The organism is Streptomyces sp. WAC05374 (assembly GCF_004353505.1).
In the GTDB taxonomy this organism is placed as follows: Bacteria; Actinomycetota; Actinomycetes; order Streptomycetales; family Streptomycetaceae; genus Streptomyces.
The window spans coordinates 1-57259 of sequence record NZ_SMNQ01000023.1 but is presented as its reverse complement, the minus strand read 5'-3'; the positions used below and the strand labels follow the sequence as shown (position 1 = coordinate 57259).

The following is a 57259-nucleotide window of genomic DNA, read 5'->3' as shown; positions in this document are numbered from 1 at the left end:
TCCGCCCTCACCACGGCCAGCCTGTTGTGTACCTGCTCGCTCATGTATAAGAAGTACTACATTCATGAGTACTTTCGCAATGATCCGAATGGATGACCGGTGCGGGCGTCGCTCCCCGGCGGGGTGCCCGGGCGGACCTAGGGTGCGTCCATGCGCAGCAGCGACGACCGCGTCTACCTGGCCTCCGTGGACCACCTGCGGGCCGTCGCCGCCGTGCTCGTCGTGCTCTACCACGGGTGCCAGTTGCTGAGCGCGCGCATCGAGGGCCGCCGCTTCGTCCCCGCGACGGACTGGCTCTACTCGGCCAACCCGGCCGCCACGCTCGTCTTCGAGGGCCACACGGGCGTGGCCCTGTTCATGGTCCTGTCCGGCTTCATCTTCACCGTCGGCGCGTACGGCAGACCGATCCGGTACAGGCGCTTCCTCACCAACCGGCTGCTGCGGATCTACCCGCTCTACCTGGCCGTCGCCGTCCTCGGCCTGGCCACCCAGGTCTCCATGCCCACGTTCCAGGACCTCGTGCGCATCCTGACGTTCGCGACGCCGACGCAGCCGTACGGGGGCGTCTTCTGGACGCTGTGCGTGGAGATGCAGTTCTACCTGGTCTTCCCGCTGCTGGTCCGGCTGCTCGCCGAGCGCGGGCCCGGCGCCCTGCTGCGGCTGCTGGCGGCGGTGTCACTGCTGCGGGCGCTGGTGTGGCTCAGCAGCCCGGCGCCCGAACCGCACACGGCGTCGCTGTACCTGGGCCTGGCCGGGCGGATCGACCAGTTCCTGCTCGGGATGCTGGCCGCCTGGGTGTACGTCCACCACGGCGACCGGCTGCGGGCCCGGTGGCTGCCCCCGCTCGCCGCCGCCGTGGCGCTGGGCCTGCTCTGGTCGTTCAACCAGGTCCACGGGTTCGTCTCCGACAGCCCGCTGAAGCTCGCCTGGAGCGCGGCGGAGGGCACGGTGTGGGCGCTGGTGGTGGCGGTGTACGTCGCCGGGGCGGGCACCGCGGGCGGGGGCGGGGCCGCACGCGGGGCCGGCGGGGGAACCGGCGGGTGGCTGTCGCGGGCGGTGGCGCGGCTCGGGGAGGTGAGCTTCTCGGTCTACCTCACGCACTTCATGGTGCTCACGGTGATCGGCGAGTACGGCTCCGACCACCTCCCCGGCGGGCTGCCGCCGGTGTGGTCGGCGTTCCTGGTCACGCTGCTGGTGGCGCTGCCGCTGACGGTCGCGGTGTCGTTCGTGACGTACCACGCCATCGAACTGCCCTTCCTGCGGCTTCGCCGCCCGTACCTGGGCACCGGCGCGGCCGCGGAGACACCGCGCCCCCGGCAGCGGGAGAGCTACCGGGGGCGGTGAGGTTTCGTCGCGTCAGATCAGGCCCAGGCCGCGGACCGCGTCGCGCTCGTCGGCGAGCTCCTGCACCGAGGCGTCGATGCGCTCGCGGGAGAACTCGTTGATGTCCAGGCCCTGGACGATCTCGTACGTGCCGTTCTTGCAGGTGACGGGGAAGGAGGAGATCAGGCCCTCCGGGACGCCGTAGGAGCCGTCCGACGGGATGCCCATGGAGGTCCAGTCGCCCTCGGCGGTGCCGTTGACCCAGGTGTGGACGTGGTCGATCGCGGCGTTCGCGGCGGAGGCGGCCGACGAGGCGCCACGGGCCTCGATGATGGCGGCGCCGCGCTTGGCGACGGTCGGGATGAAGGTGTCGGCCAGCCACTGCTGGTCGCCCACGACCTCGGCGGCGTTCTTGCCGGCGATCTCCGCGTGGAAGATGTCCGGGTACTGCGTGGCGGAGTGGTTGCCCCAGATCGTCAGGCGCTTGATGTCCGAGACGGCGGCACCGGTCTTCGCCGCGAGCTGCGAGATCGCGCGGTTGTGGTCCAGACGGGTCATCGCGGTGAAGCGCTCGGCCGGTACGTCCGGGGCGGCGGCCTGCGCGATGAGCGCGTTGGTGTTGGCCGGGTTGCCGACGACGAGCACCTTGATGTCGTCCGCGGCGTTGTCGTTGATGGCCTTGCCCTGCGGCTTGAAGATACCGCCGTTGGCCTCCAGCAGGTCACCGCGCTCCATGCCCTTGGTGCGCGGGCGGGCGCCCACGAGCAGGGCGACGTTCGCGCCGTCGAAGGCCACGTTCGGGTCATCGGTGATCTCGATGCCGCGCAGCAGCGGGAAGGCGCAGTCGTCGAGCTCCATGGCGGTGCCCTCGGCGGCCTTGAGGCCCTGCGGGATCTCCAGGAGGCGCAGCTTGACCGGCACGTCCGCGCCGAGCAGGTGGCCGGAGGCGATGCGGAAGAGCAGCGCGTAACCGATCTGGCCGGCCGCGCCGGTCACGGTGACATTCACGGGAGTGCGGGTCATGGCGATCTCCGTAAGACGACTGGCGGTGGGGGTCCCTGCCCCTGGTGCTGGACATCCTTCCTGATCGATCGGTGTCTCGACGTGAAGAGATATCCAGCGGTCAGGCTATCCGACCCGGACCCCCCTCAACCGCCGCCCCCTTGTGTCCCGGCTCACTGCTCGTCCGTGCAGCCCTTCACCCCGGTCGCCAGCGTGGCGCAGGCCTTCGGCTCGGTACCGTCGGCCGCCGCGACCATCGGCGTGTACGCGTCCTTGTCGATCTTCACCGCGCCGTTCTCCGTGGCGCCGCCCGCACTGATCGAGACCGTGTCACCGGCCACCGCCTCGGTGATACGGGCCCAGGCCGCCCCGCACGTCTTGCTGTAGCGGACCTCGACCTTGCTCGTGCCGACCGTCGCGGAGGCCGTCGTCGTGGCGTACTCGCCGCCGCAGCCCATGGCCTCCGGGTCCTGGCCGGTGCAGTCGTCGCCGCTGCACTTCACCCCGGCGGGCAGCGTCTTCGAGCCGCCGGTGCTGGGCGTGGCCGAGGGCGACTGGGCGACGTTCTTCGCCGGCGCGGGGTCGTCGGAACCGCCCAGGTCGGTCAGCAGGACCGCCGCGGCTATCACCAGCAGGGCGCCGACGACGCCCACCAGGAACAGGGTCGCCTTGCGCTTGCCGCCGCCCTGGGCGCCGCCCGGCGCGCCGCTGCGGCCGCCGCGCGCGGGGGCGGAGGCGGAGGCGGGCGGGGGCGTGGGTGCCGCCGCCGGGCCCCGGCGGGCCGGCCCGTTGGGGCCACCGTCGGGCGGTATGACGGACGGCCGTGCGGCGGCCGGGCCGCCCGTGCCCCGGTCGGGACCCGGCGCGGCCTTGACCCGCGACGAGCCGTCCGCGCCGGGGCCGGCGGTGCCGCCGAACTCGCCGAGCGCGGCGCGCGCCTGCGAGATCCGTATGGCCTCCATCGTCATGTCGTGGCGCATCTCGGCACGGCTCCAGGCGCGCTCCGCGAGCTCCCACATGGTGGTGAGGTGCACCGGGTTCGTCCCGGTGACCTCGGCCAGCGCCACGATCGCCCCCTTGGGCGCGAGGAGCCGCCCGTTCAGATAGCGCTCCCACGACGTCTTGCTGTAGCCGGTGCGGTCGGCGACCGCGGCGATGCTGAGGCCGCTGCGATCCACCAGCCGGCGGAGCTGACTCGCGAACTCCTTGACCTGAGGGTCGAGCTCCTCCGGTAGCGCCTTCCAACGAGGCATAGCCTCCCCCTTGTCCCCCCGTGTATGTGCATGACGTGCTCCCCGCGCTGCGAGCCCCCCGGCGCCTCCCGGCTCCACCGAAGGTGTCCACCGGGAGGGATGCGCGGAGCCAGGATGACAGTTCCTGAGACGGGGGCGCACGGGCGCATCCGGAACACGGGCGTGCCCCCTTACGCGCCCCTGTCCTGAGTGCCGCCCCAGTTTCGCATCCGTTGCGGGTCGATCACACCATGCCGGAATGGTCACCTCCGTGCCACAGGCCCCGGACAGACCTTGATCCCGGTTGGCGCGTGCATGACGCTCTTATGGCAGGTCACGGCGCCCGTCCTGCTCGGGGGAGAGGATGGGCGCCGGGACCCGCATGACGCGGCTCACATCGCGCGTCACATCGCGAGCATCCGTTTCTGCAGTCCGGTGTCGAGGACGTCCAGGAACTGCTCCGTGGTCAGCCACGGGTGCTCGGGGGAGATCAGCCGGGCCAGGTCCTCGGTCATCTGACCGCCCTCGACCGTCTCCACGCAGACCTCCTCCAGCGCCCGCGCGAACCCGGCCACCTCCGGCGTCCCGTCCAGCTCACCCCGGTGCGCCAGGCCCCGGGTCCAGGCGAACACGGAGGCGATCGGGTTCGTGGAGGTCGACCGGCCCTGCTGGTGACGGCGGTAGTGGCGGGTGACCGTGCCGTGCGCGGCCTCCGCCAGGACGGTCCGGCCGTCGGGGGACATCAGCACCGACGTCATCAGGCCGGGCGAGCCGAACCCGCGCGCCACGGCGTCGGCCTGCACGTCGCCGTCGTAGTTCTTGCACGCCCAGACGTAGCCGCCCTCCCACTTCAGGGCCGAGGCGACCATGTCGTCGATGAGCCGGTGCTCGTAGGTCAGGCCCGCCGCGTCGAACCGGGGCTTGAACTCGGTGTCGAAGACCTCCTGGAAGAGGTCCTTGAAGCGCCCGTCGTACTTCTTCAGGACGGTGTTCTTGGTGGACAGGTAGACCGGGTAGCCCCGGGTCAGGCCGTACCGGAAGGACGCGCGGGCGAAGTCGCGGATCGACTCGTCGAGGTTGTACATCGCCAGCGCGACACCCGCGCCGGGGAAGTCGTACACCTCCAGCTCGACCGGGTCGGAGCCGTCCCTCGGCGTGTACGTCAGGGTGAGCGTGCCGGGGCCGGGGACCTTGAGGTCGGTGGCCCGGTACTGGTCGCCGAAGGCGTGGCGGCCGACGACGATGGGCCGCGTCCAGTTGGGGACGGACCGCGGCACGTTCTCCATGATGACCGGCTCGCGGAAGATCACGCCGCCGAGCGCGGTGCGGAGGGTGGCGTTCGGCGAGCGGTACATCGCCTTGAGGTTGAACTCCTCCACGCGCGCCTCGTCCGGCGTGATCGTGGCGCACTTGACTCCGACGCCGTACTCCCTGACGGCGTCGGCGGCCTCGACGGTCACCCGGTCGCGCGTGGCGTCGCGGTTCTGGATGCCCAGGTCGAAGTACTTCAGGTCGGCATCGAGGTACGGCAGGATCAGCCGGTCCTTGATGAACTGCCAGATGATGCGGGTCATCTCGTCGCCGTCGAGCTCGACGACGGGGTTGGCTACCTTGATCTTGGACATGAGGCGGTACGTCCCTCTCGCGCGACGACGACATGTCTCGTCGTCAAGGTAGATCGCGCGAACGCACCCGGCCGCCCGACGCGCGGTGCGGCCGGGCCGCCTAGCGCACCGCGAACCGGACGGCGTCCTCCAGGAACGGGATCTCCAGCCAGGGGTCGGGCTGGGTCATCAGCGCCAGCAGCACGATGCTGGCGCCGAGCACGCCGTACGCGGCCATGTCGGTGAACCGCGACCGGACGGCGAGCATCCCCACGGACGGCAGGGCACGCCGCATCGCGGCCCCGGTGAGCAGGGCGGCGCCGATGAGCATGGCCCCGATCCGGGGCGCCTGCGGGAACGGGTCGAACCCGACGACCAGCAGCCCGAGCGCGGTCAGCCCGAGCACGGTGAGCAACGGCCACTGGCGCGCGGGCGCCGGCGCGTCCCCCGGGGCGGCCCGCCCGCCGCCCTCGGGCCGCGCGGTGTCCCGCGTCACGGTCGGCGGCCGCCGCGACGCCCGCACGGGGCGCGGCGCCTCGTCGGGGGCGGGAGCGGGGGCGGCGTCGGTGGTCACGTCCCCGGGGGTGCCGTCGGCGTCGGTGGCGGGTGCCGCGGGGCGGGCGCCGGGGGCGGTGCGCCCGGCGCCCGGGGCGGAGCCGGGCGTGGGCGCGCCGGACGGGCGCCCGGCCGTCTCGCCGGCCGTCTCGCCGGCCGGCGGAACGCCCGTCGGGGACCCGGCCGCGGCGGGCCCGGCCGGGGTGGCGGAGTCGTCGTTCGCCCGTACGCCCATGGGTCGTCCCTTCCCGGTCCGGCTCAGCTCGCGGCGGCGGCGGCGCGCTCGGCCGCCTCGACGACGTTGACCAGGAGCTGCGCCCGCGTCATCGGGCCGACGCCACCGGGGTTCGGGGCGCGCCATCCGGCGACCTCGTTGACGCCCGGGTGCACATCGCCCATGATCTTGCCGCTCTCGTCGCGGCTGACGCCCACGTCCAGGACGGCCGCGCCGGGCTTGACGTGGTCGGGCTTGATCAGGTGCGGCACGCCCGCCGCGGCCACGATGATGTCCGCGCGCCGCAGGTGGGCGGCGAGGTCCCGCGTACCGGTGTGGCACTGCGTGACCGTCGCGTTCTCGGACTTGCGGGTCAGCAGCAGCGGCATCGGGCGCCCGATGGTGGTGCCGCGGCCGACGACCACGACCTCCGCGCCGCTGATCTCGACGCCGTGGGCGCGCAGCAGCGTGATGATGCCGTTCGGGGTGCAGGGCAGCGGGGCGGGCTCGTTGAGGACGAGGCGCCCGAGGTTCATCGGGTGCAGCCCGTCGGCGTCCTTGGCCGGGTCCATCAGCTCGAGGATGCGGTTCTCGTCGATGCCCTTGGGCAGCGGGAGCTGCACGATGTAGCCGGTGCAGGCCGGGTCCTCGTTCAGCTCGCGGACGACCGCCTCGATCTCGTCCTGGGTGGCGGTGGCGGGCAGTTCGCGCTGGATGGAGGCGATGCCGACCTGTGCGCAGTCGCGGTGCTTGCCCGCGACGTACTTCTGGCTGCCCGGGTCGTCGCCGACCAGGATGGTGCCGAGGCCGGGCACGATGCCCTGGGCCTTGAGGTCCGCCACGCGGGCGGTCAGGTCGGACTTGATCGCGGCGGCGGTGGCCTTGCCATCGAGAATCTGGGCGGTCATGGGCCCATCCTCGCGGATGACCCCGTCCCGGTTCCAATTCGTGGCCGCCGGAGGTTGCACTTGCACAACACCCCGGTTATCCGACTGGACAAAAAGTCGACGGTACGACGACGATGATCCGCGCAGTGCCGCGGGCAGTGCCGGGGGGCAAACCGCTCAAAAGTACGTGAAGTTCCTCCGCGCGGGCCGCGCCGTCCCCGCACGACAACGGAGGAAACCCGCCATGAGCTTCGGCGACCCGAACAATCCTTACGGCCAGCCCCAGGGCCAGCCCCAGCAGCCCGGCTACGGCTACCCCCAGCAGGGCCAGCCCCAGCAGCCGGGTTACGGCTACCCGGCCGCCCCGCCGCCCCCGCCGGCGTACGGCGGTGGCTACCCGGGCGGCGCGCCGATGACGATGCCGGGCCTGATGCAGACGGCGCGCGTGCTGCTCTTCATCGTCGCCGGCCTCCAGATCATCGGCGGCATCATCGCCGCCATCGCGATCGCGGCCGCGCAGGACGTCGCCAACTCGGCCGGCGTCGGCGAGGAGGCCAGCGTCTTCGCCGGTCTGGGCTTCGTCATCGTCCTGATCCTGCTCGCCTTCGCCGTGTGGGCGATCATCCTGGGCGCCAAGTTCTCCAAGGGCGGCAGCGGTGTCCGGGTGGCCACCATCGTCTACTCCGCGCTGTTCATCCTGCTGAGCCTGGGCAACTTCGCCAACGGCACGGCCAGCGCGGCGGTCGGCGGCATCATCGGTCTGGCCATCGGCGGCATCATCCTGGCCTCCATGGTCAACAGCAGCGCCACCGCCTGGTTCAACCGCCCGCGATACTGATACGCGCGCGTCACGCACGAAGGCCGTAACCCCCGCCTCGCGGCGGGGGTTACGGCCTTCGGCTGTCGTACGGGTCTGCCGTACGGGTCAGTGGAAGAAGTGGCGCGTGCCCGTGAAGTACATCGTCACGCCCGCCTTCTTCGCCGCCTCGACGACCTGCTCGTCACGGACCGAACCGCCCGGCTGCACCACGGCCTTGACGCCCGCCGCGGTGAGGATCTCCAGCCCGTCGGGGAACGGGAAGAACGCGTCGGACGCGGCGTACGCGCCACGGGCGCGCTCCTCGCCCGCGCGCTCCACGGCGAGCTTGGCGGAGTCGACGCGGTTGACCTGGCCCATGCCGACGCCGACGCTCGCACCGTCCTTGGCGAGCAGGATGGCGTTGGACTTGACGGCCCGGCAGGCCTTCCAGGCGAAGGCCAGCTCGGCCAGCTCGGCCGGGGAGAGCGCCTCACCGGTGGCGAGGGTCCAGTTGGCCGGGTCGTCGCCACCGGCCTGGAGGCGGTCGGTGACCTGGAGCAGCGCGCCGCCGTCGATCGGCTTGACCTCGACGGGGTTCGCGGGCGCGCCCTCGGCGCGCAGCACACGGATGTTCTTCTTCCGGGCCAGGACCTCGACCGCGCCGTCCTCGTACCCGGGGGCGACGATGACCTCGGTGAAGATCTCGGCGACCTGCTCGGCCATCGCGACGGAGACCGGGCGGTTGACCGCGATCACGCCGCCGAAGGCGGACAGCGGGTCGCAGGCGTGGGCCTTGCGGTGCGCCTCGGCGACATCGGCGCCGACCGCGATGCCGCACGGGTTGGCGTGCTTGATGATCGCGACGCACGGCTCGTCGTGGTCGTACGCGGCCCGGCGCGCGGCGTCGGTGTCCGTGTAGTTGTTGTACGACATCTCCTTGCCGTGGAGCTGTTCCGCCTGCGCCAGGCCGCCCGTGCCGTCCACGTACAGCGCGGCGCCCTGGTGCGGGTTCTCGCCGTAGCGCAGCACGTTCTGCCGCTCGTAGGTGTGGCCCAGGAAGTCGGGGAAGCCGCTGTCGTCGGCGGCGGCGTAGTCGTCGGCGAACCAGGAGGCGACCGCGACGTCGTACGCGGCGGTGTGCTGGAACGCCTCGGCGGCCAGCCGCTTGCGGGCGGTCAGGTCGAAGCCGCCCGCCTTGACGGCGTCGAGGACGTCGGCGTACCGGGCCGGGGAGGTGACGACCGCGACGGAGGGGTGGTTCTTGGCGGCGGCGCGGACCATGGAGGGGCCGCCGATGTCGATCTGCTCGACGCACTCGTCGGCGGTGGCGCCGGAGGCGACCGTCTCGCGGAACGGGTACAGGTTCACGACGACCAGCTCGAACGGCTCCACGCCCAGTTCCGCGAGCTGCTCGCGGTGCGCGTCCAGGCGCAGGTCGGCGAGGATTCCGGCGTGCACGCGCGGGTGCAGCGTCTTGACGCGGCCGTCCAGGCACTCGGGGAAGCCGGTCAGCTCCTCGACCTTGGTGACCGGGACGCCGGCCGCGGCGATCCTCGCGGCGGTGGAACCGGTGGAGACCAGCTCGACGCCGTTCTCGTGCAGCCCTCGGGCGAGCTCTTCCAGCCCCGTCTTGTCGTAGACACTGATCAACGCGCGACGGATGGGCTTATTCACCGACATGAACCTTTCGTCCCTCAATGCGGTAGCCGTGCCGGGCCAGGCGCCCCACGACCTCGACGAGCAGCGAGCGCTCGACTTCCTTGATGCGCTCATGGAGAGCGGCTTCGTCGTCCTCGTCCCGGACCTCGACCACGCCCTGGGCGATGATCGGGCCGGTGTCGACGCCGTCGTCGACGAAGTGGACGGTGCATCCGGTGACCTTCACGCCGTGCGCGAGCGCGTCCCGCACTCCGTGGGCACCGGGAAAACTGGGCAGCAGGGCCGGGTGCGTATTGACGATCCGGCCGCCGAAGCGGGACAGGAATTCCTTCCCGAGGATCTTCATGAACCCGGCCGAGACGACGAGATCCGGCGCGTACGCGGCGGTCGCCTCGGTGAGCGCGTGGTCCCACTCGTCCCGCGTGGCATGGTCCTTGACCCGGCACACGAAGGTGGGCAGCCCGGCGCGGCCGGCCCGCTCCAGACCGGCGATGCCGTCGCGGTCGGCGCCCACGGCGACGATTTCGGCCCCGAAGCCCTGGGGATCATCACCGATGGCGTCGAGCAGAGCTTGGAGGTTCGTGCCCGATCCGGAGACCAGGACGACGAGGCGGGCGGCAGCCACGGGGAAACCCTTTTCGCGTTGCTTGGTGCGGTGCTTTGTGTGGTCGTACGAATGAATCGGGCCCCTCGATACGGGGAACTCTACGAAGGAGCCGACCGTCAGCAACGATACCGGCACACCGAGCCGCCCCCACGGGACGGGGGCGGGGCCGGGGGGTAGCGTCTGACGCAGGGCCGTCCCCGAACGGACGGACACGACGACAGGAGACCCCCGCCCGCGCTGTCGCGCCGGTCCCGGGGTCTGAGGGGAAGACGTTCACCACATGCCGGACCGACGCCGCCGCACGGCCATCCACCTCCTGCCGCGGGAACGCCAGTCCACGGAGCCCAGGGACGAGAACAACCCGTTCGCGCCGCCGCCGGAGGGCAGGCCGGACCAGCCCTGGCAGCCGCGCCGACCCGATCACGGTGACGGTGACGGCGGCGAGGGTTCCGACGGCTCCCGGGGTTCCGGCGGACCGGCGGACGGTTCCCCCGACCGGGAGCGCCCGGCCTGGGGCAGCCAGTGGAGCCCGCGGCAGCCGGGGCGCTCCTCCGGCGGCTTCGGCAACCGCCCGGTCGACACCCGGCAGGGCGGCGGCCAGGGCCAGGGCGGCCCCGAGGCGCCGAACCTTCGCTGGGACCCGACCGACCCGGCGCAGCGCCGGGCGCGGTACGCGCTGCTGTCGGGCATGTGGGCGTTCTTCTTCGCGATCTTCGACTTCCCGGAGATCGGCCTGCTGCTGGGCGCCCTGGCGCTGTACTGGGGCATCAGCTCACTCCGCGGCAAGCCCCGCTCCGCCGCCGCCCAGCCGGTCACGGCGGGCGCGCCGTCCGGTGCCGCGCCCGGCGGCACCGCGGGCGGCCCGGCGGGCCCGCGGCCCGGTTCCGGCCGCCCGCAGATCACCGCCGCGGTGAGCGGCCTGGTCACGGCGGCGCTGGCCCTGATGATCGTGGCGGCGACCTTCACCATCCAGGTCGTCTACCGCGACTACTACGCGTGCGTGGACGACGCGCTGACCAAGACGGGCCAGATCTCCTGCAACGAGATGCTCCCCGAGCCCCTGCGCGACGTCTTCGGCGTCAAGGAGTAGGCGGCCTCAGGTCACGGGCCGGCCGGGGTCGGGAGCGGGCGGGCCGGCGCCGGGAGCGGGCGGGCCGGCACTACCGGGGTCCGCGCGGTCCTCGGCGGCCTTGTCGGTCCCCTCGGTCCCCTCGGTTCCCTCGGTCGCCTCGGTCCCGTCGGCCGGCTCCGGCTCCGGCTCCGCAGGAGCGGGGGCCGGGGCGGCGGGCGGGAAGGCCGCCATGAGGCCGCCCGAGGCTTCCTTGAGCGCCGTCCAGCGGGCCTCGCGGGCCGAGGGGTCCTCCCAGGCGGCCGGGAGGAAGCCGTACGGCTCGAAGGCCGGGTCCCCGGGGTCGTCCTCCGGCGCGGGGCGCTCCCCGGCGGCCGGCCCCGCGGGCGCGGCAGCGGCCTGGACCGGCACCGGTGAAGGCGGCGACGCCGGCTCCGGCATCCGCGCCGCCACGCTCTCGCCCCGCCGCCGCCACGCCCGGAGCGCCAGCGCCACCGGCACCCCGAGCCCCGCCGTCCACGCCACCGCCGCCGCGCCCACCCGCCACCACACCGGGCCGAACACCGCCAGGCGCCCGGTCCCCAGCGGCCCGCCCGCGGCCGCCGCCAGCACCGCGACCGCCGCCCCGACGAGCGCCGCCGCCAGCAGCGCCGCCACGGCCACGTCCCACAGCCCCGGCCCCCGCTCCCCCGAGCCCTCCGTCCCGGGGCCCGGCGTCCCGGCGCCGCCCGCCGCGGCGCCGCGCACGCGTCCCCCGCAGAACCACCCGACCGCCGCGCCCGCCGCCACCGGCACCACCGCGGCCGTCCAGTTCACCCAGCCGCCCGGCCCGTCACCCGGTACGGCGGCCAGCAGCGGAAAGGGCGGCAGCCCGCCGGCCCCGGTCACCCCGAGCGGGGTCGCCGTCGCTCCCGTACCCAGCAGGAAACCGGGCCCGAGCCCGTACGCCGCGCCCCACACCGCCGCGTTCGGCGCGAGTCCGAGCGACAGCAGCAGCAGCGCGCTCCGCCCCGACCAGACTCCGGACAGACCCAGCAGCGACTCGCGCGCCGCACCCGCGTGCCACACCAGCGACACCGCGACCAGCACCGCTCCCCCGCCCACCAGCACGCCGAGCCCGATGCCCGCCGCGCGCACCGCGACCGCCGTCCGGGAGCGGGCGAGCCCGACCCGGACGCGCTCCGGCACCCACCCCGGCAGCGGCCCGGACGGCCTGCCGTGGGCGGTCCACACCCCGGCGGCCGCGGCGAGCCCGACGAGCGGCGGCACGTGGAGCGCCGCGCCCAGGGGCCCGGCGGGCAGCGGCCCGCCCGCCGCGTAGCCCACGGCCGCGGCGGCCACCAGCAGGTAGCCCCCCGTCACGGCGGCCACCGCGCCGGCCGCCGGGGGGCGGGGACGTGCGGGTGCCGTGGGCTCGGCGGCGTCCCGCGCGGTCCGGTACACGAGCCAGACCGGCAGGGCCACGAGCAGCAGCGGGACGAGGCCGACGGGCGCGGGGGTGCCGGAGAGGGTGGCGGGGCGCAGCAGTTCCACGCCGTGGGCGAGCAGCCAGACCCCGGCGGCGACGTGCAGGGCGCCGGCGGGGCCGCTGTCGGGGTACGGGGAGCTGATCCACATCACCATCACCAGGACGGTGAGGGAGCCGAGTCCGAGCCCGGCGGCGAGCGCGCCGCGCACACATGCTCCGGCCAGCGCGGCGCTCCGGCCGCCCTGGACGAGGGCCGGCGGGTGATCGGTCGCTTCGGTCACGGCGCCATGCTGCCAACGACACGCGCTTGATCCACGTAACGGGAGAATGGCCGGTGTGGCGCGCAATATACGGTTATGTACTTTTTCGTCGAGTGCAGCCCTGCCGGGGTCCGGCCATGACCCGGACCACGACGACCACGCGTTCCGCGCCCCCGCTGCCGTCCCCCAAGGAGCGGCGCCGGCTGCGCGAGGCGATGTCCATGACGGAGGAACAGCTCGCCCAGCTCGTCGGCGTCACCCGCGCGACCGTGCGCTCCTGGGAGACCGGGCGCACCGCCCCGCGCGGGCGCAAGCGCGAGCTGTACGCGAGGCTCCTGGGCGCCGCCGACCCGGAGAGCCCGCCCCGTGAGCCGTCGCAAGACCCCGGGCGCGGGCCGCGACCGGCCGCACGAGCCGGGCAGCCGGCCCCGGCGGCGGGCTCCGAGCCGCCGCCTCGCGACACCGGGACCGGGACCGGACGTGGGACCGCGACAAAGAGCGGGAGCGGGACCGGAACTCCGGCCGGCGGTGGGAGCGGGGCTCCGGCCGGCGGTGGCAACGGGGCTCCGGCCGGGAGCGGGACCGCGGACGGGACCGTCGCCGCGCCCGCCGACGCGTTCGACGCGCTGTACGCGTACGCCGCTCCCGGCCTCGTCCAGCAGGCCTACCTGCTCACCGGGCGGCGCCGGCTCTCCCGCGAGGCCGTCGAGTACGCCTTCCACCTGGCCTGGGAGCGATGGCCGGAGGTAGCGGTCGACCGGGACCCGGCCGGTTGGGTGAGGGCGGCGACGCACGAGTACGCCCTGTCCCCCTGGCACCGGCTGCGCCGCTCGTACCGGCACCCCGACGCCCCCGCCACCGACCGCGCCGCCCAGGCGCTGCGGGGCGCGCTGCTGGAGCTGCCGCCCGCGTACCGCCGCACGCTGCTGCTGTACGACGGCCTCGGCCTGGACCTGCCGGAGACGGCGGCCGAGACGGAGGCCAGCACGCCGGCCGCCGGCAACCGCGTCCTGCACGCCCGCGAGGTCCTCGCCGAACGGGTTCCCGAGCTCGCCGACCCGGCGGTCCTCCACCAACGGCTGGCCTCGCTGCTCGCCAAGGGCCCCGCCATGGTGCTCGCCCCCGCCAGGACGGTGCGCAGCGGCAGCGAACGCCGGGCGAGGCTCTGGACGCGGGCGGCCGTCGGGCTGACCGCGGTGATCGTCGGCGCGACCGCGTTCACCCTGGCCACCGCGCCGACCAGCTACCGCCCGCCGCTGGCACCGGGCGAGGCGGTCGGCGGCGTTCCGGTGCTCAGCGGCCCCCAGCGGCTGACGGCCCAGGACCAGGCCCTGCGCGACCGCCTCCGCTCCGAGCCGGTCACCGGGCCCGCCCGCCTCGTCCCGGACGCCCACTGACGCGCCCCGGCACGCGGAAGGGCCCCACGGGCATGGCCGGCCGCGCACGACGACAGCGGCCCACGGGCATGGCCGGCCGCGCACGACGACGGGCCCGTCACCGGACTTTCGTCCGGTGACGGGCCCGTCGGCCGTGCGGCTGTGCGGCTGTGCGGCTGTGCCCGAGGTCAGCCCGCGAGGATGGCGCGCGCCAGCTTGGCCGTCTCGGTCGGCGTCTTGCCGACCTTGACGCCCGCGGCCTCGAGGGCCTCCTTCTTCGCCTGCGCGGTGCCGGACGAGCCGGACACGATCGCACCGGCGTGGCCCATCGTCTTGCCCTCGGGGGCGGTGAAGCCCGCGACGTAGCCGACGACCGGCTTGGTGACGTTGGCCTTGATGAAGTCGGCCGCCCGCTCCTCCGCGTCGCCACCGATCTCACCGATCATCACGATCAGCTCGGTCTCGGGGTCGGCCTCGAAGGCCGCGAGCGCGTCGATGTGGGTGGTGCCGATGACCGGGTCGCCACCGATGCCGACGGCGGACGAGAAGCCGATGTCGCGCAGCTCGTACATCATCTGGTACGTCAGCGTGCCGGACTTGGACACGAGACCGATCCGGCCGGGCTTGGTGATGTCGCCCGGGATGATGCCGGCGTTGGACTGGCCGGGGGTGATCAGGCCGGGGCAGTTCGGGCCGATGATCCGGGTCTTGTTGCCCTTCTCCACCGCGTACGCGTAGAACGCGGCGGAGTCGTGGACCGCGATGCCCTCGGTGATCACGACGGCCAGCGGGATCTCGGCGTCGATGGCCTCGACGACGGCGGCCTTGGCGAAGGCCGGCGGCACGAAGAGGACGGAGACGTCGGCGCCGGTCTTCTCCATCGCTTCCTTGACGGAACCGAAGACGGGGACCTCGGTGCCGTCGAAGTCGACGGTCGTGCCCGCCTTGCGCGGGTTCACGCCACCGACGATGTTGGTGCCGTCACCCAGCATGAGCTTGGTGTGCTTCATGCCCGTGGCACCGGTCATGCCCTGGACGATGACCTTGCTTTCCTTGGTCAGGAAGATAGCCATGGTGTTTCTGACCTCGTCCCTTACTTCGCAGCCGCGAGCTCGGCGGCCTTGTCGGCCGCGCCGTCCATGGTGTCCACGCGCTGCACGAGCGGGTGGTTGGCGTCCGACAGGATCTTGCGACCCAGCTCCGCGTTGTTGCCGTCGAGGCGCACGACCAGCGGCTTGGTGACTTCCTCGCCCTTGTCGGCGAGCAGCTTCAGGGCCTGGACGATGCCGTTGGCGACCTCGTCACAGGCGGTGATGCCACCGAAGACGTTGACGAAGACGGACTTGACGTCCGGGTCGCCGAGGATGATCTCCAGGCCGTTCGCCATGACCTGGGCGGAGGCGCCGCCACCGATGTCGAGGAAGTTGGCGGGCTTGACGCCGCCGTGCGCCTCACCGGCGTAGGCGACGACGTCGAGGGTCGACATGACCAGACCCGCGCCGTTGCCGATGATGCCGACCTCGCCGTCGAGCTTGACGTAGTTGAGGTTCTTGGCCTTGGCGGCAGCCTCGAGCGGGTTGGCTGCGGCCTTGTCCTCGAGCGCCTCGTGCTCGGGCTGGCGGAAGTCGGCGTTGGCGTCCAGGGACACCTTGCCGTCGAGCGCGATGACCCGGCCGTCGGCGACCTTGGCCAGCGGGTTGACCTCGACGAGGAGGGCGTCCTCGGCGACGAAGGTCTTCCACAGGGTCACGAGGATCTCGGCGACCTGGTCCTTGACCTCGGCCGGGAACTTCGCGGCCTCGACGATCTCGCGGGCCTTGGCCTCGGTGACGCCCTCGTTGGCGTCGACCGGGATCTTCGCCAGGGCCTCGGGCTTGGTGGCCGCGACTTCCTCGATGTCCATGCCGCCCTCGACGGACGCCATGGCGAGGAAGGTGCGGTTGGTGCGGTCGAGGAGGTACGAGACGTAGTACTCCTCGGCGATCTCGGGCGCCGTCTCGGCGATCATCACCTTGTGGACCGTGTGGCCCTTGATGTCCATACCGAGGATGTCCGTCGCGCGGGCGACGGCCTCGTCCGGCGTGGCGGCCAGCTTGACGCCACCGGCCTTGCCGCGGCCGCCGACCTTCACCTGCGCCTTGACGACCGAACGGCCGCCCAGTCGCTCGGTCGCCTCGCGCGCCGCCTCAGGCGTGTCGATGACTTCACCGGCCAGCACCGGTACACCGTGCTTGGCGAAGAGGTCCCTCGCCTGGTACTCGAACAGGTCCACGCGCGTCCGTCCCTTTTCTGGTGATCGCGGTTCGTTGTCTGCGTGGGCGTGCCGCGGAGGGCAACGTGACTGCGCTGTCACAAGGGAGGCGTACACGGTGTCCGTGGACGCGGCATGTCCGTCTCGCAGGTTATCCCCGTGAGACCGGGGCACCTAAATCGCAGATCACACCGGAGCGGTGATACCTGTCACAAGCACGGACCTCAAACGGGCGGCCCCACCGGCTGTGAGACCGCCCGTTGCTACGGATTTCGTACCGGATCAGGCGCGGGCCCGATTCCCGGTCACAGGCCGTACGGGAGGTAGTCCGGGGTGACGGTGCCGACCGTGCCCTGCACGCCCGAGACGGCGTTGCCGCCGAGCGGCTGGACGTCGGAGGTCACGCCCTGCGCCAGGCCGGTCGCGAGGGGCTGCACACCGGCGGTCACGTCGTGCGCGAACGGCGCCGCCTCGCCCGTCACGCCGTACGCCAGGCCCGTCGCGCTGCCGCCGACCCCCTGGGCGACCGGCTGGACCTGGTCGGCGACGGCCTCGACCAGCGGCCGCACGGAGCCGGTGACGCCGTCGGCGAACGGGTCCACCTGGCCCGCCACGCCGCCGGCCAGCGGCTGGACGCCGGAGACGACACCCTCGGCGAAGGGGTACGCGTCCGAGACCACGTCCTCCACGAGGACGCCCGCGTCACCGGCGGCCTGGCCCGCGACCGGCACGGCGGACTGGACGGCGCGGTACGCGACGGGGGGCAGCGTGTCCTGGAAGGCGGCGTCCGCGAGCGGGGTGGCCGTGGCGACCGGGTCGCTCTGCACCTCGTGGGCGAAGGCGTCGAGCGGGCCGAAGAGGTAGTCGATCTCGCCCTGCGCCTCGCCGTACACCTCGCCGCCCACGCCCTGGACCTGCGCGGACGCGTACCGGACGTCGGTGTGGACGTCCTCGGTGACCTGCTGGGTGGCGTGCTGGGCGCCCTGGGCCTGGGTGGTGGCGGCGGTGGTGCCGTCCGCGATCACCCCGGCGGTCGTGCCGGCGGCCGCGTCGACGGCGGTGTCGACGGCGGTGTCGGTGGCGACGGCCGCCTGGTCGGGCGTGGAGAGCGGCACCGAGACCGACACCTCGGTCGCGCCGGCGGCGGTGGTGCCGATCGCCCACATACCCGTGGCGGTGGCGGCGACGGCTATGGAGCGGCGGATGTTCTTGTGCATGGGTGCGTCGGTTCCTTCGAATTCGTGTCGAAACGGCGGGCAGACCTGTCCCGCCCCCGCGCGGCAGGTCATGAGCGGGGGAAGGGCTGCCCTAGCCGGGGAATTCGAGGATGTTGTGGGGCCGGTCCTGGACGGACGCGGCGGTGGCCGGCAGTGCGGCGCCCCGCACCGGGCCGGGGTGCGCGTCCACGGCGGACGTCACGGCGTGCTGCTCGCCCGCGCGGGGCGTGCCGCCGTCACCGGCCGCGGACTGCCGGGCGGCGCCGCCGGGGCACGGGCCGGGCGCGAAGGGCAGCGGGGCGGCGATCACCGCGTCCGCCCGCCGGTCCCGCCCGTGGTGCCCGTCCTGTGCGGAACGGGCGTCGATGACGGCGTGCCCGTACGCCCACCCCTGCCCCGCGCACAGGGCGGGCGCGGCGGTGGTGGCCGGGGTGCGGGCGGTGGTGACCTCGGGCTTGGGCGTGCCGGGCGGGGCGGTCACCGGCACGGCGTGCCCGGCCGGGGGACCCTGCGCCGCCTGGTGAGCGCCGGGCACGTCGGGCGCCGGAGGCGTCACCGCTACGGCGCCGTCGGCCGGCACCCCCGGCCACTCCGGCCGCCCCGGCAGGCCGGCCCCGGCATCCTGCACGGCGCCCAGGACGGTGACCCCGGCGACGGTGACGTCGTGGGGGGTCAGGGCCGGGGCGGTGAGGCCGGGGAGGGCGGGGGCGGGGGCGGTGGTGCCGGGGAGGGTGACGTCCTGGGCGGTGAGGCCGGGGACGGTGGCGTCCTGGGCGGTGGCGCCGGGGACGGTGGCGTCCTGGGCGGTGGCGCCGGGGACGGTGGTGCCGAGTGCCGGGGCGCCCGGGGTGCCCGGGGTGGGCGGGGTGCCCGGGGTGGGCGGGGTGCCCGGGGTGGGCGGGGTGCCCGGGGTGGGCGGGGTGCCCGGGGTTCGGGTGCCGGCGCCCGGCAGGGCATCGGACACGGCCGCACCGGGCAGGGCGCCCGGCTCGGCACCGGTCGCCGGCCCCGTCGCGTCCGGCCGGGCCGGGGGCCGGTCCGCCGCGTGCGCCGGGCCGCCGAGGAGGATGCCGAGGGCCAGCAGGCCCCCGAGGAACAGCACGACCGCCAGGGCGCGCCGCGCCGCCGCTCCACGCGCGGGGCGCGGAGCGGTGACAGGGGCGACGGCTGCTGCGGCGGTCACGGCGACCGGTTCCTCCCCCTTCGCGGAGCACGTCGCGGAACATCGCCTTCCGCGTACGTCGCGCTGATGCTTGCACGAACATCCCCGGGTGACGCAAGCCCCGTGTTACTGATGAGTCGCCATGTCCGGTATGGGCAGGGGCCGCTTCTCGATCGCCGCCGCCATCACCTCCGGGAAGAGGTCGGGGGTGCACGCGAACGCCGGTGCGCCCAACGCCGCGAGGGCCGCCGCGTGTTCGCGGTCGTACGCCGGTGCGCCCTCGTCGGAGAGCGCGAGCAGCGCGACGAACTGCACGCCCGACGCCTTCATGGCGGCCACCCGCTTGAGCATCTCGTCGCGGATGCCGCCCTCGTAGAGGTCGCTGATCAGGACGACGACGGTGTCGGCGGGGCGGGTGATCTGCGACTGGCAGTACGCCAGCGCCCGGTTGATGTCCGTGCCCCCGCCGAGCTGCGTGCCGAACAGGACGTCGACGGGGTCGTCGAGCTGGTCGGTGAGGTCGACGACGGCCGTGTCGAAGACGACGAGCCGGGTGGCGATGGAGCGCATGGAGGCCAGGACGGCTCCGAACACCGAGGCGTACACCACGGACGCCGCCATCGAACCGGACTGGTCGATGCAGAGCACCACGTCCTTCTTCACGGACTGCGCGGCCCTCCCGTACCCGATGAGCCGCTCGGGCACGATCGTGCGGTACTCCGGGAGGTAGTTCTTCAGGTTCGCCCGGATGGTGCGGTCCCAGTCGATGTCCCGGTGGCGCGGGCGGCTGACGCGGGCACTGCGGTCGAGCGCGCCGGTGAGCGTGGCGCGGGTGCGGGTGGCGAGCCGCTTCTCCAGGTCGTCCACGACCTTGCGCACGACGGCCCGTGCCGTTTCCCTCGTCGTCTCGGGCATCGCCTTGTTGAGCGAGAGCAGGGTGCCGACGAGGTGGACGTCCGCCTCGACGGCCTCGAGCATCTCGGGCTCCAGCAGCAGCGTCGACAGCCCGAGCCGGTCGATCGCGTCACGCTGCATCACCTGCACGACCGAGCTGGGAAAGTAGGTGCGGATGTCGCCGAGCCAGCGGGCGACGGACGGAGCCGAGCCGCCCAGTCCCGCCGACCGCTCCCGCCCGCCTCGCCCGTGGGCGCCCTTCTCCCCGTACAGCGCGGCCAGCGTGCCGTCCATCGCGGCATCGGTACCGGCCGGCACGTGGCCCGTGCCGTCGGCCTCTCCTCCGCCCAGCACCAGGCGCCAGCGCCGCAGCCGTTCGTCCTCGCTCATGTCCCCGCCCCCAGCAGTTCGTCGTCGTCCGCGCCGGCCGCGCCCAGCAGCAGCCGCACCAGCGGCAGCACCGCGTCCGCCCGCGTCTCGTCCAGCTCCGGCGCGAAGCCGGGTGTCGTGGCCTCCGGGCGGGCCGTGCGCCCGGAGGCCGGGCCGCGCCGCACCAGTTCGCCCAGCGTGCGCCGGACGCCCGGCTCGTACGCGGAGAACGTGCGCCGCAGCAGGGGCAGTACGTCGGTGAACGCCTCCGCCGTGACCGTGGTGAGCCAGGCGTCGACGAGCCCGAGGAGCCGCTCGTCGTGGACGAGCAGCATGCCGCCGCCGGGGTTGGCGTCGCCCCCGCCGACGAACCCCTCGATCCAGGCCGCCGCGTCGGCCGGTGGCGTACCGGGCGAGAGCGCGAGCCCCATCAGCCGCGCGGCGCCGTCCTCCGGGAGCCTCCCGTCGTCCAGCAGCAGTCGAGCGGCCCGCCCGCGTATGACGCCGGGCACGCTGTCCCGCGCGGCGAGCCTGTCCAGGACCCCGGCCCAGCGGCCGGTGATGTCCCCGGTGTCCGGCAGGAGCCGGATCGCGGTGTGGACGCCGTCGAGGTGGCCGCGCATCTCGGCGGCCCCGTCCGCGTCCAGGCCGGTGCACGCGGGCGGCAGGCCGACGCAGACCCGCTCGGCGAGCCCGGTGGCGACCTCCGCGAGCGCGGCCGTGTCCGTGGACCGTACGTCGCCGTAGCGGAGGGAGCGGGCGAGCGCGGGCAGCGCCTGCGCGAGGTGGCCCACGTCCGCGTCGAGGGCGGCCCGGTCGGCGAGGGCCTTCATCACCACCGGCAGCGCGTCGGACAGCCCGGCCAGCAGGCACCGTTCGGCGAGGGCGGTGACGTCGGCGAGGGCGGTCGCCGAGGCGGCGTCCGACTCGGCCCTGGCGGTCGCGGCCGCGAGCACGGTGGTGCCCCACACGCCGGCCTCGGCGACCCGTACGTGCAGCTCCGGCTCCCAGCGCAGCCGCCAGCTCTCCCGGAACGTGCCGGTGCCGGCGCGGCCGGCGACCGGTTCGCCCCAGGCGACACCGAGGAGGCGCAGCCGGTGCAGCAGGCGGCTGCGCGCGGCGTCGGTCTCCTTGCGCAAGTCCAGGTCGAGCTCCCGCTCCAGGGCCTCGGGCTTGAGCCGCAGGGTGCGCTGGAGCCTGGTGAGGTCCCGTTGCAGGGGCACCGCGGGGGCACGCTCGGGCACCTCGCCGAGGGCGTCGCCGACGATCAGCCGGTCCCGGATGAGGCCGAGCGGCACGTCGGAGCCGTCGCACATCACCGCCCGTACGGCGTCGATGGTCTCGGTGAGGCCGGCGAGGGGGCGCCCGCGCATGGCGGCGAGCGTCCCGGCGAGCCGTACGGCCTCGATGACGTGGGCGGAGGAGACGATCCGGTCCTCGTCGCGGAGCAGTCCGGCGACCTTGGTCATCCAGCGCTCGACCGGCCGGTCGGGGGCGCTGAACAGGTGCCCGTACCAGCCGGGCGAGTCGATGCCGGCGCCGTAGCCGCTGTGCCGGGCGAGCCGGCGGTGCGTCCAGGGCACCCAGGTGATCTCCGTCTTGACCTTGGGCAGGCCCTTGAGGAGGGCGCGGTCGGCGGTGACGGTCGTGCGGGCGGCGAGCGCGGGGACGTGCCAGGCGCCGCAGACGACGGCCACGCCGTCGCCGTGCGCCTTGCGGGCGGCCCGGAGCTGGAGGCGCATGTACGCCTCGCGGACGAGGTCGCGGTCGTGGCCGCCGTGCCCGTAGGTCTCCCGCAGCGCGGTCATGGCGTCGGCGAGGCCGGCGAAGACGGCGATCGGGTCGTGGCCGGCGCCGGTGTGCGTCGCGCGGGTGCCGGAGGCGCCGTCCGGCGGCCCGTTGGGGGCGGCTCCTGTGCCGCGGTGCTCGACCACGTCCTCCCACCAGCGCTCCGGGTCGTCGTACCCGGCGGTCCCGGCGAGGACGGCGAGGGGGTCGATCCGCAGCCCGTACCGCTGGTCGTCGGCGTCCCCGCCGTCCCCGTTCTCCCCGTCGCCGTCCTCCCAGGTGGGGTCCTTCGCCATGGCGAGCGTGTGGGTGGCGGGCAGGTCGATGAAGCGGACGGCGGCGCCGTGGTCCAGCGCCCAGCGGATGGCGACCCACTCGGGGGAGAACTCGGCCATGGGCCAGAACGACGCCCGGCCGGGGTCGTCCACGGCGTGGGCGAGCAGCGCGACCGGCGGGCTCATCCGCTCGTCGGCGGCGAGCGGCAGGAGGGCGTCCCCCTCGGGCGGGCCCTCGATCAGCACGGCGGCGGGCCTGGCCGCGTCCAGGGCGGCCCGCACGGCGCGGGCCGAGCCGGGGCCGTGGTGGCGGACGCCGAGCAGCAGGGGCGCGGTCGTCGCCGTCATGCCGACACCTCCCGGCAGGCGCGGTAGAAGTCCTTCCACCCGTCCCGTTCGCGCACGACCGTCTCCAGGTACTCCTGCCAGACGACCCGGTCGGCCGCCGGGTCGCGGACGACCGCGCCGAGGATGCCGGCGGCCACGTCGCCGGGGCGCAGCACGCCGTCGCCGAAGTGGGCGGCGAGGGCGAGGCCGTTGGTGACGACGGAGATGGCCTCGGCCGTGGACAGCGTCCCGGACGGGGACTTGAGCTTGGTGCGGCCGTCGGTGGTCACGCCGTCGCGCAGCTCGCGGAAGACGGTGACGACCCGGCGGATCTCGTCGATGCCCTCGGGTGTGGCCGGCAGGTCGAGCGAGCGGCCGATCTGGTCGACGCGGCGGGAGACGATCTCGACCTCGGCGTCCGGTGTGGCGGGCAGCGGGAGCACGACGGTGTTGAAGCGGCGGCGCAGCGCGCTGGACAGGTCGTTGACGCCCCGGTCCCGGTCGTTGGCCGTGGCGATGAGGTTGAACCCCCGGACCGCCTGGACCTCCTGGCCGAGCTCGGGGATGGGCAGGGTCTTCTCGGACAGGATGGTGATCAGGGTGTCCTGCACGTCGGCCGGGATGCGGGTGAGCTCCTCGACGCGGGCGGTCATGCCGTCGGACATGGCGCGCATGACCGGGCTGGGCACCAGGGCGTCGCGGCTGGGTCCGTGGGCGAGGAGCTGTGCGTAGTTCCACCCGTAGCGGATGGCTTCCTCGGGCGTGCCGGCCGTGCCCTGCACGAGGAGGGTCGAGTCCCCGCTGACGGCGGCGGCGAGGTGCTCGGACACCCAGGTCTTGGCGGTGCCGGGCACGCCGAGCAGCAGCAGGGCGCGGTCGGTGGCGAGGGTGGTGACGGCGACTTCGACGATCCGGCGCGGTCCCACGTACTTCGGTGTGATCACGGTGCCGTCGGGCAGTGTGCCGCCGAGCAGGTAGGTGGCGACGGCCCACGGCGACAGGCGCCAGCGGGCGGGGCGCGGCCGGTCGTCGGCCGCCGCGAGTGCCGTCAGCTCGTGCGCGAACGCGTCTTCGGCGTGCGGGCGCAGGGCCTCGTCGCGGGATGCCTCGGTGGCTCGGGTGGTGGTGGACACGGTGATGGATTCCCCCTGCGCATCGTGGTCGACCGGGTGTGTGATCCACCGTGCACCATGCCACTGACAATCGGCCGTTTCCGCAGCTCAGAGGCGGAAACGACCGATTGGCGAGGGGAGTTGTCGTGGTGTCAGCCGGCGACGGGCGACACGGCGATGCAGCCGGTGGCGGCGGCCATGCCCTTCGCGGACTGCTCGGAGATGACCTTGCCCTGGTAGGTGATCTTGCAGGTCATCTCGACGCCGGCCGGGTCGACGGCGACGGGGATCACGCCGGGCGGCAGCAGGCCACGCAGCTTGACCGTCTTCTTCCACGGCAGCGTGGGCTTCTGCACGGACTCGACCTTCGGCTTCGTCGCGTCCCCGCCGTCGACGTGGTAGTCGATCGAGTCGATGCCCTTGCCGGTGATCTCGTACGTCACTTCGTACTGCTCGTTGACTTCCTTCTCCACCTGCTTGGCGGCCTCGTCCGCGATCTCCGAGCAGGCGCCGAGCCCGAGGACGAGCCCGCCGACGGCGAGCGCGGAAGCGATGGAGCGGCTGAGGCGGTTCATGTGTCCCCCCGGTGAGTTGACGTGTCACCGGCAGACAACAGTAAAGGGAAGGCAAAGTCAACCGGGTTCCGTGTGCGGGCCCTCCGGGCGAACGCACTGGTCACCGCCGATTGTCAGTGGCGCCGCCTACGGTCGGTGCCATGAATCAGCAGGGGGTGCGCTGGACGGCGGAACAGGTGCTGGCTCTGGCACCTGACGACGCCTCACGCAGAGCGGGAAGCAAACTCGGCACGGCCGGGCCGTGGTCGGGCGGCGGCAGCGACGGCTCGGGGGTCGTCTGGGGCCTGTGCAAGGGCAGCGGAAGCCGGCCGTACCAGACGGTCGTCGACACCACGGGCCCCGCGTACACGTGCAGTTGTCCCAGCCGGAAGTTCCCGTGCAAGCACGCGCTGGGACTGCTGCTGCTCTGGGCGGCCGACGGCGATGCCCTGTCCGGCTCCGAGGTGCCGGACTGGGCCGAGCAGTGGCTGGCGGGGCGGCGCGCACGCGCGGCCGGGAAGCAGGCGGCGGAGACGGGGGGCGGATCGCCCGCGAAGAGCGCCGATCCGGAGGCCGCCCGGCGGCGGGCCGAGCAGCGCGCCGCCCGGATCACCTCGGGCGCCGAGGAGTTGGAGCAGCGGCTGGCCGACCTGCTGCGCGGCGGGCTCGCCGCCGCCGACCGGTCGGGGTACGGGCTGTGGGAGGAGACCGCGGCCCGGATGGTCGACGCGCAGGCCCCCGGCCTGGCCGGCCGGGTCAGGGAACTGGGCGCGATACCGGGCTCCGGCCCCGGCTGGCCGGTGCGGCTGCTGGAGGAGTGCGCGATGACGCACCTGCTGGACCGGGCGTGGCTGGACGTCGAGCGGCTGCCGCAGCCCCTGGCCGCGACGGTCCGCACCAGGGTCGGCCTGACGGCACCCGCCGACGGCCCGCCGGTGCGCGACCACTGGTCGGTGCTGGCCCAGTACGACACCTCGGACGGCAGGCTGACCACGCGCCGCGTCTGGCTGTACGGGCGGAACAGCGGACGCACCGCCCTGCTGCTCTCCTTCGGCGCGGCCGGGCGCGCACCCGCGCTCGCCCTGCCCGTCGGCGTGGCGATCGACGCCGAGACCGTCCCGTACGCGGGCGCGGCACAGCTACGGGCGGAGCTGGGCGAGCAGTTCTCGCTGCCGGTGCCCGACCCGGGGCCGCCGCCCGGCGGGTCCGTCACCGACGCGGCGGCCGCCTACGGAACGGCCCTGCGCGACGACCCGTGGCTGGACGCCTGGCCGGTCACGCTGACCGGCGTCATACCCGTGCCGTCCCAGGAGGGCGCCTGGCAGCTCGCCGACGCGGACGGCGCCGCCGCGCTGCCGGTCGCCCCCTCCGCACTCGCCCGGCCGGGTCTGTGGCGGCTGGCCGCACTGTCCGGTGGCCGGCCGGTCACGGTGTTCGGCGAGTGCGGGCACCGCGGCTTCACCCCGCTGACCGCCTGGTCCGCGGACGCGCCCGAGACCGTCCCGCTGACCTGACGTACGGAGACACGATGACCACCACGACCTGGGAAGACCTCGTCACCTCGGCGCTGCTGGGCACCGATCGCCGCCCGCCCGCCGCCGACGTCATGGCACCCGGCAAGGACGCGCCGGTCGCGCTGCTGGACGCCGCCGCGCTGCACACCGTACGGCGCCGGGCGGGGCTGCTCCCGGGGCCCGCCGCCGCCCTGCCCGAGCCGGCGCCGCACGACGACCGGCCACCGCTCCCCGGCCCGGCCCGGCGCCGGCTCACCCAGCTTCTCGCCGACCGCTCCGGCGCGTCGTCGGGCGGCGGCCGCCGGGGCGCGGCGCCCGACCTCACCGAGCTGCTCCCGCAGTGGCTGGCGGCCGCGAACGAGCACGGCTACCGGGCGCCGGCGGCCGCCCTGCCCGCCCTGCTCGACACGGCACGGGCGCGCACCGACCTGCGGCCGGCGGCCCTGACGCTCGCCGGGCCGCGCGGGCTGTGGCTGGCGCGGCTCAACCCCGAGTGGCGGTTCGCGCTGCGCGGTGCGCCCGGCGGGACCACCCTGCCGGACCCGGCCGACGAGGACGCCGTACGGCGGCTGTGGGGGGAGGGCCTGTTCGCCGAGCGGGTCGCCCTGCTCGGCGCCGTACGGGCCCACGACCCGGCCGCCGCGACCGCCCTGCTCGCCTCCACCTGGTCCACCGAACGGGCCGAGGACCGGCTGATGTTCCTCGACTCGCTGCGGGGCGGCCTCTCCACCGCCGACGAGCCGTTCCTGGAGGAGGCCCTGGCGGACCGCAGCCGCAACGTCCGATCCACCGCCGCCGAGCTGCTCTCCGCACTGCCCTCATCCGCGCTCGCCCTCCGCATGGCCGAGCGGGCCTCGTCCTGCGTGGGCCTGGACCGTACCGGCGGGAGCGCGACGATCATTGTCGAGGCGCCGCACGAGTGCGACGCGGGCATGCAGCGCGACGGCGTCCTGCCGGACCCGCCGGCCGGCCGGGGCGAACGCTCCTGGTGGCTGGGCCAGTTGGTCGAGTCGGCCCCGCTGTCCCTGTGGACGTCGCGGCTCGGCGGCCGCACGCCCGACGACATCGTCGCCCTGCCGGTCGCCGACGACTGGCGCGACGAGCTGCACGCCGCGTGGTGCCGGGCGGCGGTCCGGCAGCGGGACCCGGGCTGGGCCCGCGCGCTGCTCGGCCCGGCCACGACACCACCGGCCACGGGGCCCGGCACCTCCTCGCTCGCCGAGCGGTCGAAGCTCCTGTCGATCCTGCCCGGCGACGAACGGGCCGTCTGGGTGGCCGACTTCATCGCGGCGCACGGCCTGTCCGAGGCGTTCCAGCTCCTGGGCGTCTGCGCGGTGCCCTGGGCGGAGCCGCTCGGCCGCGCGGTGGTCGACGCACTGGACATCGCCCGGGACGCGGGCAGCTACCCGTGGAGCTTCAGCGGAGTGATGGGGCTGGCGGAGCGCTGCCTGGACCCGGACCAGGCCGACCGCCTGGAGGTCCTCACGGCGCTCCCCGACGAACCGGAGGGCGCGTCCCCGGGCGCCGGGAGCTACTGGTCGGAGGCGTTCCAGCGGCTGGTCGCCACGCTGCGGCTCCGCGCGGCGATGCGCGCGGAACTGTCCCCGGTGGCCACGCCCCCGGCCCCCGCCCCGTCGGGCGGGTAGCGGGCGGGGCCCGGAAAGGGCGCTCGCGCCGTACCGGTGCCGGGGTGTGCGGCGTGCCGGGGGGCTCACCGCGCACAGCCCGAGGAACCCCGGGGCGGCACCATGGGCGGCCCCGGGGCCGCGCCCACGGCAGGTCCCGGGCATGCCGGTCCGGCCCCCGGCGGCCCCGGGGTCAGGAAGCGTCCCGCCAGGGCCACGCGCCCGGCCGGGCACGCCCCGCCAGGGTCAGGCAGTCACGCCCCACCCGGGGACGCCCACCGGAGCGACGCCCCGCCGGAGCCACGCCCCACCCGGGGACGCCCACCGGAGCGACGCCCCACAGGGCCACGCCCCGCCGGGTTACGCCTGGGCCGAGACGCGGACGTTGGCGTTGACCCAGTCCACGATCGACGCCGTCGTCGCGCCGGGCGTGAAGATCTCCGCCACGCCCTTCTCCTTCAGCGGCGCGATGTCCGCGTCCGGGATGATCCCGCCGCCGAACACCTTGATGTCCTCCGCGTCGCGCTCCTTCAGCAGCTCGAGCACCTTCGCGAACAACGTGTTGTGGGCGCCCGACAGGATCGACAGACCGATCGCGTCCGCGTCCTCCTGGATCGCCGTGTCGACGATCTGCTCCGGCGTCTGGTGCAGGCCGGTGTAAATGACCTCCATACCGGCGTCACGCAGCGCCCGCGCGATCACCTTCGCGCCGCGATCGTGGCCGTCGAGACCCGGCTTGGCCACCACCACGCGGATCGGACCGGTCACACCCATCACTGCCTCCACATGCGTCCCCCGTACCTATATGCCGGGGAGGTGAACGAACGTTATCGACAGCATCCCGCAACCGGCCGTTTCGCGGTGGATAGCGAGGGGGAAATCACACGTGGGACATGTTCGCCACGCGTCGTCCCCGCCCGGGCGGGCCATCGGCCACAGGAGAGCCGGGACGATCGCTACGGGAGCCGCAACGAGGTCGTCGTACTACCGTGCCGCCAGCCGCGCGGCGGGGCGGTACGGCCTCATCGTCACCATCCTCCGAGACGGCACCCCCAGTTCGGAGGTCGGCCGTGAAGGTCATGCTGCCCTGGAAGACGCCACCCCTCTTCTCGTTACGGCTGTCCACCGCACTGATCAGGGCCACGGCCTTGGAGCTGGCGATCCTCGCCGGCCATCTGGTCCTCTACCCCACCGGCATCGCCCCGGAGCGGCGGTCGCCCGGCGTGGGTGGCGCCGCGGTCGGCGCCCACCCGCCGACGGTGCTCCTGCACGGTTTCGTGGACAACCGCTCCGTCTTCGTCCTGCTGCGCCGGTCCCTCGCCCGGCAGGGCGGACGTCATGTGGAGTCGCTCAACCACTCCCTGCTCACCTGCGACATCCGGGCCGCCGCCGAGTTGCTCGGCCGCCACGTCGAGGAGATCTGCGACCGCACGGGCCACGCGGAGGTCGACATCGTCGGGCACAGCCTCGGCGGACTGATTGCCCGCTACTACGTCCAGCGGCTCGGCGGCGACCGGCGCGTGCGCACCCTGGTCACGCTCGGTACGCCGCACTCCGGCACGTCCGTCGCGCCCCTCGCCGACGCGCACCCCCTGGTGCGCCAAATGCGCCCCGGCTCCCCGGTCGTCCGGGAGTTGAGCGAGCCGGCCCCGCACTGCCGTACGCGCTTCGTCGGCTTCTGGAGCGATCTGGACCGGTGGATGGTGCCCGTCGAGACGGCGCGGATCGATCACCCGGATCTGCTCGCGCAGAACGTCCGGGTCACCGGTATCGGCCATCTCGCCCTGCCGGTGCACCCGGCGGTGGCGGCCGCCGTCCGCGAGGTGCTGGAGTCCGGCGGAACGGCCACCGGACGTTCCGATTCCGCGTCCGTGGCCTGATCGGACACGACCAAACTTCGAACAGTTCTCGAACGTAGGGCCAAAGCTCTGCCCACACTCCGCCGAAAGGCGGCCGAATGCCCCTTTCCCCCGGGGTCAAAACCCACGGAAGATTGTCGCTCGCGCGTACCGCCGGGTACAGTCGCGCCCACTGCTTTCCCCTCTGGGTCCCCCCTTCGCCGGGGCCGTTCCCAGACCTGGTTCTGCTGCCGAGGCGAGAGAGAAGTTGGTGAACGACCAGCACCCCCACGCCGGGTACGTCGGAGACGACGCGTATTCCACGGGCAGCTTCCAGAGCGGCACCTTCGAGACCGGCAGCTTCGAAACGGGCAGTGCCACAACCGGAGGCTTCGCCGCCGACCCCCTCTTCGGTGCCCTCCCCGGCACGTACGACAGCACCTACGAAAGCAGCAGCGCCTACCAGGCCGGCTACACCGCCGACAGCGGCCAGTACGACTCCTCCCAGTGGGCCGCCGCGACCGCCACCCAGCAGTGGGCCACCACGGACACCACCGGGTACGTCGAGTACGCGGAGCACACCGGGCAGTGGGACGCCGGCGCCTGGAGCGAGGCGAGCGCGTACGACGCCACCGGCCAGTGGAACGTGGCCGCCGCGGCCACGGCCACCTTCGATTCCGGCGCCTACGACGCCACCGCCTGGAACTACGCCGCCGCCCCCACCGAGACGTTCACCGTCCCCGAGCAGTACGACTACGCGGCGGCGGACCAGTCGGCCACGCCCGGGGCGCACACGGACCAGCACCCGGAGCCGCACGAGGAACCCCTCGCGGAGCAGTACGGGGAGCAGTACACCGACCAGCACGCGGACCCCGCGGCCCCGGCCGAGCAGGAGCCGGCGCCCGAGCACGAGTCCATGGCGGACGGCGTGCACGACAGCCTCACCGAGACCGCGATCAGCCCGGTCGCCCCGGTCACCCCCCGCGCCACCCGCCGCTCCGGCGGCGGAGGCGGCGGAGGCAGCCGCGGCCGTCGCCGTACCCCCGCGAAGCGTTCCGCTCTCCTCACCGTCGCGGTGCCGTCCGCGTGTGTGATGGGCGTCGCCGGTATCGCCGCCGCGTCCGTCAGCGGCCTCACGGGCAACACCCCCGGCGAGAACAAGGCGGACGAGAAGGCGGTCACCGCCGCCGACCCCGCCTCGGTCAAGCCGGTCGTCGCCAACAGCGAACTCGACACCCAGCTCGCCGCCCTCAGCGCCGACGCCCGCGACTTCGGCGACCGCGCCAGCCGCACCCAGGAGCGCATCGACCTGAAGGCGCGCCAGGAGGCCGAGCGCAAGAAGCGCGAGGAGGAGGCGGCCCGCAAGGAGGCGATGCGCCCCAAGTTCGCCCTCCCCGTGGAACTGCACCAGCTCAGCGCCCGCTACGGGCAGGCGGGCGTCAACTGGATGTCCCTGCACACCGGTATCGACTTCCCGGTCCAGTACGGCACCCCGGTGATGGCCGCGACCGACGGCACCGTCCGCACCCAGTGGAACAGCGCCTACGGCAACATGGCGATCGTGACCGCCAAGGACGGCACCGAGACCTGGTACTGCCACCTCAGCAGCACCAAGATCCGCTCCGGTGAGGTCAAGGCCGGCGAGGTCATCGCCTACTCCGGCAACTCGGGCAACTCCACCGGACCGCACCTGCACTTCGAGGTACGGCCCGGCGGCGGCGCCGCGATCGACCCGCTGCCGTGGCTGCGCAGCCACGGCCTCGACCCGACCTCGTAGCCCGGCCTTGTAAGACCCGGCCTCGTGGGCCCGGCCTCGAAGGCCTCCCGGCGACTACAGCTTCTCGACCGGCGCGTACCGCAGCAGCAGCCGCTTCGGCTTCTCGTCGCCGAAGTCGATCGTCGCCTGCGCGTCGGCGCCCGCGCCCGTCACCGCCATCACGGTCCCGAGCCCGAACTGGTCGTGCGTGACCCGGTCCCCGACCGCCAGCGCGATCACGGGCTTGTCGGTCGTACGCCGCGTGGCGAAGCCCGACGGGCCGGACCGGGAGCGGGCCGCGAGCGACGAGGACAGCGACGAGGCGATCCCGGACGTCGGACCGGCGGGCTTGGCCATCGCGCCGGTGCGCTTCCACTCCAGGTGCTGTCCCGGGATCTCCTCCAGAAACCGCGACGGCGGGTTGTACGAGGGCTGGCCCCACGCGCTGCGCATCGTCGACCGCGTCAGGTAGAGCCGCTCACGGGCGCGCGTGATGCCCACGTACGCCAGGCGCCGCTCCTCCTCCAGCTCCTTGGTCTGGCCCAGGGCGCGCATGTGCGGGAAGACGCCGTCCTCCATGCCGGTGAGGAACACCACCGGGAACTCCAGGCCCTTGGCGGTGTGCAGGGTCATCAGCGTGATGACGCCGGAACCCTCCTCGTCCTCGTCCGGGATCTGGTCGGAGTCGGCGACGAGGGCGACCTGCTCCAGGAACTCGGCCAGGGTGCCGGGCTCCTCGCCGCGCTCCTGCTCGAACTCCAGGGCCACGGCGGCGAGCTCCTGGAGGTTCTCGATCCGGGTCTCGTCCTGGGGGTCGGTGGAGGCCTGCAGCTCGGCCAGGTACCCCGTCCGCTCCAGGACGGCCTCCAGCACCACCGCCGGTCCGGCGCCCGACTCGACGATGGTCCGCAGCTCGTCCATCAGCGTGTTGAACCGCTTCACCGCGTTCGCCGAGCGGGCCGCCATGCCGTACGCCTCGTCGACCCGGCGCAGCGCCTGCGGGAAGGTGATCCTCTCGCGCAGCGCCAGTGCGTCGATCATCGCCTCGGCGCGCTCGCCGATGCCGCGCTTGGGGACGTTGAGGATGCGGCGCAGCGGGACGTTGTCCTCGGGGTTGGCGAGCACGCGCAGGTACGCGAGGACGTCGCGGACCTCCTTGCGCTCGTAGAAGCGGACGCCGCCGACGACCTTGTACGGCAGGCCGACCCGGATGAAGATCTCCTCGAAGACACGCGACTGGGCGTTCGTCCGGTAGAAGACGGCCACGTCGCCGGCCTTGGCCTCGCCCGCGTCCGTCAGCCGGTCGATCTCGTCGGCGACGAACTGCGCCTCGTCGTGCTCGGTGTCCGCGACGTACCCGGTGATGCGGGCGCCCTCGCCCGCATTGGTCCACAGGTTCTTGGGGCGGCGGCTCTCGTTGCGCTCGATGACCGCGTTGGCGGCGGAGAGGATGGTCTGGGTGGAGCGGTAGTTCTGCTCCAGCAGGATCGTGGTCGCGTCCGGGTAGTCCTCCTCGAACTGGAGGATGTTGCGGATGGTGGCGCCGCGGAAGGCGTAGATCGACTGGTCGGCGTCACCGACGACGCACAGCTCGGCCGGGTCCAGGTCCTCGTACCCGGTGCCCACCAGTTCGCGCACGAGCGTGTACTGGGCGTGGTTGGTGTCCTGGTACTCGTCGACCAGGACGTGCCGGAAGCGGCGGCGGTAGTGCTCGGCGACGTCGGGGAACGCCTGGAGCAGGTGGACCGTCGTCATGATGATGTCGTCGAAGTCCAGGGCGTTGGCCTCGCGCAGCCGCGCCTGGTACATCCGGTACGCCTCGGCGAGGGTCTTCTCGAAGCCGTCGGCGGCCTGGTCGGCGAAGGTCTCCTCGTCGATCAGCTCGTTCTTCAGGTTCGAGATCTTGGCGCTGAAGGACTTCGGCGGGAACTTCTTGGGATCGAGGTCCAGGTCGCGGCAGACCAGCGACATCAGCCGCTTGGAGTCGGCGGCGTCGTAGATCGAGAAGGAGGAGGTGAAGCCGAGCCTCTTCGACTCGCGGCGCAGGATGCGCACGCACGCGCTGTGGAAGGTCATGACCCACATGGCGTTGGCGCGCGGGCCGACGAGCTGCTCGACGCGCTCCTTCATCTCACCGGCGGCCTTGTTGGTGAAGGTGATCGCCAGTATCTGCCCGGGGTGGACGTGCCGGGTGGCCAGCAGGTGGGCGATGCGGTGGGTCAGCACCCGCGTCTTGCCCGATCCGGCGCCGGCGACGATGAGCAGCGGCGAGCCGGTGTGCACGACGGCGGCGCGCTGCTGGTCGTTCAGCCCCTCCAGCAGCGCGGCGGGGTCCACGACGGGGCGCGGGGCGCCGTCGCGGTAGTGGGCGTCCCTGGCCGGGGGCACGTCGAAGCGGTCGCCGAAGAGGTCGTGCGGGACCTCCTCCGCGGCCGGGCCGTCCCCGGGGCCCTCGGAGTCCTCGGGCGGCGGCGGGGGCTCCTCGGAGGTGTGGTTCCGGAGGTCCGCCAGGAAGCTGTCGTCAAAGAGGCTGCTCATCGCCTATCGAGTCTAGGCGGCCCCACTGACAGCCGTGGACGAACCGCGAACAGGTCCGATTCGTGACCCTCCGTACCGAGTCGACGACATCACGCCAAGGTCACGAAAACGTATCGGGCATATCGAACATCATCCTTCACAGCACCGCCACAGTTTGGCTAGCGTGCTCGCCCAAGCGGTCCGTTCTCTCTTCGGCGAACCACGCCAATCGGACCGCCCATGCCGAATTCGTGCTGCCCTCATGGCAGTTCGGAACCGGGGACGCACCACGTACGACCGAGGTGAATCGGCCCGCAGCCCCTCGGGCACGGCCGTAGGGCACCTTCCGTTCCGCCCGAACCTGAAAGCTGCCCCGGTAGGCGGTCCACGGAAGGAGATGCCGGCCTTGGCGTCGCATCGCAAGCCGCGCACGCGCACCTTGCAGACCCTGCATGCCCACTCCCCCGCCGTCGGGGTCACGACGGCCGCCGCCCTGGCCTCGGTCACGCTCCTGTCGTCGCAGAGCGCGGCCGCCACCCCCGGCGGGCCGGGCGACGCCGACCGCGGGCCGACGGTCGAGGAGGTCCAGAGAAAGGTCGACGACCTCTACCGGCAGGCGGGCACGGCGACACAGCGGTACGGCAGGGCCGGCGAGGTCACCGACCGGGAGCGGCGCGGGACCGGCGGGGTGCTCGACGGGGCCGCGCGGCGTACGGAAGCGCCGGCCGAGCCCCGCCGCGCCTTCAGCGGCCACGCGGCGGCCCCCTACCGCTCCGGCGGGCCGGACCCGGCCACGTCGCCGCTCTTCCCGGAGCCGGACACCACGCGGGCGTTCGTGGACCGGACGGAGCCGATGGACCCGGTCAAGCCGGTGAGTCCGGTGGACCTGGTGAAGCAGGTGGACCTGGCGGAGCCGGTGGATCTGACGAAGCCGGTGGACCGGGCGCGGACGGTCGGCCTGGCGGATCCGGTGGACCGGACGCAGCCGATGGAGCGCGTCCCCGACCTGTGGGACCGTACGCAGCCGATGGACCGTGTCACCGACCCGCGGCACGAGACGCTCACCGGCCACCCGCCCGTGCAGTCGCTCACCGGCCACCCGCCGGTACGAGCCGGGGCGGCGGAGCAGCCGGTGGAGGCGGCGGCCGGACCGGAGTCACCGAGCGAGCCGCCGGGCGCCTCCCAGGCGTCCCTCCGCGCCTCCAAGCAGACCGTTCAGCGCAAGCTCGCCGAGGCGAAGGCCCTGTTGGCCCGCCTCACGTCCGAGGAGCGGGCGCGGGCGGCGCGCGAGCAGGAGACCTGCCCGCCCCAGGAGGAACACCCGGGGTGGCACCCGGAGCACCAGGTGGGGTGGCACTCCCAGGAATCCCACGCTCAGGGGCGGCCGTGGGAGCTCCGGCCGGACGGGGACGCCGGCCACACCGCCAAGGCGGCCAAGGTCCTCGCCTTCGCCGAGGCGCAGACGGGCAAGCCGTACGTGTGGGGCGCGACCGGCCCCAGCTCGTACGACTGCTCGGGGCTCACCCAGGCCGCGTGGCGGGCGGCGGGCGTCGACCTGCCGCGGTCCATCCGGGACCAGGCCGCGGCCGGCACTCCGGTGGCCCTGGAGGACCTGCGCCCGGGCGACCTGGTGTTCTTCCACGACGACATCAGCCACGTCGGCATCTACAAGGGCGACGGGAAGATGATCCACGCCCCCATGCCCGGTGCGAACGTCCGCGAGGAGGCCGTCTCCTCCATGCCCGTCCACAGCAGCGTGCGCCCGGCCTGACCCGACCGGGCGCGACAGGGGGGAACCATGACCGACCGCCCGCTCACCGTCCTGTTCGTCCCGGAGAGCGCGTACGGGCCGACGAACAACTGCGTCGGCATCGCGGACGTGCTGCGGCGCCGCGGCCACCGGGTGGTCTTCGCGGCCGAGGCGTCCTGGCGGGGGAGGCTGAGCGCGCTCGGCTTCGAGGAGGACCTGATACGTCTCGCTCCCCCTCCGGACGGGGGGGAGGACGCGGGCCGGTTCTGGAAGGACTTCGTACGGGACACCGCTCCGGAGTTCCGCAAGCCGACCTCCGAGCAGCTCGGCACCTGGATCAGGCCGGTGTGGGAGGAGCTGACAGCGGGGGCCCGTTACTGCGAGCCGCAGCTCAGGGCGGTCATCGAGCGGGTACGCCCCGATGTGATCGTCGAGGACAACGTGGTGGCGTTCCCCGCCCTGCTGACCGCCGGGGTGCCCTTCGTACGGATCACCTCCTGCAACCCGCTGGAGATCCGGAGCCCCGGCGTCCCGCCCGCCTTCTCCGGATACCCGGCCGGCGACGACTCGGACTGGGCCGCCTTCCGGGCCGAGTACGACCGGACGCACCGGGCGCTGTGGTCCTCCTTCAGCGACTGGGTGGCCGAGCAGGGGGCGCCGCCGCTGCCCGAGCTGGAGTTCATCCACGAGGGCGACGTGAACCTGTACGTGTATCCCGAAGCGGCCGACTACGCGCGCGTGCTGCCGCCGCACTGGCACCGCCTCGACTCGTGCGTACGGGAGACGGACGACCCCTTCACCCTGCCGCCGGCCCTCGCGGACCGTGACGGGGCACTGGTGTACTTCTCGCTCGGCTCGCTGGGGTCGGCCGACGTGGAGCTGATGCGCCGCGTGATCGGGGTGCTGGCGAGGACGCCGTACCGCTACATCGTCTCCAAGGGCCCCCTGCACGCGGAGATCGAGCTGCCGCCCAACATGTGGGGCGCGGAGTTCCTGCCGCAGGCGTCCGTCCTGCCGCTGGTGGACCTGGTGATCACCCACGGCGGCAACAACACCACGACGGAGGCGCTGCACTTCGGCAAGCCGATGATCGTGCTGCCGCTGTTCTGGGACCAGTACGACAACGCGCAGCGGATGCGGGAGCTGGGGTTCGGTGTCCGGCTGGACACCTACCGGTTCACGGACGAGGAGCTGACCGGCGCCCTGGAGCTGCTGCTCGGCGACACGTCGCTGCGCGAGCGGCTGGCGGCGACGGGGGCGGTCGTCCGGAACCGGGACGGACTGCGGCGGGCGGCCGGCCTGATCGAGGAGGCGGCGGCCGCCGGGCGCGCCTGAGGAGTGCTGTCGGGTCCGGGGCGTGGCGGTGGGGGCCGCCGCCGCGCACGAACCCGGGGCCCGGTCAGGTCCAGAGCGTGGCGATGAAGATGTTCGCCATGGTCAGACCGCCGACGGCGCCGAACACCGCCTTGTCGACCCGCTCCTCGTCCCGCTTGACGTAGACCAGGCCGAGGATGACCACCAGGACCGCGAGCTTCACGCCGATCTTCACGTTGTTCACGGTCTGGTCGTCGGCCTGGTTGAGGCCGACCAGGACCACGCCGGTGATCAGCATGGTGAGGGCGCCGTGCAGCATCGCCGGGCCGAAGCGCGCCGTACCCTCGCCCATCGCCTTCATCTGGGTCATGAACCCGCCCAGGAGGGCGGCGATACCGATGATGTGCAGCGCGACGAAGGCATTGATGAGTACGTCCATATGGCGGAGCCTAGCCGGGGCAATACCACCGGCCGCCGGTCGGGGTTGCCTCATTCGTCGCATCGGTCACGGCTGATATGGAATGCGCGATTCCGAGCGAGCGGCTTCTGTCCGGTCCGCTCGTCAAACCCCCACCTGCGGCCAACTGCGGTCATCCCGCCGCCCGGCCGTGACCCTCGGCCTTAGCGTCCTCCCCCGGGCTCCCCCAGGGCCCCAGGCCCCCGCCGGGCCGCACCGAAGGGAAGGGAACGCCCCGTGGCAGCGCACCGGAAACCCACGCCGCACCCCGTGAGCGGCCGCACGGCGCTCACCCTCGCGCTCGCCGGGGCGGCCGCCGCCACCGTCTTCGAGGGGTCCGGGTACGCCGAGCCCCACCTCACCCCCGCCCAGGTGAAGGCGAGGGCCGACCGCCTGTACCAGGAGGCCGAGGAGGCCACCGAGAAGTACAACGGCGCCAAGGAGGAGACGGACCGGGCGCGCGCCGCCCTGGACGCCCTGCGCGACGAGGCCGCCCGCCGGACCGCCCGCCTCAACGCCGCCCGCAACGCGCTCGGTTCCGTGGCCACCGCCCAGTACCGGACGGGTGGCCTCGACCCGGCCGTTCAGCTCGCGCTGTCCACCGACCCCGGTGCGTACCTGCGGGGCGCCGCCCTCGCGGAACGGGTCGGCGACCGCCAGGCCGCGGCCGTCGGCGCCGTCCAGGGGCAGCTCGCCGAGCTGGCGCGGCTGCGTGCCGAGGCCGCCGGACGGCAGCGTGACCTCGCGGCCCGCCAGGCCGAGCTGGGCCGCCACCGGGCGGCCGTCCGCGCCAGGATCGCCGCCGCCGAGAAGCTCCTCGCCCGGCTGACGGCCGCCCAGCGCGCCGCGTACGACGGCTCCGCCACCCCCTCCGCCGCCCCTTCCGGCACGGCGCCGCGGGGCACGGTCCCGGCCGCCGGTCCGCGCGCCGCGCAGGCCATCGCGTACGCGTACGGCGCGCTCGGCAAGCCGTACGTGTGGGGCGCGACCGGCCCGTCGGCCTTCGACTGCTCGGGGCTCACCCAGGCGGCCTGGCGCTCCGCCGGGGTGTCGCTGCCCCGCACCACGTACACCCAGATCGACGCCGGCCGGCGCGTGCCCCGCTCGGCGCTCGCCCCCGGCGACCTGGTGTTCTTCTACTCCGGCATCAGCCACGTGGGCCTCTACATCGGGGACGGCAAGATGATCCACGCCCCCCGTCCGGGCGCCCCGGTGCGGATCGCGCCGATCGACGAGATGCCGTGGGCGGGCGCGACCCGCGTGGCGTGAGGGGTGTGAGGGGCGGGATGGGCGGGATGGGCATGGCATGGGGCCTTACGGCGCCGGATGTCCCTACGGCGCCAGGTGGCCCTCGGCCGCCGGATGCCCCTACCGGCGCCCGGTGCCACTACCGCCGCCGGGCGGACAGGGCGCCCGTGCCCGCCCCGGCCCCGGCACCCGGCCCGGCGGAATCCGTACCCGCCCCGGCACCCGGCCCGGCGGAATCCGTACCCGCCCCGGCACCCGGCCCGGCGGAATCCGTACCCGCCCCGGCCGAGCCCTGGTCCGCCCCTGCGGACCCCTCGCCCGCCCCGGCCGAGCCCTGGTCCGGCGCCTGCCCCGCGCCGGCGCCCTCGGCGCGGAACTGCTGCGTCAGCCACTGGAAGACCGACGGCACCTCGCGCACCCACGTGCTGACCCGGTGGCCGCCGTACACCTGCTGGACGTCGACGCGCGTCGGCGCCCTGGACGCCTCCCGCAGCGCGACGCCCTGCCGGTAGCCGTCGTTGCCGTCGCCGGTCATCAGCAGCGTCACGCGGGGCGGGACGGGGGCGTTGCGGAGCATGGTGAGCGGGTTGTGCGCGTGCCGCAGCTCGGGGTCCTTGCCGGTGAGCGAGGACGGCTCGGCGGCCGGGTCGTTGTAGCCGGACATGCTGACGCCGTACCGGTAGCGGTCGGGGTGGGCGATGGCCAGCTTCGCGGCGCAGTGGGCGCCCGACGAGAACCCCGTGACCGCCCAGCCGTCGGCGGCCTGGGAGGCGCGGAAGTTGTCCATGACCATCTTGCGCACGTCGACACTGAGCCAGGTGTCGGCGTTGATCTTCCCGGGCACGTTGGCGCAGCCGGTGTCGGTGTGGCCGAGCAGGTGGCTGCGCGGCGCCACGAGGATGAACGGTTCGACGGTGCCGTTCCGCATCAGTGGCTCGAGCTGCGTGTTGGCCCGCATGCCGACGAACCACGACTTCGGCGAGCCGGGGAAGCCGGAGAGCAGCTCCACGACGGGGAACTTCTTGTCCCGGTAGGCGGGGTCGTCGTACTGCGGCGGCAGCCAGACGTACACCTCGGCCTTCACCCCCGACAGCCCGCCCTTGAGGACGGTTCTGCGCACGCCGGGGCCCATGGTGGGGTCGTCGACGGGGGTGAAGGTCTGCCGGACCTTCGGCAGGTCGGAGATGCGCTTGCCGCCGAGCCCGTCGGGGCCGAGGTCAATGGCGGAGTCGACGTGGTCGCTGGTGCCCAGCAGGTCGTCCCAACTGTCGTACAACCCGTTGACGTTGTTCACCGCCACGAACACCACGACGATCGCCGTGAGCTGAGCGAAGGCCACCATGCCCAGCCGCACAGCGCCCCGGACGACGGCGGGGCCGCGCACACGGCTCCACAGCGCCAGGGGCAGCAGGACGGCGATCACGGCCAGCACGATCGCGGTCACGAGGAAGGGGGTACCTGTCAGGCTCATCACGGTGAGTAGGAGGGGACCTGTGCCGTGCTGGTTGCCGCTCCTATGTACCGGTTACCTCACAAATACCCCCGTCGCCCCGGGCGGGGTCAGACCAGACGGCGGGCCGTCGCCCAGCGGGTCAGCTCGTGCCGGTTGGAGAGCTGGAGCTTGCGCAGCACCGCCGAGACGTGCGACTCGACCGTCTTCACCGAGATGAAGAGCTGCTTGGCGATCTCCTTGTACGCGTAACCGCGGGCGATCAGCCGCAGCACCTCCCGCTCACGCTGGGTGAGCCGGTCCAGGTCCTCGTCGACCGGCGGAGCGTCGGTGGAGGCGAACGCGTCCAGCACGAAGCCCGCCAGCCGGGGCGAGAACACGGCGTCGCCCTCCTGGACCCGGAAGATCGAGTCGACGAGGTCGGTGCCCGTGATCGTCTTGGTGACGTACCCCCGGGCACCGCCCCGGATGACGCCGATGACGTCCTCGGCGGCGTCCGAGACGGACAGCGCCAGGAACCGGACCGGGTCCTCGGGGGCCGCCATCAGGGCCGCGCAGCGCCGCAGCACCTCGACACCGCCGCCGCCGGGCAGGTGGACGTCGAGGAGGACCACCTCGGGGCGGGTCGCGGTGATCACGGCCACCGCCTGGTCCACGTCGGCGGCCTCGCCGACCACCTCGACGCCCGTCGTGTCGGTCCGGCCGATCTCGGCCCGCACGCCGGTGCGGAACATCCGGTGGTCGTCGACCAGCACGACCCGTACCCGACGTCCCGCGCCGGCGGTCGCGTCAGCAGTCGTCGTCTCGTCGGTCATGCGTCCGCCCTCTCCATCTCCAGCTCCACTTCGGTGCCGTCGCCCGGCACCGACCGCAGCCGCGCGGTGCCGCCGTTGCGCCGCATCCGGCCGATGATCGATTCTCGTACGCCCATCCGGTCGGCGGGGACGGAATCGAGGTCGAAGCCCGGCCCCCGGTCCCGTACGGACACGAAGACCGTCCGGCCCTCGACCTCCGCGTACACCTGCACCGCCCCGCCACCGCCACCGTACTTGGCGGCGTTGACCATGGCTTCGCGGGCGGCCTGCATCTGGGCCGCCAGCCCTTCGTCGAGCGGGCAGTCGCCGACGACCACCACCTCCAGGGGCACCCCGTGCTTGTCCTCGACCTCGGCGGCGGTCCTCCTGACCGCCTCGGCGAGCGTGTCCGGCTCCTGGTCCTCGTCCTTGCCGGTGCCCTCCGGCCGGTACAGCCAGTTGCGCAGCTCGCGCTCCTGCGCGCGGGCGAGCCGGCGGACCTCGCCGGGGTCGTCGGCGTTGCGCTGTATCAGGGTGAGGGTGTGCAGGACGGAGTCGTGCACGTGGGCGGCGACCTCGGCCCGCTCCTGGGCGCGGATGCGCATGGTGCGCTCCTCGGAGAGGTCCTGCGACATCCGCACCAGCCACGGTCCGGCGAGCAGGGCGATCCCGGCGAGGACGGCCATCGCGGCGGTGAGCGCGGTGCCGAGCTGGGCGGCGGAGCCGCGCACCACCATGAAGACCGTCAGGCCCATGCCGACGAGCGCGACCCCGGCCAGGCCCCGCACGAGCTGGAAGAGCCGTTTGCGGCGGCCGGGCTCGGTCCAGCTCGCCCGCCGCGCGTTGTCCGCCTGCCGCCACACCAGGACGACACCGACGCCGACGAGCAGCATCGGCCACACGTACCGGTTGGCGGCGCCGCCGACATCGACGCTGGTGACGAAGCCGATCGCGCCGACCGTGAGCGCGACGAGCGCGACGACCTGGCCCTTGTCGGGCTTGCGGAGCCTGCGCCGCCCGTCGGGCGTCGTCTCGAAGACCGAGCGGTGTTCGGCGGACCTGCCCCCGACGCCCAGCGGGACGACGATCCAGAAGACGGCGTAGACCAGCACGCCGAGGCCGTCGGCCATGAACAGGGCGAGGAAGACGAGGCGCACCCAGATGACCGGCAGCCCCAGGTGCCCGGCCAGGCCGCGGGCGACACCGCCGAGCATCCGCCCGTCGGCGCTGCGGTAGAGCCTGCGCACGGGTGGTTCGTCGGTCGTCTCGGGCGGGCGGGCGGCGACTGGCATGCCCCGATGGTCACATGGCGACCGGCGCCGGACATCAGGGGCCGACCCTCACCCGACCCTGAGAAGACCCGCCCAGGGCCTGCCTGGTGCGCCTGCCCGGGGGCCTCCCCGTGACCCGCCCATGAACCCGGGCGCGACCCGGCCGCCCGCCCGGGTGCCGACCCGCCCGCCGGCCCTTGTTCGACCTGCCCGCCGGCCCGGGCGCTCCGGGCGCTTCCGAGGCCCAATATCAGGGACGGGCCAGGGTCGCGGAAGGTGCCGACGGGGCTCACGGGCCGTCACCATGGACGTATGACGCGTACGCCCCCCGCTCCCGCCGAGGCCGGAGCGGCACCACCCCACCCGCCGCTGCGGCGCGCACCGCGCCGGAAGGTGGTGGCGGGCGTCTGCGGCGGGCTCGGGCGGTACTACGACCTGGACCCGGTGGTCTTCCGGGTGGTGACCGGCGTGCTGGCGGTGACCGGGGGTCTCGGCCTGGTGTTCTACGGCTTCGCCTGGCTGCTGATCGCCGCGGACGACGAGGACGAGAACGAGGCGCGGCGGCTGGTGACGGGCCGGGTCGACGGCGCCTCGCTGATCGCCCTGCTCATGGCGCTGGCCGGCTGCGGGCTGTTCCTGTCGATGCTGGGCAACGGCAGCACCGTCTCCTTCTCGCTGCTGCTGATCCTCGCGGTCAGCGGGGCGGCCGTGTGGTCGCGGCGGCGCAGGCTGGTCGAGGCGCACGAGGCGGTGGCGGACCCGGTGACGGTGCACACGGTGGCGGAGGCGCCGCCGGAGACGAAGGCACCGCCGCCGCCGGAGTCCCCCTCGTGGTGGCGCGAGCCGATCGTCAAGGACGGTACGTCGGGGCCGGTGCCGCTCGGCTACCTGTGGGGGCCGGAGGACGGCGCGGGCGTGGAGGACGCGATCCTCGCGCGCCCCGCGAAGAGCCCCGGGGCGGCGGGGAAGGCGGCGCCGGCCCGCGGCCCCCGGTCCATGGGCGGCGCGGTCCTGCTGCTGGCGCTGGTCGCGGGCGGGCTGGGCACGGCGCTGCCGTGGGGGTCGCAGCCCCTCGGGGTCTGCCTCCAGACCGGGCTGGTGTGCGCGCTGGTGGTGTTCGCGCTAGGGCTGGTGGCCGGGGCGTTCCTGGGCCGGACGGGCGCGGGGACGGTCGTCATGACGGTGGTCACGGCGGTGCTGCTGGCGGGGGCCTCGCTGATACCCCGGCAGATCGGTACGGAGTGGATACGTGCGCAATGGAGCCCGGCGACCGCGGCGGACTTGCGCCCCCGGTACGAACTGGGCACCGGCACCGGCACCCTGGACCTGTCCGGACTGGCCGTTCCGGCCGGGCGTGCGGAGCGCACCGCCGCCGAGGTCGGCGCGGGCCGGCTCCACGTCGTCGTCCCGCGGAACGTGACCGTGAAGGTGCACGCCCAGGTGGGCCTCGGCGACCTTCGCCTGCCGTCGGAGCCCGCCGAGGACATCGACGTCGCCCCGGACCACGACGTCACCCGCACGATCGCCCCGCCCCGGGGCGTGAGCCCGGCGGGCACGCTCGATCTCACCCTGGAGGTCGGGCTCGGACAGGTGGAGGTCTCCCGTGCCGGGTCATGACACGGCCGTGCCCGGACGGCGCGGCGAATGGCGCCACGAGTTCCGCCCCGGCCGGCTGGTCCTGGGCGCCACCGGACTGGCCGTCGCGGCGCTGTACGCGGGTGACGCGGCGGGCTCCTGGGAGACGCCGTGGTACGCGGCGCTGCCGCTGCTGTGCGCGGGGCTGGTCCTGGCGGGCATGGCCGGCTGGATCGGCTACCGCGCCCGGCGCCGCCGCGCCGCCAGGGCCGCGTCCAGCGACAGCAGCGGGGCGCCGGCCAGCACCAGCGGCAGCCAGGCCATCAGGTAGGCCAGGTCGTTGCCGTAGTAGTAGGGGTCGGACTGCCAGCTCACGGTCAGCCACAGGCTGAGCGAGATCAGCGCCCCGCCCAGGGCGGCGAGCCGGGCCAGCAGCCCGGCGAGCGTGCCGATGCCGACGGCCACTTCGCCGAGGGCGATGCCGTATCCGAAGCCCTCGGGGTTCTTCAGCGCCAGGTCGACGAGCCAGGGCACGGCGGAGGAGTCCCGCACGGAGCGCATGGTCTCGCCGATCGAGCCGGTCCCGGAGGCCGCCAGGAAGGCGTCGTCGGTGAGTTTGTCGAGCCCGGCGTAGATGAACGTGACGCCGAGGAAGACCCTCAGCGGCAGCAGCGCGTACCGGGACGCGGTGGCTCTCCAGCCGCCCGGTCCACCGGCGTCCCCGTACGTCGCCGTCGTCCGGTAGGTGTGCGTCATCGCCGGCCTGCCTCTCCACACGGGTCCCCGGAACCGATTCTCCTCGGCATCCCCGCCCATGGATACGCGGCGGGCCGGGCACCGGTTCATGCCGGCGGCCCGCGACGGCCGGGCGGACACGCCGCCGGCTCAGGCGGACACGTCGATGACGACGCGGTTGGTGACGGCGCCCGAGGCGGTGACGACCTGGACGTCCGTCCAGCCCGGAGCCACCTCCGCCGGGACCGGGACGGTCAGGGTGGTGTCCGTGGGGTTGGTGAAGCCTCCCGGGGCCGGCACGAGGGGCACCTGGACGTGGACGGGGCCGATGCGCACGACCGTGCGGGTGAGGTGGGCGGGGTTCGCCGCCCCGGGCGGTACGAATCCGGCGCCCCGGATCTCGATGTCGTCGCCCGTGCGGATCGGGGCGTCCGGGGCGCCGGCCTCCGGGGCGCGCACCACGGAGAGGATGACCGGGCGGACGCCCTCGGCGCACTTGGCGGCCAGGTAGGTGGCGGCGGAGAGGGCGACCAGGGCGACGAGCGCCCACGGCAGCTCGGGCGGCTCGCCGGGGCGCCGGACCAGCCGGGCGGCGGCGAACAGCACCGCGAACGCCGACACCAGGACGTACTGCGCGTCGGCGAGGCTGCCCCGCCCGGCGTCGTCGCACAGCAGGTCGGCGGCGCGCGGCCGCTCGGCGCGCACCTTCTGCACCCGCTGCCCCAGGAGGCGTACGGTCACGATCCTGCGCGCGGCGACGGCCGCCGCGCACACCAGGGCGAGCACCGTCAGCAGCCGGTCGCCCCCGGCCGGCCGGACCGCTCCCCCGGCGGCGCCCTGGAGGGTGAGGTGGAGCGCCGCGTACACCGTGAGGAGCACCCACGCGGCGGCCACCGCGCGGGAGGTGGAGAGCCGGTTGTCCTCGCCGATCAGGGGCGCGAGGAGCCCGCCGTACGCCCGGTGCACCCGTGCCACGGCGGTCAGCAGGGCGCCCATGCCCACCGCGGCGACCGGCCCCGCCGTGCGCGCGCCGGTCCATCCGCCGCCGTCCGGTGCCGTCAGCGCGTACGCCCCCGGCACGGCGGCCGCCAGCACCGCGACGGTGCCCCACACCGCGTAGAGCGTGCCGCGCCAGACCGCGTGCGGCCATGCCTCGCCGAGCGCCCGGCCCCGTTCGGCGACCGTGCGCGCGTGCTGGGCGAGCTGGTCGGACACCCATCGCCGGGCCGCGCCGCCGGGGAGGTCCGGGACGCCCTCGCCCGCCGCGAGCCGGTCGCGCCGGGCACGGAACGCGGCCACCTCCCGCCGGTGCTCCTCGCGCGCCTCGTGCGTACATCCGCCGCACCGCCCCGCCTCGTGCACCGCCATGGCGGCCCCTTCCGTGTCGACGAGCGTCTCAACCACCCGACAGGGAAAAGGAATTCTTTCCTATGAAAGTCACGGCCCGGCGCCCGCGCACACCTCACACACGGGTGAAAACAGCACCCCCGCGTTGACGACCTACGACAGGAGTTCGGGATCGGAGCGGCTGATCCCACGCCACAGCGGCTGGTAGTTGATCCAGGCGACCAGGTCACCGCCCAGTCGCTCCCGCGTCGCCACCGCGTCCCGGTGCGCGATCAGCACCGGCTTCCCGGCCGCCCGCGCGGTGAGCTGCACCCCCGCGCACCGCTCCATGGAGATGAACCACCAGGCCGCCGCGTCGACCGAGTCGCCGACCGTCAGCAGCCCGTGGTTGCGCAGCACCACCGCCTTGCGGTCACCCAGCGCGGCCGCGACGCGCCGCCCCTCGGCGGGGTCCACGGCGACGCCCGTGTACGCGTCGTACAGGCAGTGGTCCTCGTAGAACGCGCACGCCTCCTGCGTGATCGGCTCCAGCAGCTCCCCCAGCGCGGCCAGCGCCCGGCCGTACGGGGAATGGGCGTGCGCCACCGCCACCACCCCGGGCCGCGCCCGGTGCACCTCGGCGTGCACGGTGAACGCCGCCTGGTTGACGTGCTCGGTGCCCTGCACGACCTGTCCGTCGCCGTTGACGAGGATCAGGTCACCGGCGGTGAGGCCGTCGAGCGGCGCGCCGAAGGGGTTCACCCAGAAGCAGTCGGGGAACTCGGGGTCGCGCGCGGTGATGTGCCCGGAGACGCCCTCCTCGTACCCGAACCGTGCGAACAGCCGCAGCGCGCCCGCCAGCCGCCGCTTGCGGTACGCCCGCTCGTCGGCGGCGGAGGCGTGCGCGGGCGGCATCGCGAAGCGCAGCCGCCCGACGGGGACCGGCCCGGGTTCCTCGGCTCCGCTCATGGCCGGACGTTACCGCCGGTCATGGCAACTGGCCAGAGAGATCGCACCCGTGGGACGGCTGGAGCAGAATCGGGCGCATGACGGACGACGACGGCACCACGCGCTCCCCCCTGGTCGACCTCCTCGAACTGGAGCCCCACATCGAGGGCGGCTGGTTCCGGGAGACCTGGAAGACGGCCGGCTCGACCACCCCGCGCGGCTACCCCGGCCCCCGCACCTACGCGACCGGCATCTACTTCCTGCTGCACCCCGGCGAGCGGTCGCGCTGGCACCGCGTGCGCTCCGACGAACTGTGGCTCTGGCACCGCGGCGGACCCCTGCGCCTCTCCCTGGGCGGCGAGGGCGACGACCCGTCCGAGCCCTGGGACCTCGTCCTCGGCCCCTCCGTCGAGACCGGCGAGCAGCCGCAGCTCCTGGTGCCGGCCGGCACCTGGCAGGCGGCCGAACCCGCGGGCGACGAGCCGGTCCTGGTCACCTGCGTCGTCGCGCCGGGCTTCCACTACGAGGACTTCACGCTCGAAGCCGCCGCCCACAGGAAGTAGGCGACGGCTCCGGTCAGGCGCGTGGTGGGGTCACTCCCACTCGATGGTGCCCGGCGGCTTCGACGTCACGTCAAGCACGACCCGGTTGACGTCCTTCACCTCGTTGGTGATCCGCGTCGAGATCTTCGCCAGCACGTCGTACGGCATCCGCGTCCAGTCCGCCGTCATGGCGTCCTCGGACGACACGGGCCGCAGGACGATCGGGTGCCCGTAGGTGCGCCCGTCACCCTGCACGCCCACCGACCGGACGTCGGCGAGCAGCACGACCGGGCACTGCCAGATGTCGCGGTCCAGGCCGGCCGCCGTCAGCTCCTCGCGGGCGATGGCGTCGGCCTCGCGCAGCAGGTCGAGCCGCTCCTTGGTGACCTCGCCGACGATCCGGATGCCGAGGCCGGGGCCGGGGAAGGGCTGGCGCTGGACGATCTCCTCCGGCAGGCCCAGCTCCGCGCCGACCATGCGGACCTCGTCCTTGAACAGCTTGCGCAGCGGCTCGATCAGCTTGAACTCGAGGTCCTCGGGGAGGCCGCCCACGTTGTGGTGGGACTTGATGTTCGCCGTGCCCGTACCGCCGCCCGACTCGACGACGTCCGGGTAGAGCGTGCCCTGGACCAGGAACTCGACCGGGTGGTCGTCCGGCGCCTCGGCGACGATCTCGGCCTGGGCCTGCTCGAAGACCCGGATGAACTCACGGCCGATGATCTTCCGCTTCTCCTCGGGGTCGGAGACCCCGGCGAGCGCCTCGAGGAACCGCTCCTGCGCGTCGACGACCTTGAGCTGGACGCCGGTCGCCGCCACGAAGTCCTTCTCGACCTGCTCGGTCTCGCCCTTGCGCATCAGGCCGTGGTCGACGTACACGCAGGTGAGCTGGGAGCCGATGGCCTTCTGGACGAGGGCGGCGGCCACGGCGGAGTCCACGCCGCCGGACAGCCCGCAGATGGCGCGCTTCTCGCCGACCTGCGCGCGGATCGCCTCGATCTGCTCCTCGATGACGTTGCCGGTGGTCCAGTCGGGCTTCAGGCCGGCGCCGCGGTAGAGGAAGTGCTCCAGGATCTGCTGGCCGTGCGTGGAGTGCATCACCTCGGGGTGGTACTGCACGCCGTACAGCTTCTTCTCGTCGTTCTCGAAGGCCGCGACCGGCACGACGTCCGTGGACGCGGTGACGGTGAAGCCCTCGGGTGCGGCGGAGCAGGCGTCGCCGTGCGACATCCACACCGGCTGCTCGGCCGGGGTGCCCTCGAAGAGGGTCGAGGAGGCCTTGCTGACGTGCAGCGGCGTACGGCCGTACTCACGCGCACCGGTGTTGTCGACGGTGCCGCCGAGGGTCGTGGCCATGAGCTGGAAGCCGTAGCACATGCCGAAGACGGGGACGCCGGCCTCGAAGATCTCGCGGTCGAGCTGCGGGGCGCCCTCCTCGTACACGGAGGACGGGCCGCCGGAGAGGATGATCGCCTTCGGGTTCTTGGCCAGCATCTCGGCCACCGGCATGGTGGACGGGACGATCTCGCTGTAGACCCGGGCCTCACGGACGCGGCGGGCGATGAGCTGGGCGTACTGCGCGCCGAAGTCGACGACGAGTACGGCGTCGGGCGCGGCAGCGGGATTCGCTGATGACACTACGGCGGCCTTCCGGCGGGAGGAGTCTGTATGTCGATTCTACCGGCGCGGCCGGAGCAACCTTTGTCTCACCATCCGAACCCGGGCCCTCCCCGCTCGGCCGATGGTCCATACTGGCCGCATGCGCAAGCTCTCGACCTTCGTCTTTACCTATGGCACCGGCCCGTCCGGCTGCCATGGTCGTGCTGCTTGAGCCACTGACAAGCGACTTCCCAGGCGCCCCGGGCCGACAAGGTCCGGGGCGCCTGTCGTTTTCCGGATCCCGTCACCGGCCCGGGGGCCCACCCACCCAAGGAGCCCCCGCCATGACCGCAGTGCACACCGACCGCACCGGCGCCCGCACCGACGAGGCCGCCGCCGTGATCACGGGCGCGCGTGAGCGCATCGACGCGCTCGACGACCGGATCATCGGCCTCATCCAGGAACGGATGGCCGTCTCGGCCGTCATCCAGGAGGCCCGGATCTCCTCCGGCGGCCGGCGCGTGAGCCTGACGCGCGAGATGGAGGTGCTGGCCCACTACCGGGACGCGCTGGGCAGGCCGGGCACCTCGCTGGCCATGACGATGCTGGAGCTGTGCCGGGGGCGCATCTGAGTTCGGGCGCCCTCTCACCCGTACGGCGCGTGACCGCACCGCCCCGGGCTTCGTTGGTCGGGGTGTCCGTGTCAGCCAGGGGCGGGCCGAAGAAACCACGCGTGGCTCCGCTGGGGCGTGTGGCGTACCTCATGGGGTGCGTCGTGGGACCTCGCCCCAGCGTGCGTGACCGGACGGCAGGGGACAGCAGCCCGGTCACCCGAAAAGGCGGTCGGCTCCGGGGACGCCCGGAGCCGACCGCATCCGGACCCTCACCGTGGCGCCGGCCGCGCCCGTCCCGCGCGCCGCACACGAGCCGGGTCCTCCACCCCCATTTGCCCACCCCCCACACATGACCACCGCCACCGAGCGGCGCTCCCCCCCGGCGCCGCCTCCCCCGGCACCGGCGCTCCCCGACGCCGGTGCCGACGGCGAAGGGCCCCGCGGATTCGCCTCCGCGGGGCCCTTGTGGTGTGCCGGCCGTGACTCAGGAAGTGCCCGCGCGGCGGCGTCGGGCGACGACGTGCGTCGCGGCGCCCGCGGCGATCAGGGCGGCGGCGCCGGCCGCGAGCGGGAGGGCGGGCGAGCCGGTGCTGGCGAGGTTGCCGCCGGTCCGCGTGGTGGGGGTCGAGCCGCCGGTGGTGCCCGTGGTGCCGGTCGTCCCGGTGGTGCTCGTGCCGCCCGTGGTGGTGGTCCCGCCCGTGGTCGTACCGCCCGTGGTGGTGCCGCCGGTGGTGGAGCCGCCCGTGGTGTCCGTGCCGGCGTCCTTGGGGTTCAGCACGAGCCGGGCCGTGTTGTTGGCGGGCTTCGGGTCGAAGGCGAGCTCCGGGTGGCTCGGGAACTGGTCGCGCACGGTCACGGTGCCCTTGGCGTCCGGGACGACCTTGTCGATCCGCAGTTCGAAGGGCAGCGCGAAGTCCTCGTCCTCGAAGACCCGGATCGACGTGGAGCAGACGTAGCGCGGCGCGCCGAGCGGCTCCTCGCGGTACTCGCCCTTGGCGGTACGCGGCTCACAGCCGGCCGGCTTCCCGGTGACCGTGGCGCCGGCCGGGACGGTGACGTCCACGGTGGCGACGGGCTCGCCGGAGCGGAGGTGCGCGATCCACGCCGGGCCGCTGTTGCGGAAGCCGACCCGTGCCTCGACCGTCTCGCCCGCCGTGGCGGTGAGCGTGTCGCCGTAGGCGGTGAAGTCGGCGGTGTTCTTCGCGCGCAGGTCGAACTCCTGCTGGTTGTCGCGCGGGTCGAGGTCGGCGGCGCGCGGCGCGGCCGGCGCCTTGGTGAGGGTGAGCCGGGGGCCGTTGCCCCTGGGGGCCGCGCGGACCCCGGTGCGCTCCTCGACGCGGTGGGTGAAGATCTCCGTGTACGCGTGGGCGGCGGCCTTCAGCCCGATCGGCTCGGCCAGCGTGTACGTGGCTCCCGCCTCGAACGTGCCGGGGAAGTCGCAGACCGCCTTGGTCCAGCCCTTGGTCCCGGTGTAGTCGCAGTTGGCGTACCGCCGCGTGTAGTCGAGCCCGTGGGTCGTGGTGAGCGTCAGGCGGACGCCGTCGGCGTCGGTCGTGCCCGCGTTGGTGAAGGTGAGCGGGGCGTCCTGCACCTGGCCGGGCGTGACGTCCCGCTCCAGGTCCAGGGGGTGCATCACGAGGTCGGGGCCGCCGACGGTCACGTCGGCCGTGTAGGAGGTGAACGTCGCGCCCTCGGCCGTGCCGGTGACCTCGATCCCGCCCGTGTCACCGGGCGCGCTGCCCTTGGCGGCGGTGATCTCCAGCTCGGCGACGCTGTTGGTCCCGGGTGCGATGCCGAAGGCGTCGGTGCAGGTGCCGGTCGTGCCGGTGATCGTGCAGTGCGAGCTGCCGGTCTCGCCGAAGCGGACGTCGGCGATGCCCGCGACGCCGCTGAGGTCGAAGGTGACGGTGTACTCGCCGTCGAAGCCGCCGTTCTCCTGGTCCTCGGCCGGGTTCTCCACCGTGACGTCGATGGTGGTGCTCCGCGGCTCGCCGGTGGCCGGGTGGGGCCGCAGGCCCACCTCGGCGGGGCCGTCGAGGGTGAACACCGGGGCCTCGGCGGCGTGGACGGCGGGCGCGGCGCTCAGCCCGACTCCGGCGAGCAGCCCGGCGGCGACGAGGGAGGAGGAAAGGCGTCTCATCAAGGAACCCCTGGTTGCGGCATGCGATGACGTGAACACGGGTTCGACCTTGGGACGGGCCGGATGGTTGTGCGGCGGGGAGATCACGATTGGGTACGGCACGACCACAAACGGAATGTGTGATGCAGCGCACATAAGTTTTCTGTCAGGTGGCGTGCAACCATCCCCTGCCGCCACAGGTCATGCATGCGGAACCAACGGCCACACCTGTGACACCCCACACCGGGTCGGCCCCTTCGACACCGTGCCGCACACGCGGCACGCCCGGACTTCCCCGAGGTCTTCATGAAGCTTCGCCGCGCCATGGCGGTCGCCGCCGCGACCGCCGTCATAGCCCCTGCCGCCTTCCTGGCGGCTCCGGCCGCGTACGCGACGGACGGCACCACCAGCACGACCTCGACCTCCGGTGCGGCGGGCGAGACGGACGGCACCACGAACGACGGCACCACGACGACCGAGGACGGCGCCACCACGACCGACGGCGGCACCACGGCCGAGGACGGCACGCAGGCCGAGGACGGCGCCGGCACGACCGAGGACGGCACGAAGACCGAGGACGGCGCCACCACCGAAGACGGCACCGGCACCGAGGACGACACGACCACGGGCGGCACCGAGACCGGTACCGAGGACGGCGCCGAGAAGCCGGGCACCGAGACCGGCAAGGACGAGGAAGAGGAAGAGGCCGGCGAGGAAGAGCCCGGCGACATCGACGAGGAGATGCCTCCGTACTGCGAGGACCTCGACGAGAACTTCCAGGAGCAGGCTCTCGACGTCGACCTGGCCGGCCTTCCCGGCAAGATCGTCGCGGGCAGCGGCTGGGAGGAGTTCAACCTCACCGTCTCCAACAAGTCGAAGGCCGCGCTCAAGGAGGTCGCCTTCTACGCCGAGGTCGAGAACTACGAGTTCGAGGACGAGTCCAAGTACCTCAGCCAGTACGTCGACCTCCAGTTCCGCATGCCGGACACCAACGAGTGGGTCACCATCGGTGACAAGGACTGGGCCGGCGGCTACTTCTGGGGCGTCGAGAACATGAAGCCGGCCGACTTCGTGAAGATCGACCTGCGTCTGAGCATCGACAAGAACGCCCCGGCCGGTGACAGCTACTCCTTCGGTTCCGGCGCCTACCTGGGCGACGTCAAGGGGCAGGAGTGCATCGCCGAGACCGGCATGTCGGTGGACTTCGCCGTCCTGAAGCCGGGCTCGGAGAACGAGAACCCGGGCGAGGCGAAGCCGGGTGAGGGCAAGCCGGACGAGAAGCCCGCGCCGGACACCAAGCCCCAGGGCGGTATCAAGGAGATCCCGGTCACCGGCAACCTCGCCGAGACCGGTTCGTCGTCGATGCTGCCGACCATCGGTATCGCCGGTGGTATCGCCATCGTCGCCGGTGCCGGTGTGGTCTTCGCGCTGAAGCGCCGCAGCAACGGTGCCGCCGCGTAACAGGCGCACCCCATAGCAAGAGAGGCGCTGCACTCGGAGGGGGGTGCAGCGCCTCTCTCATGTCCGGTCACCGTTTCGGCGGGACCGCCGGGAGGCCGAGGAACGGGAGCTTCAGGGCACCGAAGGCGTCCGCCGGGACCACGGGCGCCTTGGGGGCGACCGGGGCGAGACGCTCGTACGCCGTGCCCTGCCGCGGGCGCGGGTCCTCCTCGCCCTTGTTGGGCCAGAAGGACATGGCGCGCTCCGCCTGGGCGGTGATCGTGAGGGACGGGTTCACGCCGAGGTTGGCGGAGACGGCCGCGCCGTCGACGACAAAGATGCCCGGGTGGCCGTAGAGGCGGTGGTACGGGTCGATGACGCCGTCCTCCGCCGTGGCGCCGATCACGCAGCCGCCGAGGAAGTGGGCGGTGAGCGGGGTGCCCATCAGTTCGCCGACGTTGGAGCCGGCGAAGCCGTTGATCTCCTCGGCGAGGAGCGACGCGGCGCGCGTGCCCTCGGGGATCTGCTTGGGGTTGGGGGCGCCGTGGCCCTGGCGGGCGGTGAGCAGTCCCTTCCCGAGCCCGTCGCGCTTGCGGTAGGTGGTGAGGGAGTTGTCCAGGGACTGCATGACGAGTCCGATGATGGTCCGCTCCGACCAGCGGCGGTTGGACAGGGAGCGCATGGCCAGCCACGGGTGGCGGGCGACGTTGCCGAGCCAGGCCCTGACCCGGCGCTCGGCGTAGGGCACCTGGAGGATGGACAGGGACCCCATGGCGTTGGAGCCCTTGCCGTACCGGACCGGTTCGATGTGGGTGGCGGCGTCCGGGTGGATGGACGAGGTGATGGCGACGCCCCGGGTGAAGTCCGCCCGCTCGTGGCCGTGCCGCTTGCGGTAGCGGCGGTCGGTGGTCTGGGAGCCCACGAGGGCCTCGGAGTTGGTGCGGGTCAGCTCCCCGAGGCGGGCGGAGAGGCGGGGCAGCCTGCCCTCGTCCTTCATCCGGTGCAGCAGGGTCTGGGTGCCGTACGTGCCGGCCGCGACGACGACGTACCGGCAGCGCAGCGTGCGCGGGGCCGCCTTGCGGCGGCGGCGGGTGGGGACGGTCGTGACGACGTACCCCTCGCCCGAGGGGGCGTCGGTGACGGCGGTGACCGTGGTCATCGGGTGGATGACGGCCCCGGCCTTCTCGGCGAGATGCAGGTAGTTCTCGGTGAGGGTGTTCTTGGCGCCGTGCCGGCAGCCGGTCATGCACTCCCCGCACTCGTTGCACGCGCGGCGGGACGGGCCGGCGCCGCCGAAGTACGGGTCCTCCACGGACGCGCCGGGCGGGGCCTTCGCCGTGCCGTCGGCGTCCTTGCCGTCCCCGAAGAAGACGCCGACGGGCGCGAGGTGGAAGGTGTCGCCGACGCCCATCGCCTGGGCGGCCGCCTTGAGGTGGACGTCGGAGGGGGTCATGGTCGGGTTGAGCCGTACGCCCAGCATCCGCTTGGCCTGGTCGTAGTACGGGGCCAGCTCCGCCTGCCAGTCGGTGATCGACGCCCACTGCTTGTCCCGGAAGAACGGCTCCGGCGGCACGTAGAGGGTGTTGGCGTAATTGAGGGAGCCGCCGCCCACCCCGGCGCCCGCCAGGACCATGACGTTGCCGAGGAGGTGGATGCGCTGGATGCCGAACAGGCCCAGCGCGGGCGCCCAGAGGTAGTTCTTCACGTCCCAGGAATTCTTCGGCAGGGTCTCGGGCGTGAAGCGGCGGCCCGCCTCCAGGACGCCGACCCGGTAGCCCTTCTCGGTCAGGCGGAGGGCCGAGACCGAACCGCCGAAGCCGGAGCCGACGACGATGACGTCGTAGTCGTATGCGGAGTCGAAATCGGAGTCGTTGTCCTTGTCGTGCGCATCGGGCGATTCGGCCCGGTTCTGGGCAGGGGGGACCTGGGACATGGGCTCTCCTCGTACCGAAGCTCGTACCGAAAGGGAGGGGTCTAGCGGAGGCGGAAGGCCTTCATCAGGCGCAGGCTGCGGCTCATGAACGCCGCGTACTGCTCGTCGTCCATGCCGAAGGCGGGCGCGAGCGGGATCACCCGCTGCTGCGCCACCGTCTGGGCCTCGGTGTACTTGAGGATGCCCTCGGAGCCGTGCCGGCGGCCGAGGCCCGAGTCCTTCATGCCGCCCATGGGCGACTGGACGCTGCCGTACGCCGGTGCGTACCCCTCGTTGATGTTGACCGTGCCGGTGCGCAGGCGGGCGGCGACGGCGTGGCCACGGCGGCCGTCCTTGGTCCAGACGCTGGCGTTGAGGCCGTACGCGGTGGCGTTGGCGCGCTCGATCACCTCGTCCTCGTCCGTGAAGCGGTAGACGGAGACGACCGGGCCGAAGGTCTCCTCGGTGCACACCGCCATCGGCTCCTGGACGTTCTCCAGGATGGTCGGCTCGTAGAAGAGCGGGCCGATGTCGGGGCGGGCCACACCGCCCGCGACGACCGTGGCGCCCTTGGCGACGGCCTCCTCGACGTGCCGGGTGACGGTCTCCAACTGCCGCTCGCCGACCAGGGAACCCATGTCGGCGCCGTACGCGAGGGAGCTGCCGAGCCGCATCGCCCTGGTCCGGGCGGCGAACCGCTCCAGGAACGCGTCGGCCACGGACTCGTGGACGTAGAGCCGCTCGATGGAGATGCAGAGCTGGCCGGCCGAGGAGAAGCAGGCCCGCACCGCGCCGGCGGCGGCCTTCTCGACGTCCGCGTCGTGGAGGACCAGCATGGCGTTCTTGCCGCCGAGTTCGAGCGAGACGCCGACCAGGCGGGCGGCCGCGCCCTGGGCGACCTCGCGGCCGGTGCGGGTGGAGCCGGTGAAGGAGACGTAGTCGGCGTGCTTGACGACCTCGGGGCCGACGACCGGACCGTCACCGAGGACGACCTGGAAGACCTCCGCCGGCAGGCCCGCCTCGATCAGGAGGTCGCGGGCCCACAGGGCGGTGAGCGCGGTCTCGGTGTCCGGCTTCATGACGACGGCGTTCCCGGAGACGAACGCGGGCAGCGCGTCGCCGACGGAGAGTTCGAGCGGGTAGTTCCAGGGGGCTATCTGCCCGACGACCCCGCGCGGCTGGCGCAGCTCGGTGACCTTGGTGAGGGTCGGTACGACGCCGGTGTGGCGCCTGGGCCTGAGGTACGCGGCCGCACGGCGGCCGTAGTGGCGGGCGGCCACGGCGACGGCCTGGACCTCTTCGTGGGCGTGCAGCCTGGCCTTGCCCGTCTCGAGCTGGATGAGGTCGAGGACCTCGGCCTGCCGCTCGAGGACGAGGTCGTGGAAGCGGAGGAGGACGGCGGCACGCGCGCGTACGGGCGTCGCGGCCCACACGGGCTGCGCGGCGCGGGCGCGGGCGAACGCCTCGGCGACGTCCTCGGGGGTCGACTCGGGCAGTTCGGCCAGCCGCTCCCCGGTGAACGGGGTGTGGTTGGCGGTCCGGCCGGAGCCGACGACGCCACGGGTGAGCTGGGCGACCACTTCGGGCGTGACCACGTCGGCGGCGGTGCGGGCGCCGGCCGGGGCGGGGGCTACCGGGTTGGTACCGAGGGGCGTGGCGAGGGCCTGCGGCTGGGTCGACTCCGTCGTGTCCGTCATGGGGGCGAGGGTATTCGGGAAGACGCCCGCGCGGTACCCGCCGGTAACACCTTTTCACGGGGCGCTCACACCGTGCCAGCGTTCGCTGGCAAATAAGCCCTGATCAGGGGTGCGATACGCGGAAGGAATCGAGAACGGTGTCGAAGTGACGCTTCAGCTCGTCCAGCCGTGCCGCCGGCGCCGAGACCCACACGTCGTACGTCCGCCCGCCCTCGTCCCAGCAGATGTCGAACGTCCGCCGCGCCCCCTCGGAGCCGGAGAAGCCGTTCCAGGTGAACTCCCACAGCGCGGCCGGCAGACCGTTGTGCGTCGTCGGCGTCACCTTGCCGGCACGGTAACCCGCGAAGGTCTCCGGGCCCGTGGCGTGGGCGCGCCGCATGATCCCGAGGGGTCCGCCCGCCTCCGGCGCCTGGACGCGGATGCCGATCCGCAGCTCCTTGCCGGGCGACATGTAGTAGACGCGCCTGTCGTCGGTGGAACGGACGTAGCCCCGCGGAACGGTCAGCGAGAAGCCGCGCGGATCGGAGACGGACCGGTATCCGGTGGGCACGCGCGCGTGGGGGGTGGTGGTCGGGGCGGGAGCGGTACCGACGCCGGTGCCTGTTCCGGCTCCGGTTCCGGCCGCCGCGCCGGGGGTGTTCGGGGCGGTGGGCGCGCCCTGCGACGGCCGGGGCGACAGGGAGGGGGGCGGAGACGGGGACACGGTGGTCGTCGGGCCGGCGCCGCCGCCGGTGCCGTCGCCGCGCAGGTACAGCACGCCCGCCGCGCCCGCCCCGGCGAGGGCCACCAGCAGCGCGGCGGCGACCAGTGGCGTGCGGAGGCCGCGCCGGGGCGGCCGGGCCGCGCGCGGCGGTACGGCGTCCTCGGCGGCCCCGCCGTTCCGGCGCGGCGGGACGCGGTCGGCGGGCGCGGGGGCGGACGCCCGGTCGCGCGGCCCGTCATGGGCGTGGCCCCGGACCCGGTCGCGGAGGCGGGAGCGGCCCCGGGCGGCGCCGGCGGCCCCGGTGCGCCGGCCGGCCCCCCCGGGCGGGCCCGCGCCCGCCGACCGCCCGGCGGCGCCCGGCCCCCACCCGGCGGAACGCACCGGGGCCCGGCCCCACCCCCCGGACCCCCCCCCCGGCCCCCCCGCCCCGCCGGAGCCCCCCCCCCTCGAGACCCCCCCCCCCCCGCCCCGCCCCCCCCCGCCCCCCCCCCCCCCCCCCCCCCCCCCCCCCCCC

Annotated in this window: 47 protein-coding genes and 1 riboswitch (1 of these 48 cut by a window edge); of the genes, 16 read left to right on the top strand and 31 right to left on the bottom strand. The window is 73.7% G+C overall.

The annotated features are described in order from the left end of the window. On the bottom strand, window positions 1–44 hold the start of the coding sequence (locus E2B92_RS29295) for a helix-turn-helix transcriptional regulator (protein ID WP_126886202.1). The gene continues 211 nt to the left of window position 1, outside the view; the window shows 44 of its 255 coding nt (coding positions 1–44); it begins with the start codon at window positions 42–44; its stop codon lies off the left edge, out of view. A gap of 106 nt (window positions 45–150) precedes the next feature. On the opposite strand from E2B92_RS29295, the gene E2B92_RS29290 reads away from it, so the two are divergent. Beyond that, window positions 151–1344, top strand: a complete 1194-nt coding sequence (locus tag E2B92_RS29290) for an acyltransferase family protein (protein WP_133087756.1) — start codon at window positions 151–153, stop codon at window positions 1342–1344. Between the two features lie 12 nt (window positions 1345–1356). On the opposite strand, the gene E2B92_RS29285 is transcribed toward E2B92_RS29290, so the two are convergent. From E2B92_RS29285 to E2B92_RS29265, 5 genes are all read right to left on the bottom strand, one after another. Continuing rightward, window positions 1357–2346 (bottom strand): malate dehydrogenase, encoded by a 990-nt coding sequence (locus tag E2B92_RS29285; protein WP_126886196.1) that lies wholly within the window; start codon window positions 2344–2346, stop codon window positions 1357–1359. A 152-nt stretch (window positions 2347–2498) separates the two neighbouring features. Further along, on the bottom strand, window positions 2499–3578 hold the full coding sequence (locus tag E2B92_RS29280; protein WP_133087755.1) for an XRE family transcriptional regulator: 1080 nt from the start codon (window positions 3576–3578) through the stop codon (window positions 2499–2501). Between the two features lie 383 nt (window positions 3579–3961). Continuing rightward, window positions 3962–5182 (bottom strand): NADP-dependent isocitrate dehydrogenase, encoded by a 1221-nt coding sequence (locus E2B92_RS29275; RefSeq protein ID WP_126886194.1) that lies wholly within the window; start codon window positions 5180–5182, stop codon window positions 3962–3964. 100 nt (window positions 5183–5282) lie between these two features. Further along, entirely contained in the window at window positions 5283–5951 is a 669-nt protein-coding gene (locus E2B92_RS29270) for a DUF3017 domain-containing protein (RefSeq protein ID WP_126886192.1), read from the bottom strand. A gap of 23 nt (window positions 5952–5974) precedes the next feature. Beyond that, window positions 5975–6838 (bottom strand): bifunctional methylenetetrahydrofolate dehydrogenase/methenyltetrahydrofolate cyclohydrolase, encoded by an 864-nt coding sequence (locus tag E2B92_RS29265; RefSeq protein WP_126886190.1) that lies wholly within the window; start codon window positions 6836–6838, stop codon window positions 5975–5977. Window positions 6839–7061: 223 nt separating this feature from the next. Here E2B92_RS29265 and E2B92_RS29260 point away from each other — a divergent pair, with 223 nt between their 5' ends. Then, entirely contained in the window at window positions 7062–7655 is a 594-nt protein-coding gene (locus E2B92_RS29260; RefSeq protein ID WP_126886188.1) for a hypothetical protein, read from the top strand. Between the two features lie 87 nt (window positions 7656–7742). Here the strand turns inward: E2B92_RS29260 and purH are convergent, their stop codons facing one another. Next, on the bottom strand, window positions 7743–9296 hold the full coding sequence (gene purH, locus E2B92_RS29255) for a bifunctional phosphoribosylaminoimidazolecarboxamide formyltransferase/IMP cyclohydrolase (RefSeq protein WP_126886186.1): 1554 nt from the start codon (window positions 9294–9296) through the stop codon (window positions 7743–7745). Further along, on the bottom strand, window positions 9283–9900 hold the full coding sequence (purN, locus tag E2B92_RS29250; protein ID WP_126886184.1) for a phosphoribosylglycinamide formyltransferase: 618 nt from the start codon (window positions 9898–9900) through the stop codon (window positions 9283–9285). Before purN ends, purH begins: the two co-directional genes overlap by 14 nt. A 262-nt stretch (window positions 9901–10162) precedes the next feature. Between purN and E2B92_RS29245 the strand changes: the two genes are divergently transcribed. Next, window positions 10163–10972, top strand: coding sequence for a hypothetical protein (locus E2B92_RS29245; protein WP_126886183.1), 810 nt, complete (start codon window positions 10163–10165; stop codon window positions 10970–10972). 6 nt (window positions 10973–10978) lie between these two features. Here E2B92_RS29245 and E2B92_RS29240 read toward each other — a convergent pair whose 3' ends face one another. Beyond that, window positions 10979–12700 (bottom strand): cell division protein PerM, encoded by a 1722-nt coding sequence (locus E2B92_RS29240; protein ID WP_200836989.1) that lies wholly within the window; start codon window positions 12698–12700, stop codon window positions 10979–10981. 116 nt (window positions 12701–12816) lie between these two features. On the opposite strand from E2B92_RS29240, the gene E2B92_RS29235 reads away from it, so the two are divergent. Beyond that, the gene (locus E2B92_RS29235; RefSeq protein WP_126889190.1) at window positions 12817–14076 is read left to right on the top strand and encodes a helix-turn-helix domain-containing protein; all 1260 of its coding nucleotides are present in this window, start codon (window positions 12817–12819) and stop codon (window positions 14074–14076) included. A 167-nt stretch (window positions 14077–14243) separates the two neighbouring features. Here E2B92_RS29235 and sucD read toward each other — a convergent pair whose 3' ends face one another. From sucD to E2B92_RS29190, 8 genes are all read right to left on the bottom strand, one after another. Beyond that, window positions 14244–15128 (bottom strand): succinate--CoA ligase subunit alpha, encoded by an 885-nt coding sequence (gene sucD, locus E2B92_RS29230; protein ID WP_126889189.1) that lies wholly within the window; start codon window positions 15126–15128, stop codon window positions 14244–14246. A gap of 20 nt (window positions 15129–15148) precedes the next feature. Beyond that, the gene (sucC, locus tag E2B92_RS29225; protein ID WP_126889188.1) at window positions 15149–16327 is read right to left on the bottom strand and encodes an ADP-forming succinate--CoA ligase subunit beta; all 1179 of its coding nucleotides are present in this window, start codon (window positions 16325–16327) and stop codon (window positions 15149–15151) included. 284 nt (window positions 16328–16611) lie between these two features. After that, on the bottom strand, window positions 16612–17523 hold the full coding sequence (locus E2B92_RS29220; protein WP_126889187.1) for a hypothetical protein: 912 nt from the start codon (window positions 17521–17523) through the stop codon (window positions 16612–16614). A gap of 91 nt (window positions 17524–17614) precedes the next feature. Further along, the gene (locus E2B92_RS32770) at window positions 17615–18706 is read right to left on the bottom strand and encodes a hypothetical protein (RefSeq protein ID WP_160159800.1); all 1092 of its coding nucleotides are present in this window, start codon (window positions 18704–18706) and stop codon (window positions 17615–17617) included. Window positions 18707–18811: 105 nt separating this feature from the next. Further along, window positions 18812–19969, bottom strand: a complete 1158-nt coding sequence (locus E2B92_RS29205) for a VWA domain-containing protein (protein WP_126887466.1) — start codon at window positions 19967–19969, stop codon at window positions 18812–18814. After that, window positions 19966–22359: a DUF5682 family protein gene (locus tag E2B92_RS29200; protein WP_126887467.1), complete on the bottom strand. Its 2394-nt coding sequence runs from the start codon at window positions 22357–22359 to the stop codon at window positions 19966–19968. Before E2B92_RS29200 ends, E2B92_RS29205 begins: the two co-directional genes overlap by 4 nt. Beyond that, window positions 22356–23477, bottom strand: coding sequence for an ATP-binding protein (locus E2B92_RS29195; protein WP_126887468.1), 1122 nt, complete (start codon window positions 23475–23477; stop codon window positions 22356–22358). Before E2B92_RS29195 ends, E2B92_RS29200 begins: the two co-directional genes overlap by 4 nt. 125 nt (window positions 23478–23602) lie before the next feature. After that, on the bottom strand, window positions 23603–24025 hold the full coding sequence (locus E2B92_RS29190; RefSeq protein ID WP_126887469.1) for an MmpS family transport accessory protein: 423 nt from the start codon (window positions 24023–24025) through the stop codon (window positions 23603–23605). 140 nt (window positions 24026–24165) lie between these two features. On the opposite strand from E2B92_RS29190, the gene E2B92_RS29185 reads away from it, so the two are divergent. Together E2B92_RS29185 and E2B92_RS29180 are read left to right on the top strand one after the other, a co-directional pair. Next, window positions 24166–25518, top strand: a complete 1353-nt coding sequence (locus tag E2B92_RS29185) for an SWIM zinc finger family protein (protein ID WP_185923669.1) — start codon at window positions 24166–24168, stop codon at window positions 25516–25518. Between the two features lie 14 nt (window positions 25519–25532). After that, complete coding sequence (locus E2B92_RS29180; protein ID WP_126887470.1) at window positions 25533–27164, top strand: DUF5691 domain-containing protein; 1632 nt, start codon at window positions 25533–25535, stop codon at window positions 27162–27164. Window positions 27165–27503: 339 nt separating this feature from the next. Here E2B92_RS29180 and E2B92_RS29175 read toward each other — a convergent pair whose 3' ends face one another. Further along, a complete protein-coding gene (locus E2B92_RS29175; protein WP_126887471.1) occupies window positions 27504–27917 on the bottom strand; it encodes a cobalamin B12-binding domain-containing protein in 414 nt (137 codons plus the stop codon). A 305-nt stretch (window positions 27918–28222) separates the two neighbouring features. Between E2B92_RS29175 and E2B92_RS29170 the strand changes: the two genes are divergently transcribed. Further along, window positions 28223–29023, top strand: coding sequence for an esterase/lipase family protein (locus E2B92_RS29170; RefSeq protein ID WP_126887478.1), 801 nt, complete (start codon window positions 28223–28225; stop codon window positions 29021–29023). Between the two features lie 229 nt (window positions 29024–29252). Next, window positions 29253–30758, top strand: coding sequence for a M23 family metallopeptidase (locus E2B92_RS29165; protein WP_126887472.1), 1506 nt, complete (start codon window positions 29253–29255; stop codon window positions 30756–30758). Between the two features lie 54 nt (window positions 30759–30812). Here E2B92_RS29165 and pcrA read toward each other — a convergent pair whose 3' ends face one another. After that, on the bottom strand, window positions 30813–33275 hold the full coding sequence (pcrA, locus tag E2B92_RS29160) for a DNA helicase PcrA (RefSeq protein WP_126887473.1): 2463 nt from the start codon (window positions 33273–33275) through the stop codon (window positions 30813–30815). Window positions 33276–33485: 210 nt separating this feature from the next. Then, window positions 33486–33653, top strand: a riboswitch (cyclic di-AMP (ydaO/yuaA leader). Between the two features lie 7 nt (window positions 33654–33660). Here pcrA and E2B92_RS29155 point away from each other — a divergent pair. Both E2B92_RS29155 and E2B92_RS29150 read left to right on the top strand, forming a co-directional pair. Next, window positions 33661–35025, top strand: coding sequence for a C40 family peptidase (locus E2B92_RS29155; RefSeq protein ID WP_399432112.1), 1365 nt, complete (start codon window positions 33661–33663; stop codon window positions 35023–35025). Between the two features lie 27 nt (window positions 35026–35052). Beyond that, a complete protein-coding gene (locus E2B92_RS29150; protein WP_126887475.1) occupies window positions 35053–36339 on the top strand; it encodes a glycosyltransferase in 1287 nt (428 codons plus the stop codon). A 64-nt stretch (window positions 36340–36403) separates the two neighbouring features. On the opposite strand, the gene E2B92_RS29145 is transcribed toward E2B92_RS29150, so the two are convergent. Continuing rightward, window positions 36404–36757, bottom strand: coding sequence for a hypothetical protein (locus tag E2B92_RS29145; RefSeq protein ID WP_126887476.1), 354 nt, complete (start codon window positions 36755–36757; stop codon window positions 36404–36406). A 255-nt stretch (window positions 36758–37012) separates the two neighbouring features. On the opposite strand from E2B92_RS29145, the gene E2B92_RS29140 reads away from it, so the two are divergent. After that, window positions 37013–38044 (top strand): C40 family peptidase, encoded by a 1032-nt coding sequence (locus tag E2B92_RS29140; RefSeq protein ID WP_126889638.1) that lies wholly within the window; start codon window positions 37013–37015, stop codon window positions 38042–38044. A 118-nt stretch (window positions 38045–38162) separates the two neighbouring features. On the opposite strand, the gene E2B92_RS29135 is transcribed toward E2B92_RS29140, so the two are convergent. The 3 genes from E2B92_RS29135 to E2B92_RS29125 form a co-directional block, all read right to left on the bottom strand. Continuing rightward, window positions 38163–39494, bottom strand: coding sequence for an alpha/beta hydrolase (locus E2B92_RS29135; protein ID WP_133087752.1), 1332 nt, complete (start codon window positions 39492–39494; stop codon window positions 38163–38165). A gap of 89 nt (window positions 39495–39583) precedes the next feature. Then, window positions 39584–40288: a LuxR C-terminal-related transcriptional regulator gene (locus E2B92_RS29130; protein ID WP_126887544.1), complete on the bottom strand. Its 705-nt coding sequence runs from the start codon at window positions 40286–40288 to the stop codon at window positions 39584–39586. Continuing rightward, the gene (locus E2B92_RS29125) at window positions 40285–41559 is read right to left on the bottom strand and encodes an ATP-binding protein (RefSeq protein WP_126887545.1); all 1275 of its coding nucleotides are present in this window, start codon (window positions 41557–41559) and stop codon (window positions 40285–40287) included. Before E2B92_RS29125 ends, E2B92_RS29130 begins: the two co-directional genes overlap by 4 nt. A 291-nt stretch (window positions 41560–41850) precedes the next feature. Here E2B92_RS29125 and E2B92_RS29120 point away from each other — a divergent pair, with 291 nt between their 5' ends. Further along, the gene (locus tag E2B92_RS29120) at window positions 41851–43155 is read left to right on the top strand and encodes a PspC domain-containing protein (protein ID WP_126887546.1); all 1305 of its coding nucleotides are present in this window, start codon (window positions 41851–41853) and stop codon (window positions 43153–43155) included. After that, the gene (locus E2B92_RS29115; protein ID WP_312846084.1) at window positions 43142–43444 is read left to right on the top strand and encodes a hypothetical protein; all 303 of its coding nucleotides are present in this window, start codon (window positions 43142–43144) and stop codon (window positions 43442–43444) included. The genes E2B92_RS29120 and E2B92_RS29115 overlap by 14 nt, the downstream gene beginning before the upstream one ends. Here the strand turns inward: E2B92_RS29115 and E2B92_RS29110 are convergent. From E2B92_RS29110 to E2B92_RS29100, 3 genes are all read right to left on the bottom strand, one after another. Further along, window positions 43351–43869 (bottom strand): DoxX family membrane protein, encoded by a 519-nt coding sequence (locus E2B92_RS29110; RefSeq protein WP_126887547.1) that lies wholly within the window; start codon window positions 43867–43869, stop codon window positions 43351–43353. The two genes, E2B92_RS29115 and E2B92_RS29110, sit on opposite strands and share 94 nt — an antisense overlap. 129 nt (window positions 43870–43998) lie before the next feature. Then, window positions 43999–45216, bottom strand: a complete 1218-nt coding sequence (locus E2B92_RS29105; protein WP_126887557.1) for a hypothetical protein — start codon at window positions 45214–45216, stop codon at window positions 43999–44001. A 132-nt stretch (window positions 45217–45348) separates the two neighbouring features. Then, on the bottom strand, window positions 45349–46143 hold the full coding sequence (locus tag E2B92_RS29100; RefSeq protein WP_126887548.1) for a class II aldolase/adducin family protein: 795 nt from the start codon (window positions 46141–46143) through the stop codon (window positions 45349–45351). Window positions 46144–46220: 77 nt separating this feature from the next. Here E2B92_RS29100 and E2B92_RS29095 point away from each other — a divergent pair, with 77 nt between their 5' ends. After that, a complete protein-coding gene (locus tag E2B92_RS29095) occupies window positions 46221–46685 on the top strand; it encodes a cupin domain-containing protein (RefSeq protein WP_126887549.1) in 465 nt (154 codons plus the stop codon). A 30-nt stretch (window positions 46686–46715) separates the two neighbouring features. Here E2B92_RS29095 and guaA read toward each other — a convergent pair whose 3' ends face one another. Further along, window positions 46716–48299 (bottom strand): glutamine-hydrolyzing GMP synthase, encoded by a 1584-nt coding sequence (guaA, locus tag E2B92_RS29090; protein WP_126887550.1) that lies wholly within the window; start codon window positions 48297–48299, stop codon window positions 46716–46718. 305 nt (window positions 48300–48604) lie between these two features. Here guaA and E2B92_RS29085 point away from each other — a divergent pair, with 305 nt between their 5' ends. Continuing rightward, window positions 48605–48892, top strand: coding sequence for a chorismate mutase (locus E2B92_RS29085; RefSeq protein ID WP_126887551.1), 288 nt, complete (start codon window positions 48605–48607; stop codon window positions 48890–48892). 466 nt (window positions 48893–49358) lie between these two features. Here E2B92_RS29085 and E2B92_RS29080 read toward each other — a convergent pair whose 3' ends face one another. Then, window positions 49359–51014, bottom strand: coding sequence for a peptidase (locus E2B92_RS29080; RefSeq protein ID WP_133087751.1), 1656 nt, complete (start codon window positions 51012–51014; stop codon window positions 49359–49361). A gap of 285 nt (window positions 51015–51299) precedes the next feature. On the opposite strand from E2B92_RS29080, the gene E2B92_RS29075 reads away from it, so the two are divergent. Next, window positions 51300–52454, top strand: a complete 1155-nt coding sequence (locus tag E2B92_RS29075; protein WP_235024028.1) for an LPXTG cell wall anchor domain-containing protein — start codon at window positions 51300–51302, stop codon at window positions 52452–52454. A gap of 67 nt (window positions 52455–52521) precedes the next feature. On the opposite strand, the gene E2B92_RS29070 is transcribed toward E2B92_RS29075, so the two are convergent. The 3 genes from E2B92_RS29070 to E2B92_RS29060 all read right to left on the bottom strand — a co-directional run bounded on the left by E2B92_RS29070 (window position 52522) and on the right by E2B92_RS29060 (window position 57126). Continuing rightward, on the bottom strand, window positions 52522–54366 hold the full coding sequence (locus E2B92_RS29070) for a GMC oxidoreductase (protein ID WP_126887553.1): 1845 nt from the start codon (window positions 54364–54366) through the stop codon (window positions 52522–52524). A 41-nt stretch (window positions 54367–54407) separates the two neighbouring features. Further along, window positions 54408–56042 carry a succinic semialdehyde dehydrogenase gene (locus E2B92_RS29065; protein ID WP_126887554.1) on the bottom strand — a complete coding sequence of 545 codons (1635 nt, stop codon included), beginning with the start codon at window positions 56040–56042 and terminating at the stop codon, window positions 54408–54410. A 103-nt stretch (window positions 56043–56145) separates the two neighbouring features. Continuing rightward, a complete protein-coding gene (locus E2B92_RS29060) occupies window positions 56146–57126 on the bottom strand; it encodes a hypothetical protein (RefSeq protein WP_200840171.1) in 981 nt (326 codons plus the stop codon). Window positions 57127–57259: the final 133 nt, after the last annotated feature.

What these genes read in the sequence shown, in the direction of transcription:
- pcrA (WP_126887473.1), bottom strand. Translation starts at nt 33,275, where the DNA reads ATGAGCAGCCTCTTTGACGACAGCTTCCTGGCGGACCTCCGGAACCAC.
- E2B92_RS29120 (WP_126887546.1), top strand. Translation starts at nt 41,851, where the DNA reads ATGACGCGTACGCCCCCCGCTCCCGCCGAGGCCGGAGCGGCACCACCC.
- E2B92_RS29280 (WP_133087755.1), bottom strand. Translation starts at nt 3,578, where the DNA reads ATGCCTCGTTGGAAGGCGCTACCGGAGGAGCTCGACCCTCAGGTCAAG.
- E2B92_RS29145 (WP_126887476.1), bottom strand. Translation starts at nt 36,757, where the DNA reads ATGGACGTACTCATCAATGCCTTCGTCGCGCTGCACATCATCGGTATC.
- E2B92_RS29135 (WP_133087752.1), bottom strand. Translation starts at nt 39,494, where the DNA reads ATGAGCCTGACAGGTACCCCCTTCCTCGTGACCGCGATCGTGCTGGCC.
- E2B92_RS29245 (WP_126886183.1), top strand. Translation starts at nt 10,163, where the DNA reads ATGCCGGACCGACGCCGCCGCACGGCCATCCACCTCCTGCCGCGGGAA.
- E2B92_RS29265 (WP_126886190.1), bottom strand. Translation starts at nt 6,838, where the DNA reads ATGACCGCCCAGATTCTCGATGGCAAGGCCACCGCCGCCGCGATCAAG.
- E2B92_RS29085 (WP_126887551.1), top strand. Translation starts at nt 48,605, where the DNA reads ATGACCGCAGTGCACACCGACCGCACCGGCGCCCGCACCGACGAGGCC.
- E2B92_RS29080 (WP_133087751.1), bottom strand. Translation starts at nt 51,014, where the DNA reads ATGAGACGCCTTTCCTCCTCCCTCGTCGCCGCCGGGCTGCTCGCCGGA.
- E2B92_RS29235 (WP_126889190.1), top strand. Translation starts at nt 12,817, where the DNA reads ATGACCCGGACCACGACGACCACGCGTTCCGCGCCCCCGCTGCCGTCC.
- E2B92_RS29290 (WP_133087756.1), top strand. Translation starts at nt 151, where the DNA reads ATGCGCAGCAGCGACGACCGCGTCTACCTGGCCTCCGTGGACCACCTG.
- sucD (WP_126889189.1), bottom strand. Translation starts at nt 15,128, where the DNA reads ATGGCTATCTTCCTGACCAAGGAAAGCAAGGTCATCGTCCAGGGCATG.
- E2B92_RS29185 (WP_185923669.1), top strand. Translation starts at nt 24,166, where the DNA reads ATGAATCAGCAGGGGGTGCGCTGGACGGCGGAACAGGTGCTGGCTCTG.
- E2B92_RS29200 (WP_126887467.1), bottom strand. Translation starts at nt 22,359, where the DNA reads ATGACGGCGACGACCGCGCCCCTGCTGCTCGGCGTCCGCCACCACGGC.
- E2B92_RS29205 (WP_126887466.1), bottom strand. Translation starts at nt 19,969, where the DNA reads ATGAGCGAGGACGAACGGCTGCGGCGCTGGCGCCTGGTGCTGGGCGGA.
- E2B92_RS29070 (WP_126887553.1), bottom strand. Translation starts at nt 54,366, where the DNA reads ATGTCCCAGGTCCCCCCTGCCCAGAACCGGGCCGAATCGCCCGATGCG.
- E2B92_RS29275 (WP_126886194.1), bottom strand. Translation starts at nt 5,182, where the DNA reads ATGTCCAAGATCAAGGTAGCCAACCCCGTCGTCGAGCTCGACGGCGAC.
- E2B92_RS29130 (WP_126887544.1), bottom strand. Translation starts at nt 40,288, where the DNA reads ATGACCGACGAGACGACGACTGCTGACGCGACCGCCGGCGCGGGACGT.
- E2B92_RS29110 (WP_126887547.1), bottom strand. Translation starts at nt 43,869, where the DNA reads ATGACGCACACCTACCGGACGACGGCGACGTACGGGGACGCCGGTGGA.
- E2B92_RS29190 (WP_126887469.1), bottom strand. Translation starts at nt 24,025, where the DNA reads ATGAACCGCCTCAGCCGCTCCATCGCTTCCGCGCTCGCCGTCGGCGGG.
- E2B92_RS29285 (WP_126886196.1), bottom strand. Translation starts at nt 2,346, where the DNA reads ATGACCCGCACTCCCGTGAATGTCACCGTGACCGGCGCGGCCGGCCAG.
- E2B92_RS29105 (WP_126887557.1), bottom strand. Translation starts at nt 45,216, where the DNA reads ATGGCGGTGCACGAGGCGGGGCGGTGCGGCGGATGTACGCACGAGGCG.
- E2B92_RS29075 (WP_235024028.1), top strand. Translation starts at nt 51,300, where the DNA reads ATGAAGCTTCGCCGCGCCATGGCGGTCGCCGCCGCGACCGCCGTCATA.
- E2B92_RS29175 (WP_126887471.1), bottom strand. Translation starts at nt 27,917, where the DNA reads ATGGGTGTGACCGGTCCGATCCGCGTGGTGGTGGCCAAGCCGGGTCTC.
- E2B92_RS29150 (WP_126887475.1), top strand. Translation starts at nt 35,053, where the DNA reads ATGACCGACCGCCCGCTCACCGTCCTGTTCGTCCCGGAGAGCGCGTAC.
- E2B92_RS29180 (WP_126887470.1), top strand. Translation starts at nt 25,533, where the DNA reads ATGACCACCACGACCTGGGAAGACCTCGTCACCTCGGCGCTGCTGGGC.
- E2B92_RS29095 (WP_126887549.1), top strand. Translation starts at nt 46,221, where the DNA reads ATGACGGACGACGACGGCACCACGCGCTCCCCCCTGGTCGACCTCCTC.
- E2B92_RS29125 (WP_126887545.1), bottom strand. Translation starts at nt 41,559, where the DNA reads ATGCCAGTCGCCGCCCGCCCGCCCGAGACGACCGACGAACCACCCGTG.
- E2B92_RS29065 (WP_126887554.1), bottom strand. Translation starts at nt 56,042, where the DNA reads ATGACGGACACGACGGAGTCGACCCAGCCGCAGGCCCTCGCCACGCCC.
- E2B92_RS29220 (WP_126889187.1), bottom strand. Translation starts at nt 17,523, where the DNA reads ATGCACAAGAACATCCGCCGCTCCATAGCCGTCGCCGCCACCGCCACG.
- E2B92_RS29100 (WP_126887548.1), bottom strand. Translation starts at nt 46,143, where the DNA reads ATGAGCGGAGCCGAGGAACCCGGGCCGGTCCCCGTCGGGCGGCTGCGC.
- E2B92_RS29260 (WP_126886188.1), top strand. Translation starts at nt 7,062, where the DNA reads ATGAGCTTCGGCGACCCGAACAATCCTTACGGCCAGCCCCAGGGCCAG.
- E2B92_RS29270 (WP_126886192.1), bottom strand. Translation starts at nt 5,951, where the DNA reads ATGGGCGTACGGGCGAACGACGACTCCGCCACCCCGGCCGGGCCCGCC.
- purH (WP_126886186.1), bottom strand. Translation starts at nt 9,296, where the DNA reads ATGTCGGTGAATAAGCCCATCCGTCGCGCGTTGATCAGTGTCTACGAC.
- E2B92_RS29170 (WP_126887478.1), top strand. Translation starts at nt 28,223, where the DNA reads ATGCTGCCCTGGAAGACGCCACCCCTCTTCTCGTTACGGCTGTCCACC.